The organism is Halomonas sp. SIMBA_159 (genome assembly GCF_046536035.1).
Lineage (GTDB): Bacteria > Pseudomonadota > Gammaproteobacteria > Pseudomonadales > Halomonadaceae > Vreelandella > Vreelandella venusta_A.
The window spans coordinates 56,820-109,160 of the sequence record NZ_JAWJBT010000017.1; the positions used below are offsets into that span (position 1 = coordinate 56,820).

General features: G+C 56.9%; 74 protein-coding genes, 4 tRNA genes and 1 pseudogene (2 of these 79 running past the window's edge). 56 read left to right on the forward strand and 23 right to left on the reverse strand.

Translation table 11 applies throughout. The features are described 5' to 3' along the window. From R0J87_RS12395 to R0J87_RS12405, 3 genes are all read right to left on the reverse strand, one after another. Positions 1-18 carry the beginning of a manganese catalase family protein gene (locus tag R0J87_RS12395; RefSeq protein ID WP_498886443.1) on the reverse strand. 819 nt of this gene lie to the left of the window's left edge, so the window shows 18 of its 837 coding nt (coding positions 1-18); its start codon is at positions 16-18; the stop codon falls past the left edge of the window. 52 nt (positions 19-70) lie between these two features. Beyond that, entirely contained in the window at positions 71-274 is a 204-nt protein-coding gene (locus tag R0J87_RS12400) for a hypothetical protein (protein WP_498886445.1), read from the reverse strand. Between the two features lie 81 nt (positions 275-355). Further along, the gene (locus R0J87_RS12405; protein ID WP_404343544.1) at positions 356-577 is read right to left on the reverse strand and encodes a con-10 family general stress protein; all 222 of its coding nucleotides are present in this window, start codon (positions 575-577) and stop codon (positions 356-358) included. A gap of 274 nt (positions 578-851) precedes the next feature. Here R0J87_RS12405 and R0J87_RS12410 point away from each other — a divergent pair, with 274 nt between their 5' ends. The 3 genes and pseudogenes from R0J87_RS12410 to R0J87_RS12420 form a co-directional block, all read left to right on the forward strand. Next, positions 852-1,298: an META domain-containing protein gene (locus R0J87_RS12410; RefSeq protein WP_498886448.1), complete on the forward strand. Its 447-nt coding sequence runs from the start codon at positions 852-854 to the stop codon at positions 1,296-1,298. Positions 1,299-1,477: 179 nt separating this feature from the next. Beyond that, positions 1,478-1,801, forward strand: a complete 324-nt coding sequence (locus tag R0J87_RS12415; RefSeq protein ID WP_498886450.1) for a DUF4124 domain-containing protein — start codon at positions 1,478-1,480, stop codon at positions 1,799-1,801. A gap of 142 nt (positions 1,802-1,943) precedes the next feature. After that, positions 1,944-2,138: pseudogene (locus tag R0J87_RS12420) on the forward strand (tyrosine-type recombinase/integrase); the annotation flags it as partial. 113 nt (positions 2,139-2,251) lie between these two features. Here R0J87_RS12420 and R0J87_RS12425 read toward each other — a convergent pair. Further along, a tRNA-OTHER gene (locus R0J87_RS12425) sits at positions 2,252-2,382 on the reverse strand. Between the two features lie 38 nt (positions 2,383-2,420). Between R0J87_RS12425 and R0J87_RS12430 the strand changes: the two genes are divergently transcribed. Beyond that, the gene (locus tag R0J87_RS12430; RefSeq protein ID WP_498886451.1) at positions 2,421-2,687 is read left to right on the forward strand and encodes a hypothetical protein; all 267 of its coding nucleotides are present in this window, start codon (positions 2,421-2,423) and stop codon (positions 2,685-2,687) included. A 375-nt stretch (positions 2,688-3,062) separates the two neighbouring features. Here R0J87_RS12430 and R0J87_RS12435 read toward each other — a convergent pair whose 3' ends face one another. After that, positions 3,063-4,124 carry a phage portal protein gene (locus tag R0J87_RS12435; protein ID WP_498886453.1) on the reverse strand — a complete coding sequence of 354 codons (1,062 nt, stop codon included), beginning with the start codon at positions 4,122-4,124 and terminating at the stop codon, positions 3,063-3,065. Next, positions 4,121-5,911 carry a terminase large subunit domain-containing protein gene (locus R0J87_RS12440; RefSeq protein ID WP_498886455.1) on the reverse strand — a complete coding sequence of 597 codons (1,791 nt, stop codon included), beginning with the start codon at positions 5,909-5,911 and terminating at the stop codon, positions 4,121-4,123. The genes R0J87_RS12435 and R0J87_RS12440 overlap by 4 nt, the downstream gene beginning before the upstream one ends. A gap of 145 nt (positions 5,912-6,056) precedes the next feature. Between R0J87_RS12440 and R0J87_RS12445 the strand changes: the two genes are divergently transcribed. The 18 genes from R0J87_RS12445 to R0J87_RS12530 all read left to right on the forward strand — a co-directional run bounded on the left by R0J87_RS12445 (position 6,057) and on the right by R0J87_RS12530 (position 17,608). Next, positions 6,057-6,875 (forward strand): GPO family capsid scaffolding protein, encoded by an 819-nt coding sequence (locus R0J87_RS12445; protein ID WP_498886457.1) that lies wholly within the window; start codon positions 6,057-6,059, stop codon positions 6,873-6,875. A gap of 56 nt (positions 6,876-6,931) precedes the next feature. Further along, the gene (locus R0J87_RS12450) at positions 6,932-7,945 is read left to right on the forward strand and encodes a phage major capsid protein, P2 family (protein WP_498886459.1); all 1,014 of its coding nucleotides are present in this window, start codon (positions 6,932-6,934) and stop codon (positions 7,943-7,945) included. Positions 7,946-7,956: 11 nt separating this feature from the next. Beyond that, positions 7,957-8,637, forward strand: coding sequence for a phage terminase small subunit (gene gpM, locus R0J87_RS12455; protein WP_498886461.1), 681 nt, complete (start codon positions 7,957-7,959; stop codon positions 8,635-8,637). A 101-nt stretch (positions 8,638-8,738) separates the two neighbouring features. Continuing rightward, positions 8,739-9,200, forward strand: coding sequence for a head completion/stabilization protein (locus tag R0J87_RS12460; RefSeq protein ID WP_498886463.1), 462 nt, complete (start codon positions 8,739-8,741; stop codon positions 9,198-9,200). After that, positions 9,197-9,412, forward strand: coding sequence for a tail protein X (locus R0J87_RS12465; protein ID WP_498886465.1), 216 nt, complete (start codon positions 9,197-9,199; stop codon positions 9,410-9,412). Before R0J87_RS12460 ends, R0J87_RS12465 begins: the two co-directional genes overlap by 4 nt. A 19-nt stretch (positions 9,413-9,431) precedes the next feature. Beyond that, positions 9,432-9,776: a putative holin gene (locus tag R0J87_RS12470; protein ID WP_404473016.1), complete on the forward strand. Its 345-nt coding sequence runs from the start codon at positions 9,432-9,434 to the stop codon at positions 9,774-9,776. Then, positions 9,773-10,042: a phage holin family protein gene (locus R0J87_RS12475; protein ID WP_498886467.1), complete on the forward strand. Its 270-nt coding sequence runs from the start codon at positions 9,773-9,775 to the stop codon at positions 10,040-10,042. The genes R0J87_RS12470 and R0J87_RS12475 overlap by 4 nt, the downstream gene beginning before the upstream one ends. A gap of 1 nt (position 10,043) precedes the next feature. Next, the gene (locus tag R0J87_RS12480) at positions 10,044-10,610 is read left to right on the forward strand and encodes an N-acetylmuramoyl-L-alanine amidase family protein (protein WP_498886469.1); all 567 of its coding nucleotides are present in this window, start codon (positions 10,044-10,046) and stop codon (positions 10,608-10,610) included. Beyond that, positions 10,607-10,957, forward strand: a complete 351-nt coding sequence (locus R0J87_RS12485) for a hypothetical protein (protein ID WP_498886471.1) — start codon at positions 10,607-10,609, stop codon at positions 10,955-10,957. Before R0J87_RS12480 ends, R0J87_RS12485 begins: the two co-directional genes overlap by 4 nt. Beyond that, positions 10,872-11,078: an Rz1-like lysis system protein LysC gene (gene lysC, locus R0J87_RS12490; protein ID WP_498886473.1), complete on the forward strand. Its 207-nt coding sequence runs from the start codon at positions 10,872-10,874 to the stop codon at positions 11,076-11,078. The genes R0J87_RS12485 and lysC overlap by 86 nt, the downstream gene beginning before the upstream one ends. Beyond that, on the forward strand, positions 11,075-11,560 hold the full coding sequence (locus R0J87_RS12495) for a phage tail protein (protein ID WP_498886475.1): 486 nt from the start codon (positions 11,075-11,077) through the stop codon (positions 11,558-11,560). The genes lysC and R0J87_RS12495 overlap by 4 nt, the downstream gene beginning before the upstream one ends. Further along, positions 11,557-12,024, forward strand: a complete 468-nt coding sequence (locus R0J87_RS12500) for a phage virion morphogenesis protein (RefSeq protein WP_498886476.1) — start codon at positions 11,557-11,559, stop codon at positions 12,022-12,024. Before R0J87_RS12495 ends, R0J87_RS12500 begins: the two co-directional genes overlap by 4 nt. Before the next feature lie 78 nt (positions 12,025-12,102). Beyond that, entirely contained in the window at positions 12,103-12,657 is a 555-nt protein-coding gene (locus tag R0J87_RS12505; protein ID WP_498886478.1) for a phage baseplate assembly protein V, read from the forward strand. Then, on the forward strand, positions 12,657-12,995 hold the full coding sequence (locus R0J87_RS12510; RefSeq protein ID WP_498886479.1) for a GPW/gp25 family protein: 339 nt from the start codon (positions 12,657-12,659) through the stop codon (positions 12,993-12,995). Before R0J87_RS12505 ends, R0J87_RS12510 begins: the two co-directional genes overlap by 1 nt. After that, a complete protein-coding gene (locus R0J87_RS12515; protein WP_498886481.1) occupies positions 12,992-13,882 on the forward strand; it encodes a baseplate assembly protein in 891 nt (296 codons plus the stop codon). Before R0J87_RS12510 ends, R0J87_RS12515 begins: the two co-directional genes overlap by 4 nt. Further along, positions 13,875-14,408 carry a phage tail protein I gene (locus R0J87_RS12520; protein WP_498886483.1) on the forward strand — a complete coding sequence of 178 codons (534 nt, stop codon included), beginning with the start codon at positions 13,875-13,877 and terminating at the stop codon, positions 14,406-14,408. Before R0J87_RS12515 ends, R0J87_RS12520 begins: the two co-directional genes overlap by 8 nt. Position 14,409: 1 nt before the next feature. Further along, entirely contained in the window at positions 14,410-16,935 is a 2,526-nt protein-coding gene (locus R0J87_RS12525) for a tail fiber protein (protein ID WP_498886485.1), read from the forward strand. A gap of 1 nt (position 16,936) precedes the next feature. Next, positions 16,937-17,608 (forward strand): HI_1402-related protein, encoded by a 672-nt coding sequence (locus R0J87_RS12530; protein ID WP_498886486.1) that lies wholly within the window; start codon positions 16,937-16,939, stop codon positions 17,606-17,608. 35 nt (positions 17,609-17,643) lie between these two features. Here R0J87_RS12530 and R0J87_RS12535 read toward each other — a convergent pair whose 3' ends face one another. Then, positions 17,644-18,231 carry a hypothetical protein gene (locus tag R0J87_RS12535; RefSeq protein WP_498886488.1) on the reverse strand — a complete coding sequence of 196 codons (588 nt, stop codon included), beginning with the start codon at positions 18,229-18,231 and terminating at the stop codon, positions 17,644-17,646. Positions 18,232-18,485: 254 nt separating this feature from the next. On the opposite strand from R0J87_RS12535, the gene R0J87_RS12540 reads away from it, so the two are divergent. The 9 genes from R0J87_RS12540 (at position 18,486) to R0J87_RS12580 (ending at position 26,243) form a co-directional block, all read left to right on the forward strand. Then, on the forward strand, positions 18,486-19,904 hold the full coding sequence (locus R0J87_RS12540) for a phage tail sheath protein (protein WP_498886490.1): 1,419 nt from the start codon (positions 18,486-18,488) through the stop codon (positions 19,902-19,904). 38 nt (positions 19,905-19,942) lie between these two features. After that, entirely contained in the window at positions 19,943-20,452 is a 510-nt protein-coding gene (locus R0J87_RS12545) for a phage major tail tube protein (RefSeq protein ID WP_498886492.1), read from the forward strand. A gap of 62 nt (positions 20,453-20,514) precedes the next feature. Beyond that, on the forward strand, positions 20,515-20,865 hold the full coding sequence (locus R0J87_RS12550) for a phage tail assembly protein (protein ID WP_498886494.1): 351 nt from the start codon (positions 20,515-20,517) through the stop codon (positions 20,863-20,865). A 26-nt stretch (positions 20,866-20,891) separates the two neighbouring features. Next, the gene (locus R0J87_RS12555; protein WP_498886495.1) at positions 20,892-21,035 is read left to right on the forward strand and encodes a GpE family phage tail protein; all 144 of its coding nucleotides are present in this window, start codon (positions 20,892-20,894) and stop codon (positions 21,033-21,035) included. A gap of 21 nt (positions 21,036-21,056) precedes the next feature. Continuing rightward, positions 21,057-24,143 (forward strand): phage tail tape measure protein, encoded by a 3,087-nt coding sequence (locus tag R0J87_RS12560; protein WP_498886497.1) that lies wholly within the window; start codon positions 21,057-21,059, stop codon positions 24,141-24,143. 10 nt (positions 24,144-24,153) lie between these two features. Next, positions 24,154-24,597, forward strand: a complete 444-nt coding sequence (locus R0J87_RS12565) for a phage tail protein (RefSeq protein ID WP_498886498.1) — start codon at positions 24,154-24,156, stop codon at positions 24,595-24,597. Further along, the gene (locus R0J87_RS12570; protein WP_498886499.1) at positions 24,594-25,595 is read left to right on the forward strand and encodes a contractile injection system protein, VgrG/Pvc8 family; all 1,002 of its coding nucleotides are present in this window, start codon (positions 24,594-24,596) and stop codon (positions 25,593-25,595) included. The genes R0J87_RS12565 and R0J87_RS12570 overlap by 4 nt, the downstream gene beginning before the upstream one ends. A gap of 193 nt (positions 25,596-25,788) precedes the next feature. Then, positions 25,789-26,112: a hypothetical protein gene (locus tag R0J87_RS12575; RefSeq protein ID WP_498886500.1), complete on the forward strand. Its 324-nt coding sequence runs from the start codon at positions 25,789-25,791 to the stop codon at positions 26,110-26,112. Beyond that, positions 26,109-26,243: a hypothetical protein gene (locus R0J87_RS12580; RefSeq protein WP_498886501.1), complete on the forward strand. Its 135-nt coding sequence runs from the start codon at positions 26,109-26,111 to the stop codon at positions 26,241-26,243. Before R0J87_RS12575 ends, R0J87_RS12580 begins: the two co-directional genes overlap by 4 nt. Positions 26,244-26,404: 161 nt before the next feature. On the opposite strand, the gene R0J87_RS12585 is transcribed toward R0J87_RS12580, so the two are convergent. Genes R0J87_RS12585 through R0J87_RS12600 form a run of 4 tightly spaced genes read right to left on the reverse strand, consistent with a single transcriptional unit; the run spans position 26,405 to position 28,720 of the window. Further along, positions 26,405-26,764, reverse strand: a complete 360-nt coding sequence (locus tag R0J87_RS12585; protein ID WP_498886503.1) for a hypothetical protein — start codon at positions 26,762-26,764, stop codon at positions 26,405-26,407. 3 nt (positions 26,765-26,767) lie between these two features. Beyond that, the gene (locus R0J87_RS12590) at positions 26,768-27,424 is read right to left on the reverse strand and encodes a thermonuclease family protein (protein WP_498886505.1); all 657 of its coding nucleotides are present in this window, start codon (positions 27,422-27,424) and stop codon (positions 26,768-26,770) included. 14 nt (positions 27,425-27,438) lie between these two features. Beyond that, positions 27,439-28,008, reverse strand: coding sequence for a hypothetical protein (locus R0J87_RS12595; RefSeq protein WP_498886507.1), 570 nt, complete (start codon positions 28,006-28,008; stop codon positions 27,439-27,441). A 28-nt stretch (positions 28,009-28,036) separates the two neighbouring features. Next, positions 28,037-28,720, reverse strand: a complete 684-nt coding sequence (locus R0J87_RS12600) for an XRE family transcriptional regulator (RefSeq protein WP_498886508.1) — start codon at positions 28,718-28,720, stop codon at positions 28,037-28,039. A gap of 100 nt (positions 28,721-28,820) precedes the next feature. Here R0J87_RS12600 and R0J87_RS12605 point away from each other — a divergent pair, with 100 nt between their 5' ends. From R0J87_RS12605 to R0J87_RS12690, 18 genes are all read left to right on the forward strand, one after another. Continuing rightward, entirely contained in the window at positions 28,821-29,435 is a 615-nt protein-coding gene (locus tag R0J87_RS12605) for a hypothetical protein (protein ID WP_498886510.1), read from the forward strand. Between the two features lie 170 nt (positions 29,436-29,605). After that, positions 29,606-29,818 carry a hypothetical protein gene (locus R0J87_RS12610; RefSeq protein ID WP_498886511.1) on the forward strand — a complete coding sequence of 71 codons (213 nt, stop codon included), beginning with the start codon at positions 29,606-29,608 and terminating at the stop codon, positions 29,816-29,818. 33 nt (positions 29,819-29,851) lie between these two features. Continuing rightward, positions 29,852-30,055 carry a hypothetical protein gene (locus R0J87_RS12615; RefSeq protein ID WP_498886513.1) on the forward strand — a complete coding sequence of 68 codons (204 nt, stop codon included), beginning with the start codon at positions 29,852-29,854 and terminating at the stop codon, positions 30,053-30,055. Positions 30,056-30,092: 37 nt separating this feature from the next. Then, entirely contained in the window at positions 30,093-30,287 is a 195-nt protein-coding gene (locus R0J87_RS12620) for a hypothetical protein (protein ID WP_498886514.1), read from the forward strand. A gap of 19 nt (positions 30,288-30,306) precedes the next feature. Then, positions 30,307-30,612 (forward strand): ogr/Delta-like zinc finger family protein, encoded by a 306-nt coding sequence (locus R0J87_RS12625; RefSeq protein ID WP_498886567.1) that lies wholly within the window; start codon positions 30,307-30,309, stop codon positions 30,610-30,612. Then, positions 30,609-30,986 (forward strand): hypothetical protein, encoded by a 378-nt coding sequence (locus tag R0J87_RS12630; RefSeq protein WP_498886516.1) that lies wholly within the window; start codon positions 30,609-30,611, stop codon positions 30,984-30,986. The genes R0J87_RS12625 and R0J87_RS12630 overlap by 4 nt, the downstream gene beginning before the upstream one ends. Before the next feature lie 10 nt (positions 30,987-30,996). Beyond that, on the forward strand, positions 30,997-31,404 hold the full coding sequence (locus R0J87_RS12635) for a hypothetical protein (RefSeq protein ID WP_498886517.1): 408 nt from the start codon (positions 30,997-30,999) through the stop codon (positions 31,402-31,404). Then, positions 31,401-31,655 (forward strand): hypothetical protein, encoded by a 255-nt coding sequence (locus tag R0J87_RS12640; RefSeq protein WP_498886518.1) that lies wholly within the window; start codon positions 31,401-31,403, stop codon positions 31,653-31,655. Before R0J87_RS12635 ends, R0J87_RS12640 begins: the two co-directional genes overlap by 4 nt. Then, positions 31,652-33,946 carry a replication endonuclease gene (locus tag R0J87_RS12645; protein WP_498886519.1) on the forward strand — a complete coding sequence of 765 codons (2,295 nt, stop codon included), beginning with the start codon at positions 31,652-31,654 and terminating at the stop codon, positions 33,944-33,946. Before R0J87_RS12640 ends, R0J87_RS12645 begins: the two co-directional genes overlap by 4 nt. A gap of 13 nt (positions 33,947-33,959) precedes the next feature. Continuing rightward, positions 33,960-34,133 (forward strand): hypothetical protein, encoded by a 174-nt coding sequence (locus R0J87_RS12650; protein WP_498886520.1) that lies wholly within the window; start codon positions 33,960-33,962, stop codon positions 34,131-34,133. After that, the gene (locus tag R0J87_RS12655) at positions 34,126-34,353 is read left to right on the forward strand and encodes a hypothetical protein (RefSeq protein WP_498886522.1); all 228 of its coding nucleotides are present in this window, start codon (positions 34,126-34,128) and stop codon (positions 34,351-34,353) included. Before R0J87_RS12650 ends, R0J87_RS12655 begins: the two co-directional genes overlap by 8 nt. Further along, entirely contained in the window at positions 34,353-34,601 is a 249-nt protein-coding gene (locus tag R0J87_RS12660) for a hypothetical protein (protein WP_498886524.1), read from the forward strand. The genes R0J87_RS12655 and R0J87_RS12660 overlap by 1 nt, the downstream gene beginning before the upstream one ends. Then, on the forward strand, positions 34,594-34,782 hold the full coding sequence (locus tag R0J87_RS12665) for a hypothetical protein (protein WP_498886526.1): 189 nt from the start codon (positions 34,594-34,596) through the stop codon (positions 34,780-34,782). Before R0J87_RS12660 ends, R0J87_RS12665 begins: the two co-directional genes overlap by 8 nt. Positions 34,783-34,791: 9 nt before the next feature. After that, positions 34,792-35,286, forward strand: coding sequence for a hypothetical protein (locus R0J87_RS12670; RefSeq protein ID WP_498886528.1), 495 nt, complete (start codon positions 34,792-34,794; stop codon positions 35,284-35,286). Further along, the gene (locus R0J87_RS12675) at positions 35,283-35,585 is read left to right on the forward strand and encodes a hypothetical protein (protein WP_498886530.1); all 303 of its coding nucleotides are present in this window, start codon (positions 35,283-35,285) and stop codon (positions 35,583-35,585) included. Before R0J87_RS12670 ends, R0J87_RS12675 begins: the two co-directional genes overlap by 4 nt. Next, positions 35,582-35,791 carry a hypothetical protein gene (locus R0J87_RS12680; RefSeq protein WP_498886532.1) on the forward strand — a complete coding sequence of 70 codons (210 nt, stop codon included), beginning with the start codon at positions 35,582-35,584 and terminating at the stop codon, positions 35,789-35,791. Before R0J87_RS12675 ends, R0J87_RS12680 begins: the two co-directional genes overlap by 4 nt. Then, positions 35,788-36,936, forward strand: coding sequence for a site-specific integrase (locus R0J87_RS12685; RefSeq protein WP_498886534.1), 1,149 nt, complete (start codon positions 35,788-35,790; stop codon positions 36,934-36,936). Before R0J87_RS12680 ends, R0J87_RS12685 begins: the two co-directional genes overlap by 4 nt. Positions 36,937-36,980: 44 nt before the next feature. After that, positions 36,981-37,448 (forward strand): DUF4760 domain-containing protein, encoded by a 468-nt coding sequence (locus R0J87_RS12690; protein ID WP_498886536.1) that lies wholly within the window; start codon positions 36,981-36,983, stop codon positions 37,446-37,448. A 93-nt stretch (positions 37,449-37,541) separates the two neighbouring features. Here the strand turns inward: R0J87_RS12690 and R0J87_RS12695 are convergent. From R0J87_RS12695 to R0J87_RS12725, 7 genes are all read right to left on the reverse strand, one after another. Continuing rightward, positions 37,542-37,617: transfer RNA gene (locus R0J87_RS12695), tRNA-Thr, on the reverse strand. Between the two features lie 72 nt (positions 37,618-37,689). Then, positions 37,690-37,764 (reverse strand) — tRNA-Gln (locus tag R0J87_RS12700). A gap of 6 nt (positions 37,765-37,770) precedes the next feature. After that, positions 37,771-37,846, reverse strand: a tRNA-Phe gene (locus R0J87_RS12705). A gap of 152 nt (positions 37,847-37,998) precedes the next feature. After that, complete coding sequence (locus R0J87_RS12710) at positions 37,999-38,274, reverse strand: oxidative damage protection protein (protein WP_498886538.1); 276 nt, start codon at positions 38,272-38,274, stop codon at positions 37,999-38,001. A 49-nt stretch (positions 38,275-38,323) separates the two neighbouring features. Continuing rightward, a complete protein-coding gene (gene mutY, locus R0J87_RS12715) occupies positions 38,324-39,415 on the reverse strand; it encodes an A/G-specific adenine glycosylase (protein WP_498886540.1) in 1,092 nt (363 codons plus the stop codon). A 103-nt stretch (positions 39,416-39,518) separates the two neighbouring features. Continuing rightward, entirely contained in the window at positions 39,519-41,852 is a 2,334-nt protein-coding gene (locus R0J87_RS12720) for an AsmA family protein (RefSeq protein ID WP_498886542.1), read from the reverse strand. Then, positions 41,853-42,332, reverse strand: a complete 480-nt coding sequence (locus R0J87_RS12725) for a GNAT family N-acetyltransferase (protein ID WP_498886543.1) — start codon at positions 42,330-42,332, stop codon at positions 41,853-41,855. A 173-nt stretch (positions 42,333-42,505) separates the two neighbouring features. Between R0J87_RS12725 and hisB the strand changes: the two genes are divergently transcribed. The 5 genes from hisB (at position 42,506) to R0J87_RS12750 (ending at position 45,887) form a co-directional block, all read left to right on the forward strand. After that, a complete protein-coding gene (gene hisB / locus R0J87_RS12730; protein ID WP_311065418.1) occupies positions 42,506-43,099 on the forward strand; it encodes an imidazoleglycerol-phosphate dehydratase HisB in 594 nt (197 codons plus the stop codon). A 79-nt stretch (positions 43,100-43,178) separates the two neighbouring features. Further along, the gene (hisH, locus tag R0J87_RS12735) at positions 43,179-43,820 is read left to right on the forward strand and encodes an imidazole glycerol phosphate synthase subunit HisH (RefSeq protein WP_404343560.1); all 642 of its coding nucleotides are present in this window, start codon (positions 43,179-43,181) and stop codon (positions 43,818-43,820) included. A gap of 11 nt (positions 43,821-43,831) precedes the next feature. Beyond that, on the forward strand, positions 43,832-44,578 hold the full coding sequence (gene hisA, locus R0J87_RS12740; protein ID WP_498886546.1) for a 1-(5-phosphoribosyl)-5-[(5-phosphoribosylamino)methylideneamino]imidazole-4-carboxamide isomerase: 747 nt from the start codon (positions 43,832-43,834) through the stop codon (positions 44,576-44,578). Then, a complete protein-coding gene (gene hisF / locus R0J87_RS12745) occupies positions 44,575-45,348 on the forward strand; it encodes an imidazole glycerol phosphate synthase subunit HisF (RefSeq protein ID WP_188638901.1) in 774 nt (257 codons plus the stop codon). Before hisA ends, hisF begins: the two co-directional genes overlap by 4 nt. Before the next feature lie 32 nt (positions 45,349-45,380). Continuing rightward, positions 45,381-45,887, forward strand: coding sequence for a hypothetical protein (locus tag R0J87_RS12750; protein WP_498886549.1), 507 nt, complete (start codon positions 45,381-45,383; stop codon positions 45,885-45,887). A gap of 4 nt (positions 45,888-45,891) precedes the next feature. Here the strand turns inward: R0J87_RS12750 and R0J87_RS12755 are convergent, their stop codons facing one another. After that, positions 45,892-46,494, reverse strand: coding sequence for a YjaG family protein (locus tag R0J87_RS12755; protein WP_498886551.1), 603 nt, complete (start codon positions 46,492-46,494; stop codon positions 45,892-45,894). A 169-nt stretch (positions 46,495-46,663) separates the two neighbouring features. Between R0J87_RS12755 and R0J87_RS12760 the strand changes: the two genes are divergently transcribed. Beyond that, a complete protein-coding gene (locus tag R0J87_RS12760; protein WP_498886553.1) occupies positions 46,664-47,356 on the forward strand; it encodes a type 1 glutamine amidotransferase in 693 nt (230 codons plus the stop codon). Between the two features lie 17 nt (positions 47,357-47,373). On the opposite strand, the gene mnmH is transcribed toward R0J87_RS12760, so the two are convergent. The 4 genes from mnmH to R0J87_RS12780 all read right to left on the reverse strand — a co-directional run bounded on the left by mnmH (position 47,374) and on the right by R0J87_RS12780 (position 51,449). Beyond that, on the reverse strand, positions 47,374-48,462 hold the full coding sequence (gene mnmH, locus R0J87_RS12765) for a tRNA 2-selenouridine(34) synthase MnmH (RefSeq protein ID WP_498886555.1): 1,089 nt from the start codon (positions 48,460-48,462) through the stop codon (positions 47,374-47,376). Next, positions 48,459-49,499 carry a selenide, water dikinase SelD gene (gene selD / locus R0J87_RS12770; protein WP_498886557.1) on the reverse strand — a complete coding sequence of 347 codons (1,041 nt, stop codon included), beginning with the start codon at positions 49,497-49,499 and terminating at the stop codon, positions 48,459-48,461. Before selD ends, mnmH begins: the two co-directional genes overlap by 4 nt. A 31-nt stretch (positions 49,500-49,530) precedes the next feature. Beyond that, positions 49,531-50,901 carry a DNA repair protein RadA gene (gene radA, locus R0J87_RS12775; protein ID WP_498886559.1) on the reverse strand — a complete coding sequence of 457 codons (1,371 nt, stop codon included), beginning with the start codon at positions 50,899-50,901 and terminating at the stop codon, positions 49,531-49,533. A 98-nt stretch (positions 50,902-50,999) separates the two neighbouring features. Next, positions 51,000-51,449, reverse strand: coding sequence for a copper resistance protein NlpE N-terminal domain-containing protein (locus tag R0J87_RS12780; protein WP_404343573.1), 450 nt, complete (start codon positions 51,447-51,449; stop codon positions 51,000-51,002). Between the two features lie 192 nt (positions 51,450-51,641). Between R0J87_RS12780 and hisC the strand changes: the two genes are divergently transcribed. After that, on the forward strand, positions 51,642-52,341 hold the 5' portion of the coding sequence (hisC, locus tag R0J87_RS12785) for a histidinol-phosphate transaminase (RefSeq protein ID WP_498886560.1). Its footprint extends 362 nt past the window's final position; the window shows 700 of its 1,062 coding nt (coding positions 1-700); the start codon lies at positions 51,642-51,644; the stop codon falls past the right edge of the window.

A 52,341-nucleotide genomic window follows, 5' to 3' on the forward strand; every position in this document is an offset into this window, starting at 1 on the left:
TCCAGAGTGGTGAAACATTGCGCTATTCTCCTAACGTAATTGCCAGGGAGCGCACTCCCTGGCAACGAACTTAAAGCTTCTGCTTTAGCAGCTTCCGTGCTTCATCTGCGATTTCCTGGTAATGCTTAGCAACACGATCAAAAAATGCCTGAGCATCTTGATCGGAGTTCTCTTTAGCATCTTGAGAAAACTGCGAGCTTAGCTGAACACCTTGAGAGGCATGATATAGCGTACTCACCATACCAAAGTTCTTATCGTTCACAGGGCGACTCATCCTTGACTCCTTGTGCCTTTAGCCTTAGCGGCTAAAGGCACTCTTGAACGTGTAAATCAGGAACAGTTAAAAGCGCGCTCGTCAGCGGTTATTACCACCGCCACTGTGGCTATTTTCGCCACCTTTCTTACCAGCTTCCGAGGCGCGCTCAGGGTCGTTGGCAAAGTTACCACCGCTTTTTTCACCGCCTTTTTGGCCAATATCTTCGTAAAACTCTTTACCATGGGTTTTGGACGTTTGCTCACCGCCCTTCTGTCCTGCCTCTTCGCGACTCATTCCATTATCGTTGCGTTTGTTCGTCATGATAAATCTCCTTTTCATGAATTCGGCAAAACCATCTCATTTACTCGCACTCGGTGTGTCACTCGAGTAACTTGAGACTAGCCAACCTCACTCTCTTATCAAGCGAACAGAAACACAAAGGAGCATCTTTAATCTTTATAACGACGCAAACAGATATGCATCAAATAACTTTTCATCGGTCATTTAATAACGAAAGATAAAATAATTGACTAACCCCATCTATTGCCAACACACTTCTTTAAAACACCACCACACAGAGTAAAAGGCTACCGCCATGCGTATTTCTCTCGCGATCACCGCCACCCTCTGCCTATGGCTAAGCGGCTGCCAAAGCCACGCAGCCCAGCACGCACACACGGCTCCGGATGAATCGCTCACCAATACCTATTGGAAGCTACTGACCGTAAACGACAACCCCGTGGTAGCCACAAACAACGTTCGCGAAGCGCATATAGTGCTGCATATCGACAGCACCCGCTTAGCAGGCTCCACCGGCTGCAACACGCTCAGCGGCCGCTACCAACACACCGGCCAGCAGCTCACCTTCCACCCCATCGCCACCACAAAAATGGCCTGCCCTACTGCACAAATGCGCAGCGAGCAGGCCATTTTGAGTGCACTTCAGCACACCAAGCGTTGGGAAATTAGCGGTAGCCGCCTTGAGTTAACTAACGCCCACGGAGAACCGCTAGCGGTGTTGGAGGCAGTGCATCTTTATTAGCAGGCCATATAGTAAGGTAAGGAAGCGTATTGAACGCTGCTGCTCAGGATACCGCTTAGCGGCTTAACAGAGGTTTATAAGCCCCATCACTCATAGGCGTCATTTCCACAACGGGGTACCCACACCTAACGATTCTTGGTAACATTCTGTTACCGATATTCGCTTAGGGTTCATGGACGATGAAAACACCCGCGCTGATTGCTCTGTTGGTACTGCTGCCATTGACTGCCAACGCTGAAATTTATAAATGCGTCGCCAACGGCCACACCACCTTTCAGGACTCCCCCTGCGCGGGCGGCAACTCTGAAACGGTGAATACCAACAACCTTACGATTATTTCAGCGCCGCCAGTGTCATCTCGTCCTACGGCTGCCCTATCCGCAAACGCTCCTGCCTTCCCGCTCATTGCAGTGCCGTACAGAAATCAGCATCAAACGGCTCTGGAGCTTCGTAATAGTCGAGTCAAGACGCGTGCTCGCTATCCCTTGAGACGCGGGTGGTGAAATGGGATTATTAATCACTACTTATTACAAGCCGCGCTTGTCATAGTTTTCTATAGCTCCCTATATTTTATTTTGAGCACACCCCACACGCCTTGCTCGCTGTCAGAGGGGGATAGAGGTAGATAAGGAACTGAAGATAGAAGTACCGGAAGGACAGCTAACCCACGTACTTCGTCACACGTTCGCGAGTCACTTTATGATGAAAGGGGGAAACATCCTGGTGCTGCAGCAAATACTTGATCATCAGTCGATCACCATGACCATGCGCTACGCACACTTTGCACCGGATCACCTGGAAGAAGCCATAAAGCTAAATCCGCTATCCACCACGGCATAATGTAGGCACTGCCTACGTCCACACTGTGGACACTTTGTGGACACATACGAAAAAGCCGCCTCGAAAGGCGGCTTAATCACTGTCTCAAATGCTTTGCTTATCAACCACTTAAGTGGTGCCGACACCAGGAGTCGAACCCGGGACCTACTGATTACAAGATAACTCAATTTTATATAGCAAACAGATATTTAATAAAAAAAGAACTATGCAAAACTGTTTATACCATCCAAAGTAAAACAATGGCTTATAGAAAGGAACTACGCAGCATTTAAGGCATTGCTTATGGCACCTGCTAATCAAAAGATAAAGCGGTTTCGTTACTCGATACGGCAAACACCTACCGGCGAACCGACCATCGTCTTTGAGATCCGCCATCAATTCCAAGGCGCTAAGATCGGCCTCACTCCCTCCGACACAGTTGAACTCTGGCTAACCTATGCCGAAATGCCCCACGTCATTGACCATCTAATGGATGAACGCACCTGGGAAGCGCACCGCAAAGCCATATTGAATTTGCTCGCATCGCACTTCACCCCACAGCATCACTGACCACTGCCAAAGAGTGCATAAACGCGCATGAAAACGCATAAAAAAATAGCGCATTAGAACCGCCCTTCCGCCCAGCAGTGGCGCGGCTTGAACCGCTGCTGCAAAGGTGCATAAAAAGCACCACATTTAGCGCGCGGGCGGGGCGGGGTGACGATAGCGCGGCGTGGGTCGCCGCCGTGGGTGGGCAGGCGGGCCGTACAGCCGTCACAAGGCGCGTTCTCGCTTCGTGCACGGTCGGGACAGGCTTAGAATTGCGTCGCTTGTAGCGAATAATAGAGCTAATCATAAGACTAATACGACTCATTCAAAAACCAGCTTCACGTATGCGCGCACAAAAAAGCCGCCCCAGTGGGCGACTGCGTTCAGTGGATTGATTCACTCTGCGTTAGGGTCATCTAGCCGATAAGGATCGAACCTCACCACCTCTTCACCAACGTGTTCGTTGATCTCTCTCATCGTCGCCTGCAGCGGCTCCAGTTCGTTGGCCACGAATACCCGGGCGGCTTTCTCGATGTCACCAAAGCCGCCAGTGTTTTGCGGAATGATGCCCATGAGCTGCGGTGGTATGCGGTGGCCAGCCAGTTGGTCATCGCGGGTAATGTTCTTAATGGAAGCAAACTCATCCTTCGCAGCCACTTCACTGACCGGGATGATCTGAACGCCGTCCTTCTTACCACGAGGCGAGTAAAGAAACAGGTTCCTGAAGTTGCCCGGCCCCTTGCTCTCTTTCAGTGCCTTACGCATCGCGTCGATGTCTTTTTGATCGTGGGCTGGGTCATTCACATACATGATAAATCCAGCGTGTGAGCCGTTTAGATAGTAGCGGCGGCGGAAAAGCGTAGCCGACTCATTCAACCAGGCGCTCTGCAGGCTGCCGATATAGTCCGGCACCCCATAGATGGTCTGGTCTATGTCGGGCTCCAACAGGTGGATGGTCCGCCCTTTGGGCAGCTCCACGCGCTCCATATAGTTGGGGTTCCACCAGTACCGATCATTGTCACCGCGCCGCATGTACTTTGACGAACGGTGTTGTAAACCCAGTAAGCGCCCTAGCCGCCCTCTCACCTCCTCCAAGTACCCGTTGCCGAACACCAGGTAATCAAGAGCCACCGCGCTAAAGTCACGCCGGGGTAGCAGTGGATGAGGTACAAACGTCTTTAGCAGTATATTCCGCTTAACCTGCATGGCACTGCCATGGTGCGGCGTTGCCCTGTAGCTTTTAGCCAACACGCTCAGCGGGATCGGCGGTTCGTACCACTCATCGGGCGTCAACCAGACGCCTTCATACCAAACATCACGCATTGAAGTAACAGGCTCGGGGTCGCCAAACGTAAAGGCCTCCATTCTCCCGCTGTCGGTGGCCACCGCTTGGGCGGCCTTGTCAGTCTCATAGGCATACACGCGGTGACGCGGCTTAGCTGCAGCGGTCGTTGTCATTCGTAAATCTCCATTACAGATTGCCCAGCGCCTTCGTTGGCCGGGCCGTCGATAGGCTCAAAATGTAAGGCGTGCATCGTTGCCCACGCGAGATCCGCGTGGCCGGTCACCTTGTTGCGACCCGATACATAGGTGAATTGGCGGCCAGAGCCGGTCAGCTCCTTTTTGATACACATGAACGACGCGGCGAGATCCGACCAGCCCGCGTCGAATTCGAGCCGATCCTTGCGCATGATCTGCTGTGCCTGCATGACCATTTGAGTTTTCAAGGCAACGTCATAGCGATAGCGCGCGACCGTGGGGAACCACTTCTCAACATACTCTGCCACCGCCCCACCGATGCCGGTGGTATCAATGCCGATATGCCCAATGTTGTATTTGTCGCGGAACGCCTCGATGAACGCGGCTTGGTCCTCGTAGTCCTGGCCCTTTAGCCGGTGCCGTTCTAATACTCGGTGCTTTTCTTCGCTGGATTGAGCAGGCAATAACACCACCAGCCCGGCACCGTCGCCATCCTCGCCGGTACCTGTCGGGTCGTAACCGATCCACACTTCCCGATCACCCACCGGGCGCGGCGCAAATGGTCGGTAGTCGTCCCACACTTCCCAGCTGTCGACCATGCAGGCCTTCATCGTGGCCAGCGGGAACGCGCTTTGCGAATCATCGACAAACCCGCACATCAGCAGGTTGTCGAACTCTTCGGAGGAGTACTCCATGCGCAGCTGATCGAGGTCGAACAGATCACAGCCGCCCTCGATAGCATCAAGCACGGTCACGATCTGCCGCCAGTGCCCATCAGGGCACAGCTTGCCGTTTTTCAGCGCTTCGTGACTGACATCAAACTCTTCACGTTCGGATTTTTTGCGCCGCTTGTTAAACAGCTCACCGTTCCAGAACGGGTAACCCTCATGGACAACGCTGGAAGGCGTGCTGAAGTAGGTCTGCCGCCACTTCTTGTGCATCGCCATGCCAGAAGTAACCTTGCGGAACTCGGCAAAGCGATGGATCCAAAAGTACTCATCCAGATAAACGTCACCGTGGTACCCCTGGGCGGTTTTAGAGTTGGTACCCAGAAAGTGCAGCTCGGCACCGTTGTCTAAAACAATCGGGTCGCCTTTCAGCTCGACATCGCACACCTCTTTGACGAACTGGACGATGTAGTTACGGAAGATGTGCGCCTGAGCGCGGCTGGCTGAGAGAAATATCTTATTCCGCCCATGCTTAAACGCATCGACGATAGCCTCGCGGGCGAAGTACCAAGTAGCGCCAATCTGGCGGCTCTTGAGAATGTTGCGAATGCGGTGCTTTTGGCCCGCTTCATGCCAAACCGCCTGGTATTCAAACAGCGAATCCAGAAACGCCGCTTCAAGCGCTTCCACCTGCTCATCATCCAGCGCGTTGCGCCGTGGCTTCTTCTTCGGCCCAGCGTTGCGCGCCTCGATGTTGGGGTTTAAGTCCCCCTCGCGCCCGGTTTCGTCGTATTTGCGAATCCTGGCCAAGCGCTCCATTTGCCGAACAAGAAGATCAATCTCTTTTAGATGATGGCCCTCTTTTTTCGGTAATGCTGTGAGCTGAACTATTCGCGCTTCAAGCGTGTGCTCTACGCGTTCGGTGGGCGTGGCATCTTCCCAACGGTCGCGGGCTTTCCAGCTATGAACGGTGGCTGGCTTCTCGCCAATCTCCTCAGCAATACGCGCGACTCGCCACCCCTGCCAGTAGAGATGGCGGGCGGTCATACGCGGCGATTCCTCGGCGCTCAATATCGGGGTGGGGGCTGTCGTCGTCATGCCGCCAGCGTACCCGCCGCGCGCGATGCCCACGCCTGCCTTGGCTTGTCTTACGAATCCCGCACAACGCATAAGCGTTGAGCCAAACGCGCTACACGCGGAACCTGAGCGCTATCAATCAGCAACCCCGCTCAGGATGCCCAACATGGCTGGAAAAACTAAAAAATTCCGCGTCGCTACAGAAGGCGCAACCACAGACGGCCGCGAGATCCAACGCGAATGGATTCAGCAGATGGCCGACAACTACGACCCCAAGAAATATGGTGCTCGCGTCTGGATAGAGCATATTCGCGGCATTGGACCAGATAGCGCATTTGGTGCCATGGGCGATGTCATCTCACTAGAAGCCAAAGAAGTGGAAGACGGCAAGCTAGCCCTGTTTGCGGAAATCGACCCCACCGAAGAGCTCAAGGCGCTGAATAAGAAACGCCAAAAGGTCTACAGCTCCATCGAAATTAACCACAAGTTTGGCGACACAGATCAAGCATACCTAGAAGGCTTAGCGGTCACTGACAGTCCTGCCAGCTTGGGTACTGAAATGATGCAGTTCAGCCGTGAAGCGGGTGATAAGTCACCGCTGGCAAGCCGCAAGCAAAAGCCTGAAAACCTCTTCACCGAAGCCGTTGAAGTCGACCTCAACTTCGAAGAAGAAGAGGCACCCAAACCGAGCATCGGCGAATTCGTAAAAAACCTGTTCAGCCGTCAAGACGCCAAAACCAACAAAGGCTTTGAAGCATTTGGCGCAGACATCAAAGGCGCGTTCTCAGAGTTTGCCAAGCGCTTCGACGCGCTAAGTAACGACCTGGAAAAGCGCCCCACCGCCGAACAGTTCAGCCAACTGCAAGCCGATCATGCGGCGCTGCAAAAGCGCTTCGACGAGCTGTACACCAAGCTCGATAACGAACCTGATACCAAGCATCGTGCGCCCGCCACCGGCGGCGGTGAACAGCTAACCGACTGCTAAGCCCTGGCCAACAAAAAGCCAGCTGCCAGAGCCATTAAATTTAAGGGATAACACCAATGCGCAACGACACACGAGTCAAGTTCAATCAGTACCGGGATCGATTAGCACACCTCAACGGTGCTGCCAGTTCTGCCGAGCAGTTCAACGTCACACCCAGCGTGCAACAAACGCTTGAAAGTAAAATGCAGGAATCAAGCGAATTTCTCAGCCAGATCAACATGGTGGGCGTTGATGAGATCAAGGGGCAAAAAATCGGCCTCGGCGTCTCCGGGCCTATCGCAGGTCGAACCAATACAGAGCAGAACGAACGCGCTACCCGTGATGTATCGGAGCTAACTGATAACGGCTATGAGTGTGTGCCGACTGAGTTCGACACGCATCTTCGCTGGGCACAGTTAGATGCCTGGTCGCGTTTTCCTGACTTCCAAGCCCGAGTGCGTAACGCAATTTTGAAACGCCAAGCGCTAGATCGAATCATGGTGGGCTTCAACGGTACCGCCGTCGCAGCTGAAACCGACCGCGCAACGAACCCACTGCTTCAAGACGTAAACAAAGGTTGGTTGCAGAAATACCGCGAGCGCGCGCCTGCCCGAGTTTTATCCGGCGGTGCCGTAGCAGGGAAAATTACTATTGGCGCTGGTGGTGATTACGCAAACCTCGACGCTCTCGTGTACGACGCCGTGAATGAAATGATTGACCCGTGGTACCGCGACGATACTGGCCTGGTTGCCATCATGGGTCGAAAGCTGATGGCAGATAAGTATTTCCCGTTGATTCAGCAACATGCCGAAACGCCAACGGAAAGTCGTGCATTAGACATGATGATTAGCCAGAAGCGAGTAGGCGGGCTACAAGGCGCACGTGCCCCTTACTTCCCTGATGGCGGGATCTTCATTACATCAATGGAAAACCTATCCCTGTACTGGCAGTTGGGTAGTCGCCGCCGTCACGTAATCGACAACCCTAAACGCAACCGTATCGAAAACTACGAATCCAGCAATGACGATTACGTCATTGAGGATTACGGCTTCGGCTGCCTTGTGGAAAACATCGAGTTCGTAGAAGCCTAAAAGGGGAAGTCATGAAAAGCCCAGCCCGTAAACACTTTGAGCAAGTGACCGCCGCGAAAGCGGCGGGCACCGCGACCCCAGGCGAGCAGCAACAAGGCGAGCAATACGAGCTCCACGCCCGCGCGCTCTACGAAGCCCGCCGCACGCTAAAAACCATCAAATCGATTGAAGCCAAGATCGAGAAAAAGCGTGAATTGCTGCCGGACTTCATGCCCTACATCAACGGCGTCCTAGCGGAAGGCAAAGGCGCAAAAGACAGCGTACTCATGACCCTAATGGTCTGGTGCATCGACGTGGGCGATTACGAAACAGCCATGCAAATTGGAGCCTACGCCGTGAAGCACAGCCTAGATACGCCCGACCAATACGAGCGCGACACAGTCAGCATCCTGGCCGAAGAGATCGCCGACGGCGTCAAAGCATCGCTTGAAAAAGAAGACGCCAAAGCCGACGACCTCGCCAACGTCATGGCCCGCTGCATCGCCATCGTCGGTGATGCCGATATGCACGATGAGATCAAAGCCAAAGTACACAAAAGCTACGGCTACGCCCTGCGCGCCGCCGAAGACTACGAAGGCGCATTGGCCCAGCTCAAACGCGCGTTAGAGCTAAACGACAAAATCGGCGTCAAGCAAGACATCCAGCGCCTAGAAAGCGCTATCAAAAAACAGGGCGACCAGGCACCCGCCTGACCGCCAACCGAGTCGCACCCCGACGGCAAGGGGGCACCGCCAAGCAAGGGCTTTCAGCCTCGCGCAAAGCGGTCCACCCCCTTCTTTAACAGGTGGCCAGCATGATCGCCCACGGCACCAACCCACCTAGCCCAACGCTAGAGCCCATCGCCAATAACGGCTTTTGGCCAGAAATAAACCCAAACGACTTCCGTGAAGAAGAGCGCGTGCAAAGCGTCACGCCCAAGCGACTAACAAAATCGCTGAGCGCCGCCATGGCCGATGTAAACCGCCAGTTGGCCGACTACCAAGCCGAACAGCAGGAAAGCGGCCGCGCCACGATTGACGAAGTACCGGTCGAAAACTGGCAGACCCCCGGCGACCTTCAATTGCTCTACCGTCGCGCCGTCTACGCACAAGCACAGGCGGATCTCCTAGAACGCTACCGCGACGCATCCGCCACCGGCGAAGGCGACGAACGCGGCGAAGCTAAAGACCTCGCGGCAGACGACTACCGCGCCGATGCCCGTTGGGCCATCGCAGAGCTGACCGGCATCAATCACACAACGGTCGAGCTGATATGAACCGCGTCGTACGCGCCCATCAAGGCGAAACGTTAGACGCCCTGCTCTACCGCGTGTACGGCAGAACCGCATCGATTACCGAGCAAACGCTGCAGCTAAACCCGCACCTCGCCGAACAAGGGCCGGTGCTCAAGGAAGGCACGGCGGTAACACTGCCGCCACCGCCAGAAACCCGCGAAACCAAAACGCCAAAAATCCAGCTCTGGAGCTGAACGAACACAAGGGGAACACATGGCCGAACCATCAACCGCCGCTGCCGCCGGTACCGCATCGCTCGCCGCGTTGGTGATCGGCATGCTGCCCGGCATCGACGCCAATGCAGTCGTGGGCGCATTTTGCGGCGCCACGCTATTCGTCATCAGCGCAAAAGAGCTAGGCATCTTAGAGCGCCTGGCGTACCTGCTAATCAGTTTTTGGGTGGGGTACCTCGGCGGCCCCGCCACGCTCGGCAGCATGCTGGAGCACTCTGCAGTAGCCGCGTTCATCGCATCCGCCGTATCCGTAACCGCCGGGCTAAGAGCGATTGAGGGAGTAAAAACGCTCGATCTCAAAGCCTGGCTAGGGGGCAGAAAGTGAGCATCGCCTACGCAATCACCATCGCCGCCGCGCTTGTTGTCGTTGCGCGGCTGCTAACGTTTCGCCGCCGTGGGCGCTACCGCCCAGGCGTATCGCTCGCCGCATGGCTAATCATCGTACTGGCCACCGTGCTAACCGTGCTTGGCCCGCCACCAAGCGACGCCGTCCGCTGGCTAATCGCCCTCGCCATGGTGGCATTGGCCATCGGTCTCATCCGTACCGGCGGCAACGTCGCCCACCTTATCCGCCCACTACGGAGGCAATAACGTGCAAGCCTTGGTGAAATACGCAGCCTTACAGCAACGGTCGCTTTTTATATCCGCTGGCCACAGTGACAAAGACCCCGGTGCCGCCGCCAATGGCTTCACCGAAGCCCAGGTGGTGCTAGATTTTCGTGACCGTTTAGCCGACTACCTACGCGACAAGGTCTACTTCACAAAAGACGGTGAACGCGGCCAAAACATGCCCCTAACCGTAGCGGCAAACGAAGCGGTAGCGCATGACCTCGCAGTCGAATTTCACTGCAACGCGTTCAGTAACGCATCAGCAACAGGCGTAGAAACCTTAAGTGACCAGCAGCACTACCCACTAGGCAACGCACTGTGCATTGCCATCTCCACCGCACTCGGCATAACCAACCGAAAAGCAAAGGGAGAGGGTTCAGGCCAACACAGCCGACTCGCATTCATCCGGCGCGGCAAAGGCGTCATCGTCGAGCTGTTTTTCATAACAAATAAAAACGACCTCGATAGCTACATCGCCAACATCGACACCTGCGTTAAGGCTGTTGGCAACGTGCTAATCGAGGCCGTGTGCCTGGAAAACGCCGCATGAACAAACTCACCCTCCTCGCCAGCGCCGCCGCGCTGGCCGCCACCTTCGCCGGTGGCTGGCAAGTCGCCAACTGGCAAAACGACAGCCACGCCCTCACCGCCGAGCGCGCCGCCCAGCAAGCCATTGACGCCGCAATGTCGCGAGAGTCAGAGATCGCCGCCCACATTGAAGAGCGACTGGGCACACTCCAAGCCAATGAACGGGTAATCGATAGGGGAATCATCCGTGAAATTCAGAAGCCCATTTATCAGCGCGTCTGTCTTGAGCCTAGCGTTATCAGCCTGCTCAACAACGCCGCCACCGGAACCGCGCCCGATACAGCAGAACCTAATGCAACGCTGCCCTAGCGTGTTGCCCCTGCTCACCACCGGCACCGGCGGCGATGTCGCGCTCACCATGAGCGCCTGGGCGGCCGAGTATCACCGCTGCGCAACCCGTCATAACGGCCTAGTCGAGTCACTACAATGATCAAATTAAAGCACCTAAGGGCGCATTTACTGGCTAGTGTTCCCGAATTAGCACGCAATCCCGAGCAGCTACACACTTTCGTGAACGATGGAAAAGTGAAGTTCGCGCGCGGCACAAACCTGAGCCACCAGTACACCGTCGATGCTCAAATCATCATCACCGACTACAGCGGCAGTCTCGACACGGTCATGGTCCCGCTACTGCAATGGCTCAACACCTACCAGCCGGATCTCATCGAAGATGAGGCGGTGCAGATCGAGGCCGAGATCCTCAGCAACACCCACTGGGATCTCGCGCTAACCGTTCGCCTAACAGAGCGCGTCGTCGCCAACGTGGATTGCAGTACCGGCAGCATCAACGCAGAGCACCGAATGCCAGCATTTCCCGCCGATGCTTGCCCAGCCAAACACTGGCAGCTCTACATCAAGCACCCCGAAAACGCAGAGCATGACCTGGTAGCGGAATGGGATAGCCCCGCATGAGTGACGCCCTCGAACAGGAGCTAAAGCAGCTAGACAACTGGCTAACGCCGCTAATCGAAAACCTCAGCGCAAAAGAGCGCCGCGTGCTGGCCAGAGAGGTCGCGCGGGATCTACGGCTCGCCAACCGCGAGCGTATCAAGGCGCAAACCAACCCTGACGGCACGCCCTACGAGCCACGCAAACAGCTACGCGGCCGAAGCGGAGCCATCCGCCGAAAAGCCATGTTCAAAAAGTTGGGTACCGCCAAATACCTCAAAATCAAAACCTCCTCCGATGAGGCTGCGCTGGGTTTCTTCAGCAGCGTCGCCCGCATCGCCCGAGTGCATCACTACGGGCTGCGCGACCGCGTCGAGAAAGGCGGGCCACAACACAAATACGCCCGCCGCGAACTCATCGGCATCACCGCAAAAGACGCCGACCACATCGCTGAAAGCGTCCTGAACCACCTGTCGCCACCCAGCTAACATACCGCCACTTGTCCTACTGGGCTGGCACAACGCCCGCCGCTACCCATGCGCGCGTAGCCATCGCAGCATGGCCGCATGAACAACGTCGCCGAACTACTCCGCCTGATTGAAAACGTCATTCGCCTAGGCTCCATTGCCCAGGTAGATCACGACGCCGCCCGCGTGCGCGTTAAATCTGGTTCATTACTCACCGGATGGGTGCCGTGGGTAACAGGTCGCGCAGGCACTACACGCGATTGGAACCCGCCAACGGTGGGCGAACAGTGCGTATTGTTTTCGCCCGGCGGCGATACCGCCAATGCCTTCGCGATGGCCAGCCTGTTCCAGCTCACCGCTCCACCGCCCAGCAGCGACCCCGGGGTCATCGGCCGCCTATTTCCTGATAGCGCCCTGTTTGAATACGACCACGCCAACAGCGTGCTACGCATCAATCTGCCGGGCTCCATCGAAATCAACGCCCCCGGCGGCACGCAGTGGGTAGGCGGCATCAAGCACCAAGGCGATATGCAGCGCAACGGCAGCTACAGCCAGCAAGGCGGCTCGCACACCCACAACGGCAAAAACACCGGTAGCGACCACAAGCACGGCGGCATTCAGCCCGGCCCCGCCAACACAGGAGAGCCCATCTAATGCCCGGCATGAACATCAACACCGGCAAACAGTTGGATGGCATCGAACACATCCGCCAAAGCGTCGCCGACATCATCACCACGCCCATCGGCTCCCGCGTCATGCGCCGGGAATACGGCAGCCTAGTGCCCGAGCTGCTCGATATGCCCATGAATGACGCCCTCCTCATGCAGGTTTACGCCGCCACCATCATCGCCGTCACTCGCTGGGAACCGCGCATTCAGATCACCGGCGCGCGCCGCACCGTCAATACCCAGCAGCACGGCGCCGTAGTGATCGAGCTGCAAGGCCGCACCGCCGATGGCCAAGCCATGAACGTAGGAGTACCCCTGGCATGAGCACTGCGATTGATCTTTCCCAACTGCCCGTGCCCAACGTGGTCGAAGCCATCGACTACGAAGAGATCTTGTCAGCGCTGCTAACTGACCTAGTTGGCCGCTACCCTGAATTTGACGTACCCGCAGAATCCGACCCCATCTATAAAGTGCTGGAAGTCGCCGCCTATCGGGAAATGCTGGTTCGCCAGCGGGTCAACCAAGCGGCTCGCGCCGTCATGCTTGCGTATGCCGAAGATGAAGACCTGGACAACCTCGGCGCACTCTTCAACGTCAAGCGGCTGCAAACCTACGCAGGCGACCCCGCAGCCATTCCCCCGGTACCGCCCGAGTACGAAACCAACCCCGACTTCCGCCGGCGGATTTTGCTTTCCCTCGAAGGGCTATCAACGGCTGGCCCAGAAGGCGCTTACATTTTCCACGCCCTCTCCGCCAGCGGCAGCGTATTAGATGCCAGTGCCACCAGCCCCACTCCCGGTGATGTCGTCGTCACCGTGCTAGGCCGTGAGGGCGACGGCACCGCACCGCCAGAGCTGCTTGATGCCGTGGAGCAAGCCGTCAGCGCCGAAACCGTGCGTCCCTTAACCGACCACGTCACGGTGCAAGGGGCCGAGGTCGTGCCCTACACCATCGCCGCCACGCTCTACTTTCAGCCGGGGCCAGATAGCCAAGTCGTACTCGCCGAAGCCCAAGCGGAAGCCCAACGCTATGCGGATCGCCAACACCGGCTAGGCATGGACATCACGCTATCAGGCGTTTACGCCGCCCTGCACCGCGCAGGCGTCCAACGCGTCGAGCTGGCAAGCCCAACCGAAACGCTGACCGTCAACAGGCAACAAGCCACCTACTGCACCGCTATCGCGCTCACCGATGGGGGCGTGCATGAATAACCACCTGCTACCCGCCAACGCCACCGCGTTAGAAAAGAGCGCCGCCGAAGCCACCGCCCGCGTATCAGACGTACCCACGCCGCTGCGCGACCTATGGAACCCGGATAACTGCCCCACCGAGCTACTGCCGTGGCTCGCGTGGTCGCTCGGCGTCGCTGCCTGGAAGCCCTACTGGTCCGAGCGCATCAAGCGCGAACGCATCCGCCAAGCGGTCGAGATCCACCGCCGCCGGGGCACGGTGCAATCGGTGCGCCGCGTGGTGGAATCGTTTGGTGCTGGGGTGGCCATCCGCGAATGGTGGCAAACCGAGCCAAAAGGCACGCCGCATACGTTTGAACTGGTGCTCACCGTGCGGGCAGATAACAACGCCGCCGAGCTGCAAGACGACATCATTCAAGAAGTGCACCGCGTTAAACCCGTGCGCAGCCACTTCACGCTAATCGCAGGCATCGCCGCCGAAGGCGGCATCGGCACCTACGCCGCCGCCCGCCCCATACTTTATCGACGCTTACAGGTAGAGGAATAACATGGCGCTCAACATCACCATCACCGACGCTGGGCGTGCTGAAATCATCAACGCCAACAACACAGGCACCGCCCCCGTCACGCTCACCCATATCGGGTTCACCGCCGCCGCGTTCACGCCCAACGCCGGGCTCACCGCATTGCCCAGTGAAATCAAACGGGTAAGCAGCATCGCGGGCGAGATCGTCGCGCCGGATACCATCAGCGTTACCGCAAAAGACGAAGGCCAAGACACCTACACCATGCGCGGCTTCGGGATTTTTACAGGGTCCGGCACCCTGTTCGCCGTGTATGGCCAAGCCGATCCAATTATCGAAAAGTCCAGCGGCTCCACCATGCTGCTCACCATCGATGTCGTACTAGCAGATATCGACGCGGCAAGTCTCGAATTCGGCGACATCAGTTTCAGCAACCCACCCGCTAGCCTCAACACCCCTGGCGTGGTCACTCTCAGCAATGCCACCGACAGCACCGCTCAACACCAAGCCGCCACGCCGCGCGCGGTGAAGTCAGCCAACGACAACGCCAACACCCGCCTAGCCAAAAACCAGAACCTCGCCGACCTCACCAGCGCCGCCACCGCGCGGGTCAACCTCGGCTTAGGCACCTCGGCCACGCTCGGCAACACCGCGCTACGCAACTCGGCAAGCACAACGGTCCTCCTGCAAGCCGCCGCCATGAACGACCACCGCACCAGTGGCGACCACGACGACCGCTACCCCCAGCGCGGCAACAACCTAAGCGACCTGCCCAGCCCAAGCCAGGCGCGCAGCAACTTAGGCCTCGGTGCCTCCGCCACCATGGGCACCACCGCCAGCCGCACCTCCAGCAGCACTGCTACCGTGCTGCAAGCCAAGGCGATGAACGACCACCGTCAGAGTGATGATCACGATGGGCGGTATCCATTACTCACTAACACGGGATCGGCAGCGGCGCGCGATGTTCAAGAGAACGCGACTGACAACACATCGAACCGGCTAATGGAAGTAGGTGCTTTTGGCATCGGAAGCGGGGTCGCTCCTTACAAAAACAACTTAAATGATTTATTCGTAACAGGTATTTATCGTTTCGATACAAGCACATTAGGCGCGCCACCGCAGTTGGCACTGGGTATCGTGTTTGTACTAGGAGCTTATAACGCTACTCAAATCGCTGTACCACGAGCCACCACTAACTCGGTGTTACTAACACGCAGCTTTGCAAGCAATGAGTGGGGCGAATGGGTCGAGCTATACCACTCTGGGAACCTATCTCCAGTAGAAGTCAGTAGGCAAATTAGCACCGGTGATGGCTTGAAAGGGGGAGGTAACTTAGAAAGCAACCGTACGATTAGCGTGGACAGTAGCGTATTAAGAAAAAGCGATATTCAAACCGAACCGACGGATAACACAGCAGGAAAAATAATGGCGGTGGGGGCTTTCGGAATCGGCGTTTCGGAAGGAGGAGTACTAGCCCCCGATAACGACATAGAGAAAGCACTCATTAGCGGGTTTTATCAATGCGATGAAAACACGCTGAACATGCCAATAGATGTACAAAATAGTCAGCTCGCTCGAGGCACTGTCTATGTGGGTTCGGGAATTAACAGTAATACAACGACGCTCATTTTCGTCAGCTCTCACTCTAGCGCGATGTACATGCGAAGGCGCGCCAATAGTGCTTGGCAACCGTGGGTAAAAATGTACCACGGGGACAATCTAAATCCCGTCGAAACCTCTAGACAAGTAATTAGCGGCGATGGTCTCGAAGGAGGAGGAAGTCTTGCAACGAATAGAACTCTATCCGTTGACAGCAGTGTCGTTCGTACTAGTAGAACCATTACAGCAGGAAGCGGCTTAACAGGCGGTGGTAATTTATCGAGTAACCGAACGCTTAGTGTCGACAGCAGTGTACTGAGAGCTAACCAAGTTCAAAACAGCTATACAGACGACTCCATCGGAAAACTCTTAACGGTCGGAGCATTCGGCTTAGGGGGCGGGGATCCTGCCTGGCCGAACGCATCATTACTAGATACGTCCGGCATGAAAACAGGCTTTTATAGATATTCAAATGTGAATGATCGGCCATCCTTTGCCTATGGGGCTGTTCTTTATCATCGAGAAGGTGGAGGAGAAACACTTCTCGCGATCGCCAGTGCATACAGTAACTCTCCCAATCCCACACTTTACGTCAATCGCAAAACTTCCAGCACTGGGTCTTGGTCTGGCTGGGTAACCTATTACCACACAGGTAATCTTTCAGAGGCCTTTCCCATATCCAAAGGCGAATCCTACTGGCATGAACTCCCGAACGGCTGGATTGAGCAAGGCATGAACCTCACGTTGCCCGGTGGGCAAACAGAGATCTATGCCCCTTGGCCAACCACATTTCCTACCAGGGCATCGCAGTACAGCGCCTCACGCTTGTCGGCAGCCGTCGGGCCTGCCGATATCATCGGCGCCACGCTCACACGCTTTGGCATCACTATTAACCTGCCTTCCACCACCAGCGGGCCGCGTACCTTCAGCATTACAGTAAGGGGCTATTAAGATGACCACGTTCTACAGCGCCGCTACCAACAGCTTCTACGACACCCGTCTCTTCGGCGAGCCCACGCACACGATCATAGACCCCGACTTTGAATGGCCGATGGTTGAGGTGCCCGATCCTAACCATCAGGGCGAAGACGACGCGCCATTAATCCAGGTACGCGATGACACCATCGAACCGCCAATGATCACCGTCCCAAATCCCGATTGCCGCCTGCCTGAAGACGCCGTCGAAATCACCGAGGCACAGCACCAGGCGCTAATGCAAAACGACGGCAGCAAAGTGCTAGCACCCGACGACGACGGCTACCCCACCCTAGTCGACAGCCCGCCGGTCACGCTAGGCAAGTTGGCCGACCAAAAGCGCCTTGAAATAAACGCCGCATCAGTCGAAGCATTAGCAGCAGTGCGCGACGAATACCCCGACTACGAGCAGCTCAGCTGGGAACGTCAAGAGCGCGAAGCGCTGGAAGGTGGTGGCCCGCTGATCGAATCCATCGCCACCGCGCGTGGCCTAGAAATCAGTGAGCTAATCGACCGGATCCTGGAGAAATCTAACCTCTACCAACAAGCAGCGGGCAACGTCATCGGAAAGCGCCAAGCGTTAGAAGATCAGATTGCCGCCGCGCTAAAAAATGGCGACCGCGCAGCCATTGAAGCCCTAACGTGGTAGCTGAAGTTAAAGAACAAGCCCGCCGTTTGGCGGGCTTATTGTGGCCGTCTGATGTAATAAACGTAATCAAATAAGTCTTTAGCCAGCGGGGTAAGCGCATTGGTATTTTGTGAGTAAGACCCATAGTTCATAGCAGGCGGGGTCACTAAGCCTGTTCTCATCAAACCATTGGCCAAAGTACCAAGTTTAAATGCATCAATGCCTAAACTTTTGCACGCATCAATCTCATAGTCCTTTTTCACATCACCGCTAATAGCTGTTCCATACTCATTAAAATATAAATTATGCTTTTGCATTAACACCAGAATATTTAACTCAGTATTAGTCACACCAGTCAACGACCCAACTGCCATATGAACCATGTCCGGCTGTTTATCAGCATCTCCTTTTTTTATGCCACCTATCATTGCGTCAGCTATAAAGTCGATAGCATCCTTATGCGAGCACACTTCAAACGCACGACCAGCCCGCATAAATAATGAAAAGCGCTCATCACTATTACTAAGCTCTTCAACACTCAAACCATGCTCAAATGCCTTCTTGTAAAGCCGGTTAAATTTCCAGTCCATATAGCTAGCGTGAATAAGTTTCGCAGCTGAAATAGCAACATCCTGAGAACTCATGGCTAGACCACCTTAGAAAATTTTAATGAAGTCTAGCAGAGTTTTTCTGTCCCCCACTCCCCGCACAACGCCCGCCGCTACCCTCCCACGCGCAAGCACCACACCATGGGCTTCACTCAGCCAGTACCCCATGACCCCGCTTGAACCTGCGCAGGAGACAAGCCATGACCGAACGCTTCCACGGCGTCCGCGTGACCGAGATCAACGAAGGCACGCGCCCAATCAAAACCGTATCCACCGCCGTCATCGGGCTGGTGGCCACCGCACCCAATGCCAGCCCCGGCGTGGCCGCCAGTGTCGTGATCAATGGCCTCGCGGCCAACGGCAACCTCACCTACACCGCCGCCAATGTCGGCGTGAATGGCGATACCATTCGCATCACCCACCGTGATCCCGGCGAGCCCTCCACCGCCATCAACGTCGCCGTGGCCGATAAACACGTCACCATTACGCTCGCCACCGATGCCGAAGGCGAGATCCTCAGCACCGCCGACGAAGTGGCCACCGCCATTTCAGCGGATAGCGCCGCCTCGGCGCTGGTCAGCGTGGGCATCAACGGCGATGGCCAAGGCACCCCGGCCACTGCACAAGCCGTGCGCCTCACCGGCGGAGTGAACGAGCCGTTCCCACTGAATGAGCCAGTGCTACTCACCAATCTTTACACCGCCATCGCCAACGCCGGGGCAGGCGGCACGCTGCGCCGCGCGCTGACGGCCATCGTGGAAGAAACCAAAGCCGTGGTGGTCGTGGTGCGCGTCGAAAAAGGCGACACCGAACAAGCCACCACCGCCAACGTGATCGGCGGCGTCGATCAAGCCACTGGCCAAAAAACCGGCATTCAAGCGTTCACGGCCGCCGAGACCAAATTCGGCGTGAAGCCGCGCATTTTCGGCGCGCCGGATCTCGACACCCAAGCCGTCACCGCTGCTCTCGCAGGCATCGCCCAGCAGCTACGCGGTTTCGTGTACGCCTCTGCCCACGGCTGCCAAACCAAAGAAGAAGCCCGCATGTACCGCGAGAACTTTGGCCAACGTGAAGTGATGATCCTCTGGCCCAACTGGCAAGCGTTCGATGTCGACGCAGAAGAAACCCTGCCCTTGCCCGCCGTCGCCAAAGCACTCGGCCACCGCGCCAAGCTGGATAACCAGATCGGCTGGCACAAGACGCTTTCCAACATGCCTGTGAACGGCGTCACCGGCATTAGCAAAGACGTGTCCTGGGATCTCCAAAACCCCGCCACCGATGCGGGCTATCTCAACGACGCCGACGTCACCACGCTGATCCGCAAAGAAGGCTTCCGCTTCTGGGGCTCTCGCACCTGCTCGGCAGAACCGCTCTTCGCGTTCGAGTCATACACCCGCACCGCCCAGGTGCTCGCCGACACCATCGCGGAGGCGCATTTCTGGGCCGTTGATAAGCCCATGCACCCCAGCCTGGTGCGCGACATCATCGAAGGCGTCAACGCCAAATTCCGCGAACTCACACGCAGCGGCTACATCCTCGGCGGCTCCGCTTGGTTCGATGAAGAGCTGAACAGCCCCGAAGTGTTGAAGTCCGGCAAGCTCTACATCGACTACGACTACACCCCGGTACCGCCCCTGGAAGACCTCACCTTCCAGCAGCGCATCACCGACCGTTACTTGGTCGACTTCGCCGCCCGCATCAGCGAATAAACCGCCGCCCGCGATAGGCCATAACAGGAGCCATCAGCATGCTTCCCAATATTCTCAAAGACTTTAACTTGTTCGGCGACGGCAACAACTGGCAGGGCATGGTGCCCGAGCTAACGCTGCCCGAACTCGCCCGCCGCATGGTCGAGTACGAAGGCGGCGGTATGGACGGCCCCATCGAAGTCGACCACGGCAACGAACTACAAACCTTCGAATGGACACTCGGCGGCATGACCGTCGCCGGTCTGTTCGATACCTACGGCAGCCCCATTCACGACGCCGCCCTACTCCGCATGACCGGCTCTTACGAATCCGACGACGACGGCAGCATCATCCCCGTCGAGATCGTCATGCGCGGCCGCCACAAAACCATCAACCTCGGCGATGCCAGCAAAGGCGACAACAATCAAATCAGCATCACCACCACGCTGAGCTACTTCAAGCTCACGGTAGACGGCGAAGACGTGATCGAGCGCGACGTGCCCGGCTACGTGTTCAACGTGCGCGGCGAAGATCGACTCGCACAGCGCCGCCGCGCTTTAGGCCTGTAAACCCAATCCCAACCACCAAGGCCGCCCCGGCGGCCAAGCACAACCCATAGGAACGCACCACCATGACCGACAACACCGAAGCCCAAGCCGTAGAAGCCACCGAAGCCCAGCCCACCACCGCCCCCGGCGTACCCACCGAAGTGGTCGACCTGGAAACCCCGCTGCAGCGTGGTAAAACCACCGTCACCAAAATCACCGTGCGTAAGCCCATGTCTGGCGGCATGCGCGGCGTCTCGCTGGTCGACATCATGAACCTGGACGTCGCCGCCCTCACCAAAGTCATGCCCCGTATCACCACGCCCGCGCTAACAGAAGCCGAGCTGAAAACCATGGACATCGTCGACCTTGTCCAGCTCGGCACGGCGCTGAATGGTTTTTTAACCCCAAAGAAATTCAAGGACATCGAGGCCTAAGCCTTCCGGAATTTGTGGAAGACGCCATGGCCGACTTGGCGATGGTCTTCCACTGGGAGCCCCAAGCCATGGACGGCATGGAACTCGACGAACTCATGGAATGGCGCGAACGCGCCCGCAAACGCCACGAAGGCAGCAAGCCCAAGGGTGGCAAGCAAGGCAAAAAGTAAGGCAGCAAATAAGGAAAACCGATGGCACGTAATCTACGACTGCAAGTGATGCTCAACGCCGTGGACCGTGTCACCGGCCCACTCAAACGCATGCGCCAAAACGCTGGCCAAACCGGCCAAGCCATGCGCGAAACCCGCGACCAGCTCAAAGAGCTGCAGCGCACCCAAAGCGACCTCACCAGCTACCGCAAAGCCAACGCCGCCCAGCGGCAGAACACCCGCGCGATGCGCGACGCCCGCGCACGGAACCAGCAATACACCCAAGCACTGGAACAGCAGCGCGAAGCCCACGCCAACGTGAAATCAGGGCTCACCGTTGCCCGTCGGGAATACGACCGCCTCGCCAAAGAGCTGCTCAAAACCAAACAGCCCAGCGACCAGCTCACCGCCTCGCTAGAGCGCGCCCGCGTGCGCCTGCACGGCCAGCAAAGCGAGTTCGACCGCTCCGCCCGCGCCCTGCGGGAATACCGCAACCGAACCCGTCACGCAGGCGAAGAGGTCAAACGGCTCACCCAGAACCACGCCACCCAAACCGAGCGCATCCGTGGGCTAAAAACGCGCCTGGATGAAGCGGGCATCAGCACCGACAACTTAGGCCGAAGCGCCCGCGAACTGCGTACAAACGAGGAGCGGCTTAACACCACCCTGCAGGAACAGAAGCGCCACTTATCGGAAGTCGCCCAACGTCAACGCCGGTTAACAGAGGCGCGCGACCGCTACCAGAATGGCATGGCCAACGTTGCCCGCGCTCAAGGTGGGGGCATGGGCATGTTCGGCACCGGCATCGCCCAAGGCTACGCAGCTACCAGAGTGCTACAGCCTGGTGTTTCATTTGGTGAGTCGATGTCTGCTGTTCAAGCGTTAACCCGCTTGAATGAGGACGATGAAGCATTCCAAGCGTTAAAACGTCAGGCTAGGGAGAAAGGTGCGACCACTGCTTTTAGTGGCACTCAGGTCGCCGATGCCCAAGGCTTTCTAGCAATGGCGGGCTTTGAAGGCGACGCCATCGAGACTGCAATACCGGACGTTCTAAACTTGGCTTTAGCCACCGGTGCCGATCTCGCCAGAACAGCCGATATTTCCTCGAATATTCTCTCTGGTTTTGGTCTAGACCCTTCTGAGATGGGCAGAGTGAGTGACGTGCTCACTGCCACAGCGACGCGGGCAAACGTAGACCTGAGCATGCTTGGCGAGTCTATGAAGTACGTCGCTCCCCAGGCGCGGGCTATGGGGATGTCGCTAGAACAAGCATCGGCAATGGCTGGGTTGTTGGGTGATGTAGGTATTCAAGGAAGTCAAGCTGGCACCACTTTGAGAGCGATGGTGACCCGTCTTGCAGCTCCAACAGGGGCCGCCGCAGGAGCACTGGATGAATTAGGGGTCAACGCAAAAGACGCTCAGGGCAACCTAAGAGATGTTCCCCTCATTCTCGCAGACGTTGCGCGCGCCACAGAAACGATGGGTAACGCGGATCGAGCAGGCTTCCTAAAAGCCATCTTCGGCGAAGAGCCGGGCGCGGGCATGGCCGAGCTTATCGCCCAGCAAGGCACCGCAGGCATCGAAGCGTTCGTGGAAGTGCTATCCACTTCCATGGGCGAAGCCGCCCAAGTCGCCAGAGTGCGCGCTGATAACATTGGCGGCGACCTAAAAGGCCTGCGTAGCGCTTGGGAAGACGTGGGCATCAGTATCACTGAAACCAACAAAGGCCCCATCCGCGACTTAATCCAAAACATCACCAAAGTGACGCGCAGTGTGAGCGCATGGATAGAGGCCAACCCCGAGCTAGCGGGCACCATCGCCAAGGTGGCGGCGGGAATGATCGCCCTGGCCACCGTCGGCGGTGCCGTCACCATGACGTTCGCCAGCATCCTTTCCCCGCTGCTGTTCGCCAAGTTCGCGATGACCACGCTGGGCATCAAGGTCGGCAGTCTCGGCACTGCGCTGGGCTGGATCGCCAAAACCGCCATCCCTTGGGTGGCCGGTGCGCTGAAAGGCCTGCTGGTGGCCATGGGTCCCATCGGCTGGGGCATTGCCGCCATCGCCGGTGCCGCGTTCCTGATCTACAAATACTGGGAGCCCATCAAGGCGTTTTTCGTAGGCCTATGGCAGCAAGTTAAAGCCGCGTTCGATGAAGGCGTGGGCGGCGTTGCTCGGCTGCTCATCAACTGGTCACCCCTTGGGCTGATCTACAACGCGTTCACCAGCACCTTAGAACGGCTGGGCGTCTCGGTGCCCGAAGGCTTCCGCACGCTAGGCGGCTTTGTGATCGACGGCTTGCTGAGCGGGCTGGGGGCAAAACTCGCCGCGTTGCGCGAGTGGGTCACCGGCATGGCCAGCGGCATAGCCACTTGGTTTAAAGACGTGCTTGGCATCAATTCCCCCAGCCGCGTGTTTGAAGGCTTCGGCATCAACATCGTGGAAGGCATGATCAACGGGATCGCCAGCATGGCAGGGGCACTCCGCGACCAAGTGATGGGTATGGCGGGCAACATCGCCGGTTGGGTACAAGAGGCGATGACCAGCGCATGGGATTCCATCGGGGACGGGGCGAACCAAGCCATGCAATGGGGCCGGGAGACAGCCGCAGGAATGGGGCAAGGCATTCGCGACGGTGCCAATCGTGCAACCGAAAGCGCCGCAAACCTCGCCAGCGATGTCACCGGCACCGTGCGCAACTGGCTAGACATCAACTCCCCCAGCCGCGTGTTTGCCACCATCGGCAACTTCGTCTCACAAGGCCTGGCCAACGGTATCGAAGACGACGCCGACAGCCCCATCAAGCAAGTACGCGGCATCGCCAACAACCTGCGCAACGCCGCCGGTGGGTTAATGCTCGGTGCCGGGCTGGCCACCAACGCCAGCGCCGCCAACATCGACACCAGCGCGATACAGATCGACGCCCGCCCACCGCTGCAAAGCCACGCCAGCGCAGCCCCCAGCGGCGGGCTAGTGATTCACGGCGGCATCAACATCGAAGTGCACGCCTCCCCCGGCATGGATGAGCAAGCACTGGCACGCCTGGTGAATGAGCAAGTACAACGCGCTCTGCAAGATGCCGAACGCCGCGCCGCCGCTGCCAGCCGTCGCAACTTCCACGATAACGATTGAGGGCAATCACATGATGATGACCTACGGCCTGTTTGTGTTCGGCCTCAGCACTGCCGCTTATCAGGAACTACAGCGGCAAACCAACTGGCGGCACGCCAGTACATCACGCATCAACGCTCGCCCGGTGCGCCAGTTCCTTGGCCCCGGTGACGACACCATCAACCTCACCGGCACCCTGCTGCCCATGTTCACCGGCGGCCAACAGAACCTAGACATGATCCGCGCTCTGGCCGATGAAGGCCGCGCGTGGCCACTCATTGAAGGCACCGGCACCTACTACGGCATGTACACCATCGAAAGCCTCACCGAGCGCAAAAAAGAGTTTTTCCGCGATGGTGCCGCAAAAGAAATCGAGTTCGATATCAAACTCACGCGCATTGATGAAGGCCGAACCGAGCTGCTCGGCATTCTCGAAAGCAGCGCCCTCCGCGCCATTACCGGGGCACTGGCATGAGCATGCAGCCCGACTACCGCATCAGCCTACAAGGCCAAATCATCAGCCCCGAATTTCGCGCGCGCCTGGCATCGCTCACCCTGCATGATCGGCGCGGCATGCAAGCCGACCAGCTCGATATCACCCTCACCGACGACGACGGCATGCTCGATATACCCCCCACCGGGGCGGAACTTACCCTGGCCATCGGCTGGAAAGGCCAAGCGCTCACCGAGCGCGGCACGTTCATCGTCGATGAAGTCGAGCACACCGGCGCACCGGATACCCTCAACATCCGCGCATCAAGTGCCAACATGCGCCAAGGGCTACCGGGCAAGCGAACGCAAAGCTGGGATAGCGTCACGGTGCGCGACATTATCGAAACCATCGCCGCCCGCCATGAGCTGGTGGCCAGCGTGGGCGCAACGCTAGCAGGCGTGCGCATCACCCACATCGACCAAACCGACGAAAGCGACCTGCATTTTTTAACGCGCTTGGCAGAGAGATTCGACGCGGTGGCCACCGTCAAAACCGGCCACCTGATTTTTGTACCCGCTGGCCAAGCCACCACCGCCACCGGGCTTGAGATCCCACCCATTCAGCTACGCCGCCAAAGCGGCGACCAGCACCGCTACCTAAAAGCCGAGCGCGACGCCTACACCGGCGTAACCGCGCTATGGAATAACACCGCCCACGCCACCCGCGAAGCCGTCACCGTCGGCGACGCCTCCAACGCCCAGCAGCTACGCCACACCTACGCCAGCGAGGAAGAAGCACTCGAAGCCGCCCTAGCGGAGTGGCAACGCATCCAACGCGGCACCGCCTACTTCAGCATCACCCAGGCAATAGGCGACCCCGAGCTATTCCCCGAAACGCCCGCTTGGTGCATCGGCTGGAAGCCCCAGATAGACGCCACGCCCTGGATCATCACCGAAGTGACGCACAGCCTCACCGACAGCAGCTACACCACGGCGCTACAGCTGGAAAAGCGCGACGGCGACCACTTAGCACCGAATTGATTAGCGTCACTCAGCGCTGACAATTGTCATATTATTTAATACAAATTCACTTGCGACCCGCTTGGATTATGTGTAACAGTGCATACATCGAAGAGAGAAAATGTCTTGAAAAATTTGACATGAGTTTGTAAAATACGCGTCCTTTTGATCTAGGTAAAATTAGCCTAATCTACAATAGAGATATGGGGACGCAATGAACGCTATCAGCCAACAGCTTGTCGAAAGCGTATACGACCAAGTGCTACATTCCGCTAATTTGGTCTTGCGCAGCTGCAAACTGTTCTCTATATCTGTATTGAAAATTGAAGATCCAACATATTCAGAGATTGCCGAGCAGCTTAAAGAACTGTGCGACATCCTTGATAAGGTGAATATCAGCGGACCTGACGAACTGAAAATCTCTAAGGCAAGAGAGTACGCGAACCACGTGAGACTCATTGCGGCAGCGATTGAAACGGAAGATGAAGAAACGCTGAATAAACACGTCCAGGAACTTGATCGGAGGCCTTTCCTATGAAAAACCAAGAGCTTGAAAACATCAAATTACTTCGTCGTGCTTTAGAGATCGCTAGCGATGTGAACTCAAAGCTTGACTACTGCCATCAGCAACACCTCAAAACTGCTGAGCAAACTCAAAAAGCTGCTTGATAAGCCTACTTATCGCGGCAAAACAGAAGCCCCGCTATGCGGGGCTTTTTTATTGCCTATAAATCAAAAACCTCAAAGAACAGTCGATGATGCGTCGCTTTCGTCATAATCAAATGTCCTGTATAGAATGAAGCCCTCCCAGCTAACCAAACAAAGGCGAATCACAGCGCCTCATCCAACTGACACCTAGCTTGATGCACCACCACACCGCGCACCATCCGCGCCGTGGCCATCAAGCCATTGCCCCCATTCGGTGGCAACAGCCGATACCGCGACCCCACGCGAAACGTCTTGTAAAGGTGAAGCGCGTCGTCCATTTCCACCACCACCCAATCGTCATGGCCAAGGCTGTGAGATTCATCGACCACCAGCACATCACCCTCAATCACTGCACCGTGAACGCCCGCATCTGCACCCACTTCAACGGCAAAGCAGTTAGGGGAATAACCATCACAATCAACGCCCACTAAAGCAGGGTGCTGAATATCCATCGCCAACGGGCCTAAGTACGTCAATCGCATGGGTCACCGGCAAATGCTTTCACACGGCACGCCGTCTTTATCGCGGTCGAGGCGTTGAAGGCCGCACTGTTCTAAATGGAAGTAGGCTTGCGCGCAGCTGGTCATATCGCCGCAATACGGCTTATCGCTGCAGCTCCAAGGCGAGTCGCTCGCGGAAGAAACAGGCGTAATAGCCGGGGCGGGTAACCGCTCACCACGCCGCCAATTCCATGGCTCGATGGGCTCATCAAACGCCCAAAGCCCACGGCCCTCTTCACGCGCGGCAGTCTCATTCTCAAGAAAGCTCGAATCACTCATGTAATCGCGATAAACCCACGCCCCGCCGCGCACCACCATTTCACGGTTCACGTCCAGATCGCCAACGTAAAAGCGTCCCAGCGTGCGGCCATAGCGGTCGGTGCCTTCCGATTCCAGCGTGACCAGATCCTGAGCCACCATATCGGCCAGCATGCTGGTGGACTCATCGCCAAATGGTTGGTCGTTCTCAGGTGCATCAATCTCGGTCAGACGAACGCGCAGTTCGTTACCGCCGGTCAAAAAAACGACCGTATCGCCATCGGTCACAGAGATCACCCTGCCGCTCAACGTGTCAGCTAGGGCAATTGGCGCGATAAAAAACAGCAGCGCTGCCAACAGGCAGTTCTTCATTTTCACGTTCATGGGACGAAGACCCCTTATTGGCAGCTGTTAACGCAGTAGGGCTTTAGTTCGCTAATAAGCGCGTCAAGGCCAGGTGAGCGGTCTTCGTAATAGACATCGATGTAATCGTCAGACCACTGAAAGCCATACTCCGTCTGAGTCTTCACATCGGTTAGTGCATCAACATCAATGAGGCTGGAAATAGCATCAAGCGCCTGTTCGCGGTTGATCTGAATGGTGACCTCACGGTCATTCAGCAGCATGCCTTCATCAGCACGCTGAAAGCCGGGGATTTGATAAGGAATGGCGGAAACGGTAACCGATTCGATGGGCGTATGGGCAAACACGTTATAAATGCCGTAGGCAGCGGCACGCCAGTTTTCGTAGTACACCACTTCATTAAGATCATTCTTGAAGACGGTTTTAGACAAACGGTAATGCGGCTTGTCAGCGTCCAGAATTTCTAGCGAATTGTTCGAAGGGTCATAATCCTGGTGTGCGTCCATCAGCTCTTCGACAGTCTCAAACTGATCTGGCAGATCCGCTAGGGCAGCCGAAGACAGCGCAAAAAGCCCAGCAACCGATAGTTTTTTAATAACGTGCATTCCCTTACTCCCTGTTTTTTTAATACACCTAGAGCACTTGCCCCAGGTTCACTAGGCACCGTCCCAGCACTTCAACAAATTGCTTTTGCTCCGGTGCTATCAACTCTTTGTCGTAGCGCGGGTTATCGCTGATCAGTAGCCAGCCCCCGCCCGCCACGCGCTGCATTCTTTTTATCCGGCGCTCGCCATCCATCAGGATTAAGTACACGCCCTCGCGGCTCGGGTCACGCTGGGTGAAGTCCACAAACACGTAATCGCCGTCGTCGATCGTACCCACCATCGAGTCACCGCGCGCCCGCACCCATGCCCCGGAATCAGCGGGCAATTTCAGCTCACTTAAAACGGTTCGATCCATGTGGAAGTAACCCAGCACGGGTTCCCCTTCAAAGCTGCGACCGCTGCCCGCTGCACACTCCACGTCATACATCGGTATTGATGCCACGTTGGGGTCGTTTAGTTGCTGATCAAGATAAGCCGCTGACTGTTCAGAGGACCCGGCTTTTGTCGCTCGATCGCTGCGCTCACCAGTGACGATGAAGTTCGTGTCCACTCCAAAGCCGTGAATTGTTTCTAAGTAATCTGTTTTTGGGTATCTCTCGCCGCTTTCATAGTTTGCCTGTGCACGTTTGGACACGCCTGCTTGACGGGCGAATTCGTCCTGAGATAGGCCCAGTCTCTGCCTTTCGATTTTTAGGCGATCAAAAATTTGCACAAAATATCCTCGTCAACCTTTGACTAATGCAATTACGTGCATTATCTTTCGATGCATGATGCACATTTGTTCAATTCACTACACTTTTGGAGCCTTCACCATGACCGAGCCAACCACCATCCCCCGCCCCTCGCTGAACGACTATCAACGCCAGTTGGCTAGCGGCGTGTTCATCGAAACGATGTGCGAACTCGCCAAGCACCGCATCAATCACGGCAAGCTGGAAGGCATCGCCGATGAGCTTTCTTCCGCGCTGTGCGTTGGGCTGGCAGAGATCAACGCGGTAGAGCCGGTGGGTCTGGACGCGACCCAGTTAGCCCAATTGGATCAGGCGTTCAGTGACGCCACCGCCGCCCTTCCCGCTACAGGCATTCGTGTGTTGTCGGTGAATAGCTCGGGCGGCCCTGCACATTATCCCCGTGTAAGTGCCGATCAGTCGAAAGGCTACTTGAACAAAGCCGCCACCAAGCTCAATACCACGAATGACCTACCCCGCTTCCTGTTCGACGTCTTTAGTTGCGGTTGGCCCGATGTCGCGATCACGTTTTGCCTGTGTGGGCCATTAGAGAAGCACATCCCTTCCTTGAGCCTTCAAGTGGCCCTACTTGATCCTGAAAACCCACGTCGCCCAGGCGGTTCGTCAAACCCACCAGCTCACTCATGCTCAAGCCGATCAGGCGATACACCTCGCCCGCCTCATTCTCAATGCCCATGAGGTAGTCGCGAAAACCGCCCGCCGTCCAGTTTTCATCATCGTCGTTATTGGGGAATTCATCAGCCAGTGCCTGGGTAACTTTCTCGTCGTAATCAGGCACTGCCACACCATCAAGGTAACGATGTTCCATAACCAAAGTACTCCAAATTGAATTAAAGGAAGCCTAAACCATGCCAACTGCAAACGCCATGCCATCAAAAGAGAACGTTCGTGCCCAGCAGGCACCCTGCAACCAGCAGCTCAACATCTACATCACCGCCGAAGAGCGCGAGCGCATCGAGCAGGTAGCGCGTGAAGAAATGCGCACCGTCTCGGCCACCATCCGCATGCTGACTCTTCGCGGCTTAACCCAGTACAAATCCGACTCACTCATCGCCGATTAACCCCGTTTGTGACGTTGCATAAGGAACCTAGCCATGCACCAAGACGTTCGTCGCATCCGTTCACGCTACGCCGCCGTCAACCTGGACGACTACGAAGCCAAGCTCATTGATGCCCTGGTGGATTACAGCGGCATGTCGAAGGCCACGCTGTTGCGCCATCTGGTCATGAAAGAGGCGCTTGATACGTTCGGCTTTAGCGAGATTGCTGATGGCAGTGTGGGTCAACGCTCGTCTTAAAGGCAGGCCTAAAAAAGGCCTAAAAGGAGCACCCAAAATGCCGGAAGAAAACCGCATAGCACTAGATGAAGGATTGGAAAGAGTGCTGGAAGCAACGCGGCAAGAGGTGGGGCTGGAAACGCTAGACCAGGCAGCCGAATGGTTGCTGAGACGCCGCATGCGTAAGGGCGTTACGAGCCTCACCGGAAGAGGGCGAGCGCTCTACGAAGTGAAGAGGGGGCCAAGTGACTGAGCCTAACGAAGAGAACGAAATGGAGGAGGTGAGTCGGCTACGGTTCGGCTGCCCTCACTGCGGTAGCCACCTAAAAGTGCGAACTTCGAAGACGCATTTGCCGGAATACCGCGAGCTGTATCTGTATTGCGTCAACGAATGGAAATGCGGCTTCCGCTGTAAGGGGCACGCCAGTCTCGACGAGACGTTAGTGCCCAGCCATTGCCCTAATCCAGAAGTCAGTATCCGCCCCTCTAATTGGCTCCTTAAAAAGCTGGCATTAGAGGCTCAAGGCCAAATAAGGCTAGGCGATTTCAAGCCACCGAATCAGGAAGCGAAACCGTGAACGTCAAACATATCAACTCAGCGAAAGCCCCGTTCGATCTCGCCACCGAATTGCTCTGGCAGCACCGCTGGGACAGCCGCGCCGAAGCGCTGCGTATCACCATCGGCGCGCTAGTGAACGACTACGGCCACAGCGAAGCCACCGCCGAAGTGGCGGCCATTCAGGCCTTTGCAGATCTCGATAGCGTCAACGAATCGTCGCGCATTGACGTAGACGCCACCACCTCACACGTCGTCGTTTTCCGCGACGACAGCGGCCGCCCGGTGATGCTCACCGCCCGCGACCTCAGCCGCATGATTCAGCAAGCCCGCGACGTTGGCCTAGCTCGCGTAGTGGATGCCGACACCCGCCGCCCCGTCGTTCTTGAGCACTGAGGTAAGCGCCATGACTAACGTTACCCCGCTACCCGCTCGCCAGTCACCGCCGCGCGTTCAGCCCGACCGCGCAGGATTCGGCGCATTGCGTGCCGAGCTGCACCAGCGCGCCGCCGATCAAGATCTTGTCAGCGTGTGGGCGGGCCTCCCTTTTGCCGAGCGTCGCCTAGTGCTGAAAAGTGCCGGCCTTTCTGTCGATGCCACTCAGCAAATCAGCCAGCTCACCAAACCCGAACGTGCCGCCGTGCGCGCTGCTATTCACCGCATGAGCGAATACGCCAGCGGCCTTAAAGACCAGCTACGCAACCGCAAGCACCCCAGCGCAGAGCTGGCCAGCCACGCCCGCGTAGCGCTGGAAGAAGGCAACACAAAAGCCGCGTTTCACTGGCTGAGCCTAATTGAGAAGGGGGTGGTATGAACGTGAACAAAATCATGCTTGGGCTCTATGAAGCGCACGCGCAACTTAAAAGCCTCGCCGCTGAACTGCAAGTACAACCGACGCAGAACAGCCAAATGGCCGGTGAAGAGCTAAAGCGCGAAGTTGAAATACTTGGCAGCCAACTAACCCAAATCGAAGGTGTTTTAAGCGATAACGATCTGGCTATCGCCGCTACGATGGCAGCCGCTCTCTGCGAAACGCCGCCGCGCTTCATCGGGGTGAAAGCGTGAGCGCGTTAGCCCTAGCCTTTCAACACAGCTCTGGCACCCAGGATTGCTACACCTTCCTGCAGGCGCACTTCGAGCGCTTGCCGTCGTTGGCCAGTCAGTTAGCCGATGGCTATGTCCATGTTTCAAAGCGACATGGTCACGCCGCGGCTAACCGCTGGCTACGTCGGAATGCGCAGGATCTTACCGAGCCGTCTTTCATCATTGACCGGTTCCTGCCGATCCGGCCAGAACTAACGCGCGCGATGAACTCAATCGTGCATCGTGGCTCAACGACCATTGAAGGGTTGCATGCGGCTGACAAGTGGTTAAAGAGCATCGAAAAGCGCCTGATCATTGGCAGCCTGAACGCAACACACGACGATGATGCGCTGGTGAATCACGCCCAAGCCCAAGCGGCAGCCATCGATAAAAAAGCGAGCCTCTTGATAGGCGATATTGCAAAGGTAAACCGCTTGCAGCGGTTGGGGCTGTTGCCACCTGCCGGAAGGCCTCGCATGGCGGCAGGTAATAAGCCTTTGTCTGAGCAATTCCGCGACTATCAAGACGCTTGTGCCCGCACTCGCAACCAATTCACTCCGCCGCCCTTTATTGGCAACTTCCGATTCCAAAAATGGCATTACATGCGCCCGCTGTGCCTTTCTGTCGTTCAAGCTGCAGCCATTGAGTTTGGGCGCACTAAGTGCAAGCTCCATGGTATCGCGCCCCCTAGCGATAAGTTGGCGAGCAAAACCCAGTTAGCGCGTCTGAGCTGCTCACTCTGGTGGCGTCGTAAGCTACGTCGCCAGTGTGGCCGCGCGGTTGAGCAGGTTATGCGTGAAGCTCACCGCGTACACAAGCAGGCGGGCATTTACTGCAGCGACTTCACGGTGGAGCGCCGCCGCTCCCAGAAATTCCGCAATAACGCCTTGCTTGAAACCCTAGAGGCTATCAATCAAGAGGGGCAGGTTTTCACGCTGGCGGAGCTTGCAGAAAAGGGGTTGGCCAATCCCGATCATCGGCGCGCTGAACTCATGCTGCGTATCAGCGATACCGAAGCCGAAGCCCGCCGCCTGGGGCATACGGGCATGTTTTACACCATGACCACGCCGTCAAAGTTTCACGCGGTGATCGCTAATAACTGCGTGCGCAACCGCAAATACCAGGGCGACACACCACGCCAGGCGCAACAGTATTTGCAAGGCTTGTGGTCGAAGGTTCGCGCGAAGCTGGCACGCGACAATATCGGCGTTTACGGCATCCGCGTCGTAGAACCCCACCATGACGGCACACCACACTGGCACTTACTGCTTTGGATGAAGCCCGAAGATGAAAAACGGGTAACCAGCACTCTTCGCGACTACGCCGAAGAGTCACAGCAAGAAGAGCTGTTTAGCCGTGGCCGAAAAACCAACGCTCGCTTTGATGCTAAACGCATCGACTACAGCAAGGGCACCGCCGCGGGTTACGTCGCTAAATACATCAGCAAGAACATTAACGGCGAACAGTTCATGGCCGCCGACAAATACGATCACTCCATGACCGAGAGCGCTCCACGTATTGAAGCGTGGGCCAGCGTGTGGGGTATCCGTCAGTTTCAGTTTATCGGCCTGCCTTCCGTCACTGTCTGGCGTGAAGTGCGCCGCCTCACTGAGAAACAAGACCAAATGCTCAAGGACTGGGAAGCGGCTACCCGCCCACATCCGTGCGCAGCGATGCGTTTCGCCCAGATCCGAAAGGCGGCCAATGCTGGGCAATGGGATCAGTTTCTGAGGCTCATGGGCGGCCCAATGACCAAACGCAAAGACCAGCCGATCAAGCCGTGGGTAGAAACCAAGATGAACACCGGCCCCAACGTCGAGCATTTCAGCCACGCAACCGGCGAATACTACGGAGCCGAAGCGGTGGTGGCCAAAGGCCGCTATGGCGAAGAGCAGAAAGTGACGTTCGGGCTGGTGGCCACCGGCCGCCCTGGCTTTTCTAGCGAGTACGTGACCCGCGTTTATAAGTGGCACGTTCGCGCGAAAGGCGCGGGGTTAGGGGTTGATTTTCAGGCTGTAGGCGAAGCCGAAAGCCCTTGGACTCGTGTCACTAACTGTACGCAGGGGCCAGATATCCAGCCCCGCGAGCCTTCCCCAGCGGAGCGAGAAGCCCAGCTCGAACGCCTTAAAGCGTGGCAGAGCTCAGAAATTTACCGAGTGGAACGCGATGCCGAGTATGAAGACGCCATCGCAGCAAGAGAAGCCGCGCGAAACCTCTTCGCGCCGCCCACCCCTACCCCGCAGGAAGAATACTTCCCGCCTGAATTGTGTTGAAAGGAGCATCCCTATGAACATCGATACACATGATTTTGATACGTGGTTTGAAACCTTGGTGGAACTGCTAGCAGATCGCGGCGTTATGTTCGCCGATAGGGACGCAGTAGAACCCGACTATGAGCAAGGCAAGGACGTTCACGACATCGCTGACGAGATTGAAGAGGAGTATGGCGAAGATGCTTGAACTAATGCTGAACCAGCAACGCTGTATTCCAGAGATTGAGAGAGGCATTAAAACAAAGGATGCAGATAAGTTCTGCTCAGGGTGCCAAGAATACTATCCCGCTGATACCGAGTTTTTTTATCGAGATCGCCGGGAGGCGGATGGATTAAGAAGCAAGTGCAAGGCCTGTTATAGCGAGCTGCCGAGCGTTCAAAAACGCCAAGCCAAAGGAGGTGCTTAATGGATCGCCCAACGCAATGGCCAGACGGCCGCCCGCTAGGTGGATTAAACGGCTACCCACCTAAATGGTTCGAATGGGCCAGAGAGCAAGAAGTGAAGTTCGTGGCATCACAAATGCTGCTAGCCCCTGAGCCAAACCGTAACGCGGTCTTTGAGCAGTGGAAACAGAAGTTCACCCACGTCACCCGCGAAAAAGTGAACGCGGTATGGGATGAAGTGGCCAGCCGTAGAGGTGCCCGCGATGCGTAACCCAATACCAGTTCAACAGCGCTTTGCCATCAAGATGATTGTGTTTGGGTTTTGCCTGGGTAGCGCTTTCCAGCTGGGCATCAGCACCGTGAGTCACTTCAAGCCGCGCGTTGAAGTTATCGAGATCCGAACCGAAGCAAAGCCCAGCGCCAAGGGCATTGCTCATCGCGTTGAGCTTTAAGGGGAAAGTATGGCCATCGATCCGAACTGGGTTCGCGAGAACCCCGAAGAAGCAGCGAAGCAAATCGACATGCTGCAAGTGCATTGCACACGATTAGGCCAAGGCGGTGCCGAGCGATATTGGGAAGGACGCTATCGTGATGAAGCAAATATTAATGAGTCGCTGCAGGAAATGTTCGAAGCCCTAATGGGCGCAAAGCTTGAAGCCTTGCCCGCTGATCTAAAAAGCCGCGTTTTGATAGTGAAGATGACTGGCGATATAGAGAAAGAAACTGTGCGCAAACTCGGTCAGCATCTGAGAAAGCACGCCGCTGGTTGTGGGGTGTTTTTAAACATGAAGGTCGATATAGCAGCGCTCGATATGACCAACCGAGACGCTGAGAAAAAAGCCGAAGCGCTCGAGGAGGCAGCTAAAGACACCGTGCCCGCAATGCACCAGATGGCTAACTGGCTACTTGCCCGCGCTGCAGAAGAGCGCCGCAAAGTTAAAGAAGGTACTCAATGATGAATAGCAGTCGCATCCCGCCCCAGACAAAAGGCGGCGCCGTTGCTAGACAAGCGGCCATGCTCTGCCAGGATCGCGCCTTCCAGCTCTACCTGGACCGCCGCCGCCGCGCCAAGTTTGGCCTTAGCGAGCGCGAGCTGCCCGATGGTACCCATAACCAGGAAGACGCCCGGGACTGGCTTACCAGGGCCTGCAATATCGAAAGCCGCGCCGAACTTGATAGCAACTATTGTGCACGTCAAACGTTCCGCGTGATCCGCAACCGCTTCAACCACTGGCGGGCAAGGAATAAGTCATGAGCCTACAAAACGTACTAGACTGCGAGGAAATCAAGAAGATAACCGGCTACCAGCGCCCAGCCGATGCCGCACGCTGTTTGAGAGAGCAAGGCGTCGTCGTGTTTAACGGCCGCCGTGGCCCCTGGACCACCATCGACTTGATTAACAAAGCGGGCGGTATCGAAGCCGCCCAGCCGACTGAGCTGAGCCCGACCGACATACTATGAAGACACGCCCGCGCAAACACAGCCCCGACATACCCGTCCACATCAACCAGTCAAAGCTCCCCAACGGAGTCTATTTTGACAAGCGCGGCCGGGGCCGCTGGTATGTTCAATACCGCGATGAAGCGGGCAAGCTTAAAACCGAGCGTATCGCCGGTGCCGATGCCACGCTGTCAGAGCTTCACCGAATCATGGAGCAACGCAGTGGCATAGATCGCCGCACCTTGCGCTACCTGGCTAAACAGTTTCACCAATCGGCACAGCTCAAAGAGCTGGCCATGAAGACCCAGCAGGACTATGAATACTGCCGGGCCACGCTGCTGGAAATGCCCACCAAGCTAGGCAAACCGCTGGGGGATCTGCCCACATCGCAATTCTCACCGGCGCTGGTTCAGCGCCTAGTCGACAAAATCGCGGCCGAAGGCACACCATCAAAAGCTAACCACCTCTTACGATACCTACGGCGTTTGTTTCGCTGGGGGATCAATCGTGGCTATTGCGATAGCAACCCCGCTCAGGGCGTGGAGTCTGCAAAAGAGAGAAAGCAACGACGCTTGCCGGATCTGACCACCATCGCTCGACTGACCGAATTTGCCCAGCAACGTGGCCAACGCACACGCGGTGAAAAAGGCGCGTGTGCACCTTACCTTTGGATCGTGATGGAGCTGGCCTACATTTGCCGCTTACGCGGGATCGAGGTCGTCACGCTAACCGATGCCAACAGCACCGTCGACGGCGTGATGACCAACCGCCGCAAAGGGTCCCGGGATAACGTCGTTCGCTGGTACCCACGGCTGTCCGCCGCCTGGACCGCCGCCACCGAGCGCCGCGCCGGGATCTGGAAAGCCAAAGGCAGACCGGTACCGATGCACCCAGAAAACCGCCCGCTCATCGTGGCGGCCGACGGCAGCGAGCTACGCAAATCGAGCCTAGATACTGCCTGGCAGCGATTGATCAAGCTGGCCATCGAAGAGGAAATCATTACAGAGGAAGAGCGCTTCGGCCTGCACGACCTAAAACGGCGCGGCATCACCGACACCAAAGGCACCCGCCACGAAAAGCAGGAGGCCAGCGGCCATCGATCTGCTAGCATGATGGACACTTACGACCTGAGCGTGCCGTTAGTAAGTCACCCTGGGGAGGAATAATTAAAGTATAAATCTGAGCAACCACAACCGGATCAATAGCGAACATGATCAAGTACGACCTTACTATTATCGAAATAATTCAGACAGTTATTGCACTCGGCGCATTGGTAACAGCCGCAGCAACGATTATTTATACCAAGGTTTACACCAAGAAATCTAAAACAGCTGATTTGCTACTAAGCCTTGACAACAACAAAGAGCTGTTAGCGGCTATGCAAGTTATAAGGGGCATTCATTATAGCGATAGAAAAGCTGACATTTATGCCGAAAAGCAGGAGGTTGAGTCTATAGAGGCTGAATCACTTCGATACGTTCTGAACCACTTAGAAAGGATCGCAGCTTGCGTTGAGCATAAAATTTACGATTACTCATTAATCAAAGCCACTCAAAAAAACAGAATTATAAAAACCGTTGAAGTGGCAATGCCCTATATATCAAAGATAAGAGAAACCACATCCTCAGCAGAAGCCTACGTGGCGATTGAGAGACTGGCAAAGAAGCTGAAAACATAGCTGGATCTACGTAGAAAACTACGTAAACGAAAAAGGCCACCCGCTTGGGTGGCCTTTCGTATTCTCTAATGCTTTGCTTTTCAACCACTTAAGTGGTGCCGACACCAGGAGTCGAACCCGGGACCTACTGATTACAAGTCAGTTGCTCTACCAACTGAGCTATGTCGGCGCTTCGCATTTTCTTGAGAACTTGATTGGGTTGCCATTAGGCTAGCCAATCAACAAGAAATCTTGTTGGCAATGGCTGGGGTACCAGGATTCGAACCTGGGAATGCCGATACCAAAAACCGGTGCCTTACCACTTGGCGATACCCCAACGTTGTGGTGGCCAGAGACGGAATCGAACCGCCGACACGGGGATTTTCAATCCCCTGCTCTACCAACTGAGCTATCTGGCCCTTGCCAACGGTGCGTATTAAACCAAAAGCTCCTCTTTTCGTCAACACCTTTGTGAAACTTTCTTTCTAGTCACGTGCTTAGGGCACATCAGGCGTTAAACCAAAAGCGGCAAAGGCCACGCCATTCGTGGCTTTGCGCTGCGTTTCTAGGTTTATGCCTGGCTGGGCGGTACGTACCCTTCGGCTTGGTCGGTGGTTTCGTTATCTAGGAAGCGCTGCATCTGATCCATCAGATACGCGCGTGCTTCCGGCTCTAGCATGTTGAGGTGCTTCTCATTGATCAGGCGGGTTTGTAGCGCCTGCCACTCTTGCCACGCTTGTTGTGACACTGTGGCCTGAATCTCTTGGCCCTGCTTACCCGGTAGCGGCGGGAACGGCAGTGCGGGTAGCTCTTGTTGGTACTTACGGCAGAAAACCGTGTTGCTCATGGTGTGCTCCTATGGCGTATATCTGTGAAGGCCAGTGTGTGCTCAACGGCTAAGGCCCAGGGGTCGGGTCTAGGGTAAATGGTGCCAGCTGGCTTAACAGCGATTTGACCGGTGCCGCTAAGCCTAGCGCAGGCGGATGATTAACGTCATACCATACGCCGCTTTCGCGAACGCCGCTGATTCGTTCGCAGGTAACAGGCTGCGGCGTAATCATCAGCTTAAAGTGGCTGAAGGTGTGGGTGAAGCTGGGCAGCGCGGCGTGACGCTCGGGGGAATTGGTGTTGTCTTCTAGCCAGTCGTTGAGTTCGCTGTGGCGTTCAAACTGCGGCAGGCTCCATAACCCGCCCCATAAGCCGCTGGGCGGCCGCTGCTCTAACCATACGCGCCCTTGTGGGTCGCGCAGCATCAGCATAATGGTTTCGCGGGTGGGGGTGGCTTTTTTGGGTTTGGATTCTGGGTAGCGCTGTGGCTCGCCTTGGGCGTAGGCGCGGCATACGTCATTAAACGGGCAGATCAGGCAGTCGGGCTTGCTGCGCTTACACAGCGTCGCGCCGAAATCCATTACGGCCTGGGTGTAATCCGCCAACCGCGTGGTGGGCGTAAAGTATTCGGCCAGCGCCCACAGCGAGCGTTCTACTGCTGGCTTGCCCGGCCAGCCTGCCACCGCGTGTAGGCGGGTGAGCGAGCGTTTGACGTTGCCATCTAGAATTGCCGCCTGCTGCCCGGTGCTTTGGGCGATGATGGCGCCAGCGGTAGAGCGGCCAATGCCGGGCAGCGCTGTTAATGCATCTACGCTATCGGTGGGTAGCTCGCCACCACACTCTTCCATGGCCACCTGGGCAGCTTTGTGCAGGTTGCGGGCGCGGGCGTAATAGCCCAGGCCCGTCCAGTGGTGCAATACGTCATCTTGCGGCGCGGTGGCCAGGGCTTCTAGCGTAGGGAAGCGGGCCATAAAGCGCTCAAAGTAGGGAATCACCGTGGCTACTTGGGTTTGCTGCAGCATGATTTCAGACACCCATACCCGGTAGGCGCTGCGGGGCGACTGCCAAGGCAGGTCGTGGCGGCCATGCTTATCAAACCAAGTGAGCAGCCGGTGTTGAAACTCTTCCGCCGGTAGGCACGGCGTGGGCATATCGGCCATCGTTATTCCTTAAAACACTCGCTATGAACGACAGCGCCGGCGGTAAGGCCGGCGCGTGCGGTGCGTGTTGCGTTAACGCGGCTAGGCGTTAAGCAGGCTTAGGTTAATTAAACAGGCGACGAATACCGTCACGCAGCTCTTGACCTGCGCCTTCGCCTAAGCGCTCATCAATGCGGTCGATGGATTCACCAATCCGCTCTTCTAGCTCTTCTTCTACTCGGCTCCCAGCCTCGTTACGCAGCAGATCAACCACCGATGCTTCGAAGGCGGTGCGATCGAAACGGCACCACTGAGTTTTGTCATCGCCTACATGGCCTTCACAACGTACTGGCAGCGGTAGCTGCCGTAGCCGTGGGTTCACTTGGCAAGCGGCATCGGCGGTATCCACCAAGCGGGCATTGGCTTGGGTGGTGAAGTTGAGGCTGTTGAGGTTGAAGTCGCCCTCCCCTTGCACGTCGATACCCGGCAGGGTAATCAGCAGGTCGTCACTCTCTACAACGCCATTGCGCACTTGGAAGGTGGCGTCAAAGCGTTCAAAGCGAGTGTCTGGGTGCCATTCGCGCTCTACCTGCTGGCCTTCCAGTTGGGCGACCAGTTCACACATCTCGCGAGAGATGTTAGTGCGTAGAATCGCGCCGTCGTTCAGGCGGGCGTTCAGTTCGCCGTTGAGGTTACTGGTGAGCACATCGCGGCGGTTGCCTTGGGTGGTCAGCGCGCCTTCCAAGTTGAAGCGGCCGCGCAGCGGGGCTTCCTCTTCGCTGAAGGTTTCGATTAACGGCGCGACCTGCACATTGCTAATGCTGGGCGAGAGCTGCCACTCCAGTACATTACCAGTGGCATCCAGTTGACCGGTGGCGCTCAATTCCCCTTCGTAGAAACGCGACTCAAAGGCAGTGAGGCGGTGGTTGCCGTTTTCACCGCGCAGTGCCAGCTGGGTATCGTCAAAAGTCAGCCCGGCCAGCAGCAGTTGGTCGACGCTCAAATCGCCCTGAAGGGTGAGCGTGCTTAACCATGCCTGGGGCAGTAGCGCTTCACCGGTTTGGGCGAAGGCTTTGCGCAGTAGCCCACGGCTCGCCTGCTGAGCGGTCACTGGGCAAGGCAGATAATGATCCAGGTTGAGCGTGTCGCCCTCCAGGTTAAAAGCGAGCTGAGTGCCATCCGTCGCGGCGCTGATATCACCGGTAAAGGTGCTGTCATCTACCACCAGCGAGAGTCGTGGCAGCGCGATGCGCTCCAGGCTACCTTCGATGGGGCTGGTAAGCGCGACATCGCTCAATGCGGCTTCGCTGGCAGTATTCAGCTTTACACCCGTGCGGGAAATCCACGGCCGCAGCGTAAACGGCGCGGCGGTTAATTGCCCGCTGTACTGCGGCGCGTCCAGCAGTTGCTCGACATTCAAGTGGCCGCTTACACGCAGGCCATCCGGCCCGGTGAGCTGAACATCTTTCAACTGAGCGGTTTGGGCGGCAAAGTCGGTATCTAGGCCAAATGCCAGCGCCAGCGCGAGGCTGCCCTGCCAGTTTTCTGGATGACGCAGCCCGGCTTCTAGCACGCCTTCCGTGACGCTGAGCTGCTGCTCGGCTAAGCGGGCAACGATTTCAGCGGCGCGCAGGCTAAGCTGCTGCGGCTCGCTGGCCTCACCTTGGCGTGTGTGGGTGGTGAGCTGGGTGCTTTCAAAAATAATCTGTTCATCTTCCAGCCCCAGCCGCAGGCGTGTTTCCAGATTGACCTCGCTGGAGAGGTCCGGCGCGCGCTCCAGCACCTCGGCATCTAGGCGGTTGTGTTTGGTCAGCGTGAACATGGCTTTTAGCGGGAAAGAGCGCACCGGGTTGACGTTGGTGCCGGCAATGTTCAGCGGCTGTACCCGCCAGAGCGCTTGGCTTTGCTCATCACGGTAGCGAATATCAGCATTTTTGACTTCGACGCTGGCAATATTCAATACCACCGAAAGGTTGCCTGCATCGGCATTGGGGCCAGCACTTGCCGGGGCCAGAACGGTTTCGGCGGTTTCGTTGTTGTGCTCAGAAAGACGCTCCAACAGCGGCTGCCAGTTGGCTTCGCCTTCGGCATTTTTCTCTAGATTGAGGCGCATGCCGTCAAGCGTCAGGCCATCGACGGCAATCTCGCCGCGCAGCAGCGGGGCAAAGGCCACGCTCACTTCGGCACGATCAATGGCGGCAAACGCGGTTTCGTCTTGGGTTTGTTCAGGCAACCAAGCGCGAGCCTGTTCGACGCTCACGCCAATACGTGGATAAAACGACCAGGTGATCGGGCCTTCCAGGGCAAGGTTCAGGCCGGTTTGCTCTTCCACCACGGCGGTTAAGCGCGGCTTGAAGTCTTCTGGGTCTAAAAAAGTGGTGACGTACACCACGGCGGCCACAGCTACAATGGCTAAAATGCCCACTGCGGCCAGCAAAATGCGTAATAGCTGTTTCATTTACCCTTTCCCTTGTGGGTCTAGCTCAACAAACTCACTGGTCGCCTGCTGGTCTGACCCAGACGATGAATCGGCCACGGGCCGATAACCCAATTTGGATAGCAGCATGCGGTCTGCCAATGGCAGCGTGGTGGTGGCAATCCGTAGTACGCGCCCTTCCTGTTTGGCTTGTTCGCCTAACAGCGCCATTAGCCGCGAGCCAACGCCGCGTCGGCGGGTGGTTTTGCGCACGCAAAGCTCTGCCAGCCACCAGGCACGGTCGTCGGCTTCATGAAGGGCCACCGCGCCCAGCAGGCGGTCGTTGAAGTGGGCACAGGCAAAAACGTGCTGCTTGCTTAAATGCTGTTCAATAAAGGGCAAAACCGTGGGAGTGGGCATGCGCTCCTGAGGCGCATCTTCATAGATGCGCAATAGGTCGATGCGCACCTGCTCGTCTGCTTCCCAACGGGCCTGGTCGACATATTGCAGTGTCACCGGCATGGTGAAATCCTCGTTGCCAACGCAGCTAGGCTGCTATGTTAGCGCCGCAAACGGCGGCGACATTCTCCGCATTGTAGCGGATGGGGGCGCCGATTCTCTATAATGGTTGTTTTGGCCGCAGTTGCCGCCCGCCGATTATTCCTCAGAGTGCGCTCCGGCGCAGGAGATGCAACATGTCAGCGCGTATTGCCACGGTAAGCCGTGACACCAACGAAACGCAGATTACGGTCAGCGTCAACCTTGACGGCGAAGGCCGCTTGAACTGTGAAACTGGCGTTCCGTTTCTAGACCACATGCTGGATCAAGTGGCTCGGCATGGAATGGTGGACCTCGATATTCATGCCAAAGGCGACCTGCATATCGATGATCACCACACCGTCGAAGACTTGGGCATCACCCTGGGCCAGGCATTCAACGAGGCCATCGGCGATAAACGCGGCATCTACCGCTACGGCCACGCCTACGTACCGCTGGATGAGGCGCTCTCTCGGGTAGTGATTGATTTCTCCGGCCGTCCCGGCCTTTATATGAATGTCGAGTTCACCCGCGATACCATCGGCCGTATGGACACGCAGCTGTTCTGGGAGTTCTTCCAAGGCTTTGTGAATCACGCTCGCGTGACGCTGCATATCGACAACGTGAAAGGCTTCAATGCTCACCATCAGGCCGAAACCATTTTCAAAGCCTTTGGCCGCGCACTGCGCATGGCCGTTGCGGAAGACCCGCGCATGGCTGGGCAAATGCCCTCTACTAAAGGCAGCTTATAATGCCGATCGTTGCGATTAGCGGCGCAGTGGTACGCCTCTCGCCTACGAATCTATCGCCCACGACCTTAAGGAGCGCTTCATGACCATTGCGGTAATCGATTATGGAATGGGCAACCTACACTCTGTGGCCAAGGCGCTTGAGCACGTCACCCATGAGAATGTGATCATCACTCGCGACCCACGGCGTATTCTGGGCGCTACCCGTCTAGTGTTGCCCGGCCAGGGCGCGATTCGTGACTGCGTGGGCGAGCTTGAGCGTACCGAATTGCGCGGGCTGGTGGATGATATTTTGTCCCGCCAGGCCAAACCGCTACTGGGCATCTGTGTTGGCCAGCAGATGTTAATGGAGCGCAGCGAAGAGAATGGCGGCGTGGACTGTTTGGGCTTTTTCCAAGGTAGCGTGGACCGCTTCCCGGCCAATATGCGCGATGCCCAAGAGCAGCGCCTGAAAGTACCACACATGGGTTGGAACCTGGTGAATCAACACCACGATCACCCGCTCTGGGCAGGCATCGATAATAATGAGCACTTCTATTTCGTGCACAGCTATTACGTGAATGCCGCCGAGGACGCCCAAGTGTTCGGCACCACCCAGTACGGCAGTGTGAGCGCTCACGTGGCGATTGGCCGCGACGCCACCTTTGCCGTGCAGTTCCACCCGGAAAAAAGCTCCCGTGCGGGCCTGCGCCTGCTGGAAAATTTTGTCACCTGGACGCCCTGAGAGGTTTCACTATGTTGGTAATTCCCGCGATTGATCTCAAAGACGGCCAGTGTGTGCGCTTAAAGCAGGGCCGCATGGAAGACGCGACCTCCTATGGCGACGACCCGGTGGCCATGGCCGCACGCTGGGTAGAAGCAGGCGCGCGCCGTTTGCACCTAGTGGATTTGAACGGTGCCTTTGAAGGCAAGCCGGTGAACGGTGAAGCGGTCACCGCCATTGCCCGCGCTTACCCGAACCTACCGATCCAAATTGGCGGCGGCATCCGCTCGGCGGAGACCATCGAGCACTATTTGAGCGCCGGTGTTTCTTACGTGATTATAGGCACCAAAGCGGTCAAAGAGCCTGAGTTTGTGGGTGAAATGTGCCGCGCCTTCCCCGGCCATATTATTGTTGGCCTGGATGCCAAAGATGGCTATGTGGCCACCGACGGCTGGGCAGAAGTCTCAACCGTCAAAGCTACCGAGCTTGCCAAGCGCTTCGCTAACGACGGTGTTTCAAACATTGTGTACACCGATATTGCCCGCGACGGCATGATGCAAGGTGTCAATGTAGAAGCCACCGCCGCACTGGCCCGCGAGGGCGGCCTGCCGGTGATCGCCTCCGGCGGCGTAACCAATCTGGACGATATTCGTGCGCTTTGCGATGTCGCCGATAGCGGCATTTTGGGAGCGATTACCGGCCGCGCCATTTATGAAGGCAGCCTGGATGTCGCCGAAGCCCAGCGCCTGAGCGACCAGCTAAGCGGAGGCCATCAATGAGCTTATCCAAGCGGATTATCCCCTGCTTAGACGTAGACGCCGGGCGTGTGGTGAAAGGCGTTAACTTTGTGGGTATTCGTGACGCGGGCGACCCGGTAGAGATCGCCCAGCGCTACAACCAGCAGGGTGCCGACGAGATCACCTTTCTCGATATAACCGCCAGCCACGAAGACCGCGCCACCACGGTGGATATGGTCGAGCGAATTGCCGGTGAGGTGTTTATTCCCTTAACCGTCGGCGGCGGCATTCGTACCTGCGACGATATCCGCACCATGCTGAACGCTGGGGCCGATAAGGTCTCGATCAACACCGCTGCGGTAACGAACCCCGAATTTGTGCGTGAAGCCGCCGAGCGTTTTGGCAGCCAGTGCATTGTAGTGGCGATTGACGCCAAAAAAGTGTCTAAGGAAGGCGAGCCCGACCGTTGGGAGATTTTCACCCACGGCGGCCGCCGCCCCACCGGCCTGGATGCGGTGGAGTGGGCCAAGAAAATGGTCGAGTTTGGCGCAGGCGAGCTGCTGCTCACCAGTATGGATCGTGACGGCACCAAAATTGGTTTTGATCTGGGTGTCACCCATGCCATTTCTGAGGCGGTGAGCGTGCCGGTGATTGCTTCCGGCGGCGTCGGCAATTTAGATCACTTGGTGGATGGCGTGCTGAAAGGCGGTGCCGATGCGGTACTGGCCGCGAGTATCTTCCACTTTGGCGAATACACCATTCCAGAAGCAAAACGCTATATGGCCGAGCGCGGTATCGAAATGCGCTTGTAACTCACCTCGTTCCCTTCACTGAGGGGCTTTCAATGCGACGCTATTTTCCATGGATTGGAGGGATAGCAGGGATTTGGCTGAGCGCGTCTGCCTCAGCCTTCTCTTTGCCGGATTGGCCTCCCACTCTTGCGCTTGATCACACGCTGGTGCAAACCAGTTTACTCACTCGACATTTCGACCCTGACCCCGAGCATACCAATCAGCAGCACTTGCTGAGCATTGAGCTGCATAACCCTGACCGCTGGCTAACAGGGGCGGCGTGGTTCAAGAACTCGTTTGATCAGCCCACTTGGTACTTTTACGCTGGCCGTGAGTTTCCGCTATGGCAGTTCGCCGATGAGATAAACGTGCGTGCCAAGCTAACCGGTGGCCTGCTGCGCGGTTATCAAGATGAGTACCGGGATAAGATTCCCCTCAACCACTTAGAGGTGGCCCCCGCGCTGCTACCCAGCATTGGCGTGCAGTGGGGGCGTGTGGAGTCTGACCTGATTATCTTCGGTACGGCAGGCATGATGGTCACAGCAGGCGTGCGCTTTTAACGCCTTAACCGTCGTTCTCTTCCAGGCTCAGTCCTAAATTACTAATGCCGTTATTACGCCCAAGCGTGCGAATCTCTTTTAAAGAGGTTTTGTTGATCGGTTCGCTAACCGCTTCTAGCACCGCGTCTTGGAAGTCGTTTTCGTCTTCCATCAGCGGGTGGTCGCGAATGATCAGCGCTAGCGCTTGGGCATCTACTTCCCCTTCGGTGAGTTCGATAAACGCACGCACGCCTGCGCGAGAGGTACGGCTCACGTCTAGCACAGCTTCAGGGGACTCACCCTGGAGCGTATCCAAGAGTGCGGATATCGACACCACTGCATCCAGCGCGCGGCGTGCCCCAAAGCTTTCGTCCTCTTCCGGCGGTTCGCATTCGGCGAGTTTTTCGGCTTGGCGGGCAAAATCGATGCTGGCATTAGGGACACTAAGGCGCTCCCACACAAGGTTCAGCACGGTGCGCAGGGTATGCCCATCGCCATGGCCGCTGGTTTGCTCATACAGGGCGTAGTTGGGCTGTAGGCGCTCGCACAACGCAGCCATAAATGCTTGCTGGGCGGGCAACGGCAACAGTTGCAGCCGTTGATAAAATCCTTGGGGTTTAGCCACCATGCTGATTTCCTGAGTCACTGTGTCTGTGAAAGTACGTTTATGGAATGACGTTTGTGAAACTGAGTCTATGAAACTGAGTTGGTGAAATGAACGCGATACGTTATCGTCGCACTCTCGCGGCGGGTGATCCCCGCAGCGTTTGATGTGCTCGGCCGGCGAGGAGATTACCATGCATATTCATCTGCTACAGCACGGCCCTGACCATGGTCCCGCTCGTTTAACCGATTGGCTTGCGAGTATGGGCCATAGTTACACCGTTTTTCACCTCTACGCGGGCGAACTGACACCCCGTCTAGGCGAGTGCGATGCGCTAATTGTGTTAGATGGCCCAGAGGCCTTCTATAGCGAGCCACCTGCCTGGCACAAGCCAGAGCGTAAACTCCTCAACCGTTACTTAGATAGTCAGAAACCCCTACTCGGCATTGGCCTGGGCGCGCTGTGGATAGCGGATGCGCTGGATGCTGTGGTTGCCCCTGGCACTTACCCTGAAGCGGGTTGGCATCAGGTAACGCTGGCACCCGAGAGCAGCTTTGATCTACCGGAGCAGTTTGAAGCGTTTATGTGGCATCGGTTGGTGTTTAGCCTGCCCGACAACGCGCTGCCACTGGGCGGTAGCGCTGCCGCACCATTACAAGGGTTTAGCTGGGACTCTGGCCGCGTAGTGGGGCTACTTTGCCATTTAGAAACCACACAGGCGAGCGTTATGCCGCTCTTACTAGGCAGCGAACGCCCTGGGGCGACACACGCGGCGGCCAGTCGCTTTCTGCAATCCAATGACTTCATCTTGGAAGATACCTCCCGCTTTCAGCGCTTAGCGCCGTTACTAGACCGCGTAATGACTCAGTGGCTGAAAACGGCGTAGCCATGTACTCACCGCCGTTAAGCACTCCACTGTTTAGCGGCGGCAAGGCAGCTCTCCCAATCCCCAATATGCAGTTCAGCAGGTCGGTTGCCCTGCTGTTTTTCCACGTGATAGCGATAGAGCGGGTCGTAATATTCGGTTAACAGCGGGGCAAGCCACGCTTCATGGGCTTGAATATCGCCTGCGGCATGGGCCCGGAACGCCATGGCCTGCATACGCTGTATGCGCTGCAAACGGGCATTACCTAGCCGCTTGGCCAGCCTTTCCAGGGCATTGGCTAGCTGCTTCTGCATGCGCTGCCACCCTTCCTCAGGGCCATAACGCTCGGCATAGCCCTGCTCAAGCGCCTCAATGTAGTCGCGGCGCAGCTGGTCTAGCCGCCAATCGAGCGGCATTTCCACACGAATACGCGGCGCTCGCTGCAGGGCGTGCCAAAATTCGAGGGGGATATTGGCATTGCCAATCTGCCGCGACTCATCTTCCAGCACGAGCTTGCCATGTTGACCAATCAAACGCTGGCCCAGCGCGTGCTCAAAATCGATTTGGGTGGTGGGTTCGTCGGGCTGCCGCCCAAAGGCTGAACCTTTATGGTTGGCGCAGGCTTCTAAATCAATGCCGTTGGGCAGTTGGTGAATCAGCTGCGTTTTCGCGCAGCCGGTGAGCCCTGACACCACCAGCAGCGGCTGGTGCGCGGCTTCATCAATACGCTGGCAGAGCAGCTGACGCAGTGCTTTCCAGCCGCCTTCAATGCGTGGGCGATGAAGCCCCGCATCCGCCAGCCACTGCTGGGCAATTTGTGAGCGCAGCCCACCGCGAAAGCAGTAGATAATCGCCTCTGGATGCTGCGCTAAACACGCCTGCCAAGCGGCCACTCGCGCTTGTTTCACCTCGCCACTCACCAAACGTTGGCCCAGCTCAATGGCGGCCTGCTGCCCCTGCTGTTTGTAGGCAATCCCCACTTGGTGGCGCTCTTCATCCACCATCAGCGGTAGGTTGACCGCCCCCGGCAAGCTGCCTTGGGCAAATTCTACCGGGGCGCGCACATCGATCAGCGGCGTGTTTGCAGCAACTAACTCCAGCGCTGCGGGTGCCGTGGGTAGCGTCATCCAATCATCTCTATCAGCGCTTCGCCTTGCGCCGCTTTCATTTCACCAAAGGGAGTCAGCGTTAGGCCATGGTCACGGCCAATGCTCTCTACATCGTCTTCCCAGGCGGGATCAACGCTGATCAAAAGCCCGCCGGAGGTTTGTGGGTCGCACAGCCACTGCCAGTGCGCCTCGTCCATCGCGGGGAGCATGGCACCCAAGGCGTCGCGGTTACGTAGCGTGCCTCCCGGCACTGCCCCCTGGCGGCGGTAGCCTTCCGCCTCGGCAAGCCTTGGCAAGCGGCGAAAATCAACGTGGGCCATGACACCGCTGGCGCTGCACATCTCGGTTAAATGACCGGCTAAGCCAAAGCCCGTGACATCGGTCATCGCATTGACGCCCTTCACTTTGGAGAGTGCCACACCAATGCTATTGGGTTTCAGCATGGTTTCGCGGGCAAGGCCATGATGCCCTGCTTCTAGCAAGCCACGCTTCTCGGCGGTGGTGAGCATACCGACGCCGAGCGGTTTGGTGAGAAACAGCAGGTCGCCAGGTTTGGCCTGGCTGTTGAGCTTTAAGTGCTCAAGATCGACCAGCCCGTTGACCGCTAAGCCAAACATTGGCTCCGGGGCATCAATGGAGTGGCCGCCGGCTAAGGCAACGCCCAGTTCGCGGCAAACGGCTTGGGCACCCGCCACTACATCACCAGCGACTTCCGGGCCTAGCTTATCCAGTGGCCAGCCTAAAATGCCTAGCGCCATTACTGGCGTGCCGCCCATGGCGTACACATCGCTAATGGCGTTGGTCGCGGCAATACGGCCAAAATCAAAGGGGTCGTCGACAATGGGCATAAAGAAGTCGGTAGTAGCAATCATGCCTCGCCCGTCACCAAGATCGTAGACGGCAGCGTCTTCACGTCCTTGGTTGCCGACGATCAGCCGCGGATGCCCGGCGGCGGGCCCTGCCTTTGCCAGAATGCCATCGAGTACGTCAGGGGCGATTTTGCAGCCGCAGCCCGCTCCGTGGCTGTATTGGGTTAACCGAATCGAACTCATCATCCCTCTCCTTTTTAGATAAGCATCGCTGACGTTACAGCGCTTCTAGGGCATCGCTCAATTTATCTACTGGGATCACTTCCATCCCTTTAGGTGACTGCTTGGGCGCGTTACCACGCGGCACGATGGCGCGTAAAAACCCATGCTTAGCGGCTTCGGCAATGCGCTCTTGGCCACTGGGCACCGGGCGGATCTCGCCGGAAAGGCCAACCTCACCAAACACCACCAGTTCTTTCGGCAAGGCTCGGTTTTGCAGGCTTGAAACAACGGCTAGCAGCACGGCAAGGTCGGCACTGGTTTCGAGCACTTTGACACCGCCCACCACGTTTAAAAACACATCCTGGTCGCCGGTAAATAGCCCGCCATGGCGGTTAAGGACGGCTAACAGCATCGCGAGACGGTTTTGATCAACCCCCACAGCCACACGGCGGGGATTGCCCAGCGCTGACTCATCCACCAAGGCCTGTACTTCTACCAGTATGGGCCGTGTTCCTTCCCACACCACCATGACGAGGCTGCCCGGCGCTTGCTCTTCTTGGCGTGACAAGAAGATCGCACTGGGGTTTTTCACTTCTTTAAGCCCTTGCTCCAACATAGCAAACACGCCCAGCTCGTTCACCGCACCAAAGCGGTTTTTCTGCCCGCGTAGCGTACGGAATCGAGAGTCCGCACCGCCTTCTAGCAGCAGCGAGGCGTCAATCATGTGCTCTAGCACCTTGGGGCCTGCCAGAGTGCCGTCTTTCGTTACGTGCCCTACCAGCAGCAGGACGGTATTGGTCTTTTTAGCAAAGCGCGTCAACGCGGCGGCGGATTCACGTACTTGCGCCACGCCCCCAGGGGCCGAGCTAATGTCTTCAAGGTGCATGGTTTGAATCGAGTCGATGACCAAGATCTCAGGCTTCTCTCGATCAGCGACCGCTAAGATGGTCTCAACGCTGGTTTCTGCCAGCATTTTCAAGCCGTTAGTGGGCAGCTGTAACCGATGCGCCCGCATGGCCACCTGGGAGAGCGACTCCTCCCCCGTGACATAGAGAATCCGCCGCTGCTGGGCAAGCTTGCAGGCGGTTTGCAGCAATAGCGTCGATTTACCCGCTCCAGGGTTGCCGCCGAGCAGCACAGCCGAGCCGGGCACCAAACCACCGCCGAGCACCCGGTCAAACTCTGCAAAGGTCGAGGTAAGCCTGGGAACTTCGCTTAGATCGACATTGCTTAGGTCAACCACATCTCGTGAAAGGTCGCCTGCGTAACCGGCTCGCCCTGTAGTGGCACCACTGCCCGGGCGGGCACTTGCCAGCGTCACTTCGCTGAGCGTGTTCCACTCTTGGCAGCTGGTACATTGGCCCTGCCACTTACGGTAGTCTGCACCGCATTCGGTACATACAAAGGCGCTTTTTGCTTTTGCCACTGCCTTATTGCTCCTGTCTATCGCGTCTCATTCAAAAGAAAGAGCGCTCAGAAATGCAAAAGGCGGCCAGTGGCCGCCTTTGAGCGTCGCGTATTAATTTACTGACGCTGTAGCTGCAGCATCTCACCATTTTCAAAACGGCGGCGCTCAGGGTCGATCAATTCCAGGGTACGCTCATCAATACGCTGGAAGTAGTAGATCTGACCGTCGCCATCCGGTGTTAGCTCGTATACCGTGGCATCGGGGTCAGAAGGTGTACCGGTCAGCACTTCCCAGTTACCGGCATAGTTTTCGTCCGGCGGTGTTTGGGGGTGGTTACGGTAGGTCGCATTTAGCATGAACGTCCGCTCTTCTGGGGCGCTCATCTCTTCCCCTTCCAACGTGACATCCAGGTCAATGCCGTCACAGTTACGGCAAGGCAGTGTGCCTTGGTAGTTAGCCTGTGATGCGGTCATACCTGCATCTTCGCGCTGATCCGTCGGGCCAGCTGCGCAGCCCGCCAACAGTGCCAACATAGCCGAACCGGCTAGCAAACTCCTGAATTGCATTGGGTGTCTCCTTATCGTGTTGGACATACATTTCTTTCGCGCGCTTATGACAGCATAACCGCTACAAGGTGCGACGCCCACCCCTTCCCTGACAGAAGTGAAAGCAACTTAACACCTTATTCGAATGCTTGCGCTCTGACAGCCATCAGGCGACCATGGTGTCATTACCGCTAGGATAATCAGGTTACCCTTATGAGCCAATATTGGAGTCCCGCCGTTAGGGAGCTTACCCCTTACGTGCCAGGGGAGCAGCCCCGCGAACGCGTTATTAAACTCAATACCAACGAGAACCCTTATCCGCCAGCGCCTGGGGTCGGCGAAGCGCTACGCCATTATGCCGTGGACCACTTACGCCTCTACCCTGACCCAACGTCTCTGGCGCTGCGTGAGACACTCGCAGACACCTACGGTGTAAGCGTAGCAGAAACCTTTGTTGGCAATGGTTCTGACGAAGTGCTGGCTTTCGCGTTCCAGGCGTTCTTCTGCCAGGGCGCTCCGCTGGATGTGCCCTCCATTACTTATAGCTTCTACCCTGTGTATGCCAATCTGTATGGCGTTGAGCTACGCAAGCACTCGCTCAATGAGAAGTGGGAAGTCGACCTAGAGGCGCTTGCCAGCGCTTCTGAGCGCAGCGGCGTTATTTTCGCCAACCCTAATGCGCCTACTGGCCATGCTCACTCTCTTGAAAGCATCGAAGCACTGCTGAAACGTGTGACAGATCGCGTAGTGTTGGTCGACGAAGCTTATGTCGATTTTGGCGCCGAAAGCGCGGTAGCGCTGATTGAGCGCTACCCAAACTTGCTGGTCACCGGCACGTTCTCCAAATCACGCAGCTTGGCGGGTTTACGTCTGGGCTACGCGATTGGCTCCCCTGAGCTAATCGAAGGCTTAC

Coding starts and splice junctions, on each gene's coding strand:
- hisF (WP_188638901.1), top strand. CDS start 44,575: ATGAGCTTATCCAAGCGGATTATCCCCTGCTTAGACGTAGACGCCGGG.
- R0J87_RS12465 (WP_498886465.1), top strand. CDS start 9,197: ATGAACCGCGTCGTACGCGCCCATCAAGGCGAAACGTTAGACGCCCTG.
- R0J87_RS12535 (WP_498886488.1), bottom strand. CDS start 18,231: ATGAGTTCTCAGGATGTTGCTATTTCAGCTGCGAAACTTATTCACGCT.
- R0J87_RS12415 (WP_498886450.1), top strand. CDS start 1,478: ATGAAAACACCCGCGCTGATTGCTCTGTTGGTACTGCTGCCATTGACT.
- R0J87_RS12440 (WP_498886455.1), bottom strand. CDS start 5,911: ATGACGACGACAGCCCCCACCCCGATATTGAGCGCCGAGGAATCGCCG.
- R0J87_RS12615 (WP_498886513.1), top strand. CDS start 29,852: ATGCACCAAGACGTTCGTCGCATCCGTTCACGCTACGCCGCCGTCAAC.
- R0J87_RS12450 (WP_498886459.1), top strand. CDS start 6,932: ATGCGCAACGACACACGAGTCAAGTTCAATCAGTACCGGGATCGATTA.
- R0J87_RS12595 (WP_498886507.1), bottom strand. CDS start 28,008: ATGCACGTTATTAAAAAACTATCGGTTGCTGGGCTTTTTGCGCTGTCT.
- R0J87_RS12405 (WP_404343544.1), bottom strand. CDS start 577: ATGACGAACAAACGCAACGATAATGGAATGAGTCGCGAAGAGGCAGGA.
- hisB (WP_311065418.1), top strand. CDS start 42,506: ATGTCAGCGCGTATTGCCACGGTAAGCCGTGACACCAACGAAACGCAG.
- R0J87_RS12610 (WP_498886511.1), top strand. CDS start 29,606: ATGCCAACTGCAAACGCCATGCCATCAAAAGAGAACGTTCGTGCCCAG.
- R0J87_RS12635 (WP_498886517.1), top strand. CDS start 30,997: ATGACTAACGTTACCCCGCTACCCGCTCGCCAGTCACCGCCGCGCGTT.
- selD (WP_498886557.1), bottom strand. CDS start 49,499: ATGATGAGTTCGATTCGGTTAACCCAATACAGCCACGGAGCGGGCTGC.
- R0J87_RS12660 (WP_498886524.1), top strand. CDS start 34,353: ATGGATCGCCCAACGCAATGGCCAGACGGCCGCCCGCTAGGTGGATTA.
- R0J87_RS12485 (WP_498886471.1), top strand. CDS start 10,607: ATGAACAAACTCACCCTCCTCGCCAGCGCCGCCGCGCTGGCCGCCACC.
- R0J87_RS12555 (WP_498886495.1), top strand. CDS start 20,892: ATGGCCGACTTGGCGATGGTCTTCCACTGGGAGCCCCAAGCCATGGAC.
- R0J87_RS12505 (WP_498886478.1), top strand. CDS start 12,103: ATGAACAACGTCGCCGAACTACTCCGCCTGATTGAAAACGTCATTCGC.
- R0J87_RS12640 (WP_498886518.1), top strand. CDS start 31,401: ATGAACGTGAACAAAATCATGCTTGGGCTCTATGAAGCGCACGCGCAA.
- R0J87_RS12670 (WP_498886528.1), top strand. CDS start 34,792: ATGGCCATCGATCCGAACTGGGTTCGCGAGAACCCCGAAGAAGCAGCG.
- R0J87_RS12510 (WP_498886479.1), top strand. CDS start 12,657: ATGCCCGGCATGAACATCAACACCGGCAAACAGTTGGATGGCATCGAA.
- hisA (WP_498886546.1), top strand. CDS start 43,832: ATGTTGGTAATTCCCGCGATTGATCTCAAAGACGGCCAGTGTGTGCGC.
- R0J87_RS12410 (WP_498886448.1), top strand. CDS start 852: ATGCGTATTTCTCTCGCGATCACCGCCACCCTCTGCCTATGGCTAAGC.
- R0J87_RS12590 (WP_498886505.1), bottom strand. CDS start 27,424: ATGAACGTGAAAATGAAGAACTGCCTGTTGGCAGCGCTGCTGTTTTTT.
- R0J87_RS12445 (WP_498886457.1), top strand. CDS start 6,057: ATGGCTGGAAAAACTAAAAAATTCCGCGTCGCTACAGAAGGCGCAACC.
- R0J87_RS12570 (WP_498886499.1), top strand. CDS start 24,594: ATGAGCATGCAGCCCGACTACCGCATCAGCCTACAAGGCCAAATCATC.
- mnmH (WP_498886555.1), bottom strand. CDS start 48,462: ATGACGCTACCCACGGCACCCGCAGCGCTGGAGTTAGTTGCTGCAAAC.
- mutY (WP_498886540.1), bottom strand. CDS start 39,415: ATGGCCGATATGCCCACGCCGTGCCTACCGGCGGAAGAGTTTCAACAC.
- R0J87_RS12495 (WP_498886475.1), top strand. CDS start 11,075: ATGATCAAATTAAAGCACCTAAGGGCGCATTTACTGGCTAGTGTTCCC.
- R0J87_RS12560 (WP_498886497.1), top strand. CDS start 21,057: ATGGCACGTAATCTACGACTGCAAGTGATGCTCAACGCCGTGGACCGT.
- R0J87_RS12710 (WP_498886538.1), bottom strand. CDS start 38,274: ATGAGCAACACGGTTTTCTGCCGTAAGTACCAACAAGAGCTACCCGCA.
- R0J87_RS12720 (WP_498886542.1), bottom strand. CDS start 41,852: ATGAAACAGCTATTACGCATTTTGCTGGCCGCAGTGGGCATTTTAGCC.
- R0J87_RS12525 (WP_498886485.1), top strand. CDS start 14,410: ATGGCGCTCAACATCACCATCACCGACGCTGGGCGTGCTGAAATCATC.
- R0J87_RS12430 (WP_498886451.1), top strand. CDS start 2,421: ATGGCACCTGCTAATCAAAAGATAAAGCGGTTTCGTTACTCGATACGG.
- R0J87_RS12470 (WP_404473016.1), top strand. CDS start 9,432: ATGGCCGAACCATCAACCGCCGCTGCCGCCGGTACCGCATCGCTCGCC.
- R0J87_RS12780 (WP_404343573.1), bottom strand. CDS start 51,449: ATGCAATTCAGGAGTTTGCTAGCCGGTTCGGCTATGTTGGCACTGTTG.
- R0J87_RS12680 (WP_498886532.1), top strand. CDS start 35,582: ATGAGCCTACAAAACGTACTAGACTGCGAGGAAATCAAGAAGATAACC.
- R0J87_RS12545 (WP_498886492.1), top strand. CDS start 19,943: ATGCTTCCCAATATTCTCAAAGACTTTAACTTGTTCGGCGACGGCAAC.
- R0J87_RS12400 (WP_498886445.1), bottom strand. CDS start 274: ATGAGTCGCCCTGTGAACGATAAGAACTTTGGTATGGTGAGTACGCTA.
- R0J87_RS12435 (WP_498886453.1), bottom strand. CDS start 4,124: ATGACAACGACCGCTGCAGCTAAGCCGCGTCACCGCGTGTATGCCTAT.
- R0J87_RS12515 (WP_498886481.1), top strand. CDS start 12,992: ATGAGCACTGCGATTGATCTTTCCCAACTGCCCGTGCCCAACGTGGTC.
- R0J87_RS12500 (WP_498886476.1), top strand. CDS start 11,557: ATGAGTGACGCCCTCGAACAGGAGCTAAAGCAGCTAGACAACTGGCTA.
- R0J87_RS12565 (WP_498886498.1), top strand. CDS start 24,154: ATGATGATGACCTACGGCCTGTTTGTGTTCGGCCTCAGCACTGCCGCT.
- R0J87_RS12530 (WP_498886486.1), top strand. CDS start 16,937: ATGACCACGTTCTACAGCGCCGCTACCAACAGCTTCTACGACACCCGT.
- gpM (WP_498886461.1), top strand. CDS start 7,957: ATGAAAAGCCCAGCCCGTAAACACTTTGAGCAAGTGACCGCCGCGAAA.
- R0J87_RS12650 (WP_498886520.1), top strand. CDS start 33,960: ATGAACATCGATACACATGATTTTGATACGTGGTTTGAAACCTTGGTG.
- R0J87_RS12665 (WP_498886526.1), top strand. CDS start 34,594: ATGCGTAACCCAATACCAGTTCAACAGCGCTTTGCCATCAAGATGATT.
- R0J87_RS12520 (WP_498886483.1), top strand. CDS start 13,875: ATGAATAACCACCTGCTACCCGCCAACGCCACCGCGTTAGAAAAGAGC.
- R0J87_RS12690 (WP_498886536.1), top strand. CDS start 36,981: ATGATCAAGTACGACCTTACTATTATCGAAATAATTCAGACAGTTATT.
- R0J87_RS12625 (WP_498886567.1), top strand. CDS start 30,307: ATGGAGGAGGTGAGTCGGCTACGGTTCGGCTGCCCTCACTGCGGTAGC.
- R0J87_RS12580 (WP_498886501.1), top strand. CDS start 26,109: ATGAAAAACCAAGAGCTTGAAAACATCAAATTACTTCGTCGTGCTTTA.
- R0J87_RS12760 (WP_498886553.1), top strand. CDS start 46,664: ATGCATATTCATCTGCTACAGCACGGCCCTGACCATGGTCCCGCTCGT.
- hisH (WP_404343560.1), top strand. CDS start 43,179: ATGACCATTGCGGTAATCGATTATGGAATGGGCAACCTACACTCTGTG.
- R0J87_RS12550 (WP_498886494.1), top strand. CDS start 20,515: ATGACCGACAACACCGAAGCCCAAGCCGTAGAAGCCACCGAAGCCCAG.
- R0J87_RS12750 (WP_498886549.1), top strand. CDS start 45,381: ATGCGACGCTATTTTCCATGGATTGGAGGGATAGCAGGGATTTGGCTG.
- R0J87_RS12605 (WP_498886510.1), top strand. CDS start 28,821: ATGACCGAGCCAACCACCATCCCCCGCCCCTCGCTGAACGACTATCAA.
- R0J87_RS12675 (WP_498886530.1), top strand. CDS start 35,283: ATGATGAATAGCAGTCGCATCCCGCCCCAGACAAAAGGCGGCGCCGTT.
- R0J87_RS12725 (WP_498886543.1), bottom strand. CDS start 42,332: ATGCCGGTGACACTGCAATATGTCGACCAGGCCCGTTGGGAAGCAGAC.
- R0J87_RS12460 (WP_498886463.1), top strand. CDS start 8,739: ATGATCGCCCACGGCACCAACCCACCTAGCCCAACGCTAGAGCCCATC.
- R0J87_RS12655 (WP_498886522.1), top strand. CDS start 34,126: ATGCTTGAACTAATGCTGAACCAGCAACGCTGTATTCCAGAGATTGAG.
- R0J87_RS12755 (WP_498886551.1), bottom strand. CDS start 46,494: ATGGTGGCTAAACCCCAAGGATTTTATCAACGGCTGCAACTGTTGCCG.
- R0J87_RS12620 (WP_498886514.1), top strand. CDS start 30,093: ATGCCGGAAGAAAACCGCATAGCACTAGATGAAGGATTGGAAAGAGTG.
- R0J87_RS12685 (WP_498886534.1), top strand. CDS start 35,788: ATGAAGACACGCCCGCGCAAACACAGCCCCGACATACCCGTCCACATC.
- R0J87_RS12585 (WP_498886503.1), bottom strand. CDS start 26,764: ATGCGATTGACGTACTTAGGCCCGTTGGCGATGGATATTCAGCACCCT.
- R0J87_RS12575 (WP_498886500.1), top strand. CDS start 25,789: ATGAACGCTATCAGCCAACAGCTTGTCGAAAGCGTATACGACCAAGTG.